Annotated in this window: 54 protein-coding genes (1 of these 54 only partly in view); 36 read left to right on the top strand and 18 right to left on the bottom strand. The window is 36.9% G+C overall.

Going from position 1 to position 57,671, the window contains the following annotated elements; translation table 11 throughout:
* The 3 genes from AAA923_RS08140 to AAA923_RS08130 form a co-directional block, all read right to left on the bottom strand.
* Nucleotides 1-283, bottom strand: the 5' end (the start) of a protein-coding gene (locus tag AAA923_RS08140) for an MDR family MFS transporter (protein WP_435890172.1). It extends 1,109 nt beyond the left edge of the window; the window shows 283 of its 1,392 coding nt (coding positions 1-283); it begins with the start codon at nucleotides 281-283; the stop codon falls past the left edge of the window.
* Nucleotides 280-705: a MarR family winged helix-turn-helix transcriptional regulator gene (locus tag AAA923_RS08135; RefSeq protein ID WP_338216208.1), complete on the bottom strand. Its 426-nt coding sequence runs from the start codon at nucleotides 703-705 to the stop codon at nucleotides 280-282. The genes AAA923_RS08140 and AAA923_RS08135 overlap by 4 nt, the downstream gene beginning before the upstream one ends.
* A 397-nt stretch (nucleotides 706-1,102) precedes the next feature.
* Nucleotides 1,103-2,560 (bottom strand): AMP-binding protein, encoded by a 1,458-nt coding sequence (locus AAA923_RS08130; RefSeq protein WP_338216206.1) that lies wholly within the window; start codon nucleotides 2,558-2,560, stop codon nucleotides 1,103-1,105.
* Between the two features lie 111 nt (nucleotides 2,561-2,671).
* Here AAA923_RS08130 and AAA923_RS08125 point away from each other — a divergent pair, with 111 nt between their 5' ends.
* On the top strand, nucleotides 2,672-3,040 hold the full coding sequence (locus tag AAA923_RS08125; RefSeq protein WP_041501242.1) for a PaaI family thioesterase: 369 nt from the start codon (nucleotides 2,672-2,674) through the stop codon (nucleotides 3,038-3,040).
* Here the strand turns inward: AAA923_RS08125 and AAA923_RS08120 are convergent.
* On the bottom strand, nucleotides 3,037-3,558 hold the full coding sequence (locus tag AAA923_RS08120) for a DUF308 domain-containing protein (protein WP_338216204.1): 522 nt from the start codon (nucleotides 3,556-3,558) through the stop codon (nucleotides 3,037-3,039). The two genes, AAA923_RS08125 and AAA923_RS08120, sit on opposite strands and share 4 nt — an antisense overlap.
* Before the next feature lie 650 nt (nucleotides 3,559-4,208).
* Here AAA923_RS08120 and AAA923_RS08115 point away from each other — a divergent pair.
* Complete coding sequence (locus AAA923_RS08115; RefSeq protein WP_338216202.1) at nucleotides 4,209-5,933, top strand: pyruvate oxidase; 1,725 nt, start codon at nucleotides 4,209-4,211, stop codon at nucleotides 5,931-5,933.
* Nucleotides 5,934-6,158: 225 nt separating this feature from the next.
* Here AAA923_RS08115 and AAA923_RS08110 read toward each other — a convergent pair whose 3' ends face one another.
* Nucleotides 6,159-6,362, bottom strand: coding sequence for an antitoxin (locus tag AAA923_RS08110; RefSeq protein ID WP_338216200.1), 204 nt, complete (start codon nucleotides 6,360-6,362; stop codon nucleotides 6,159-6,161).
* 228 nt (nucleotides 6,363-6,590) lie between these two features.
* Here AAA923_RS08110 and AAA923_RS08105 point away from each other — a divergent pair, with 228 nt between their 5' ends.
* From AAA923_RS08105 to AAA923_RS08095, 3 genes are all read left to right on the top strand, one after another.
* Entirely contained in the window at nucleotides 6,591-7,955 is a 1,365-nt protein-coding gene (locus AAA923_RS08105; protein ID WP_338216198.1) for an aspartate aminotransferase family protein, read from the top strand.
* A 19-nt stretch (nucleotides 7,956-7,974) separates the two neighbouring features.
* Nucleotides 7,975-9,432, top strand: a complete 1,458-nt coding sequence (locus tag AAA923_RS08100) for an APC family permease (protein WP_338216196.1) — start codon at nucleotides 7,975-7,977, stop codon at nucleotides 9,430-9,432.
* A gap of 310 nt (nucleotides 9,433-9,742) precedes the next feature.
* Complete coding sequence (locus AAA923_RS08095) at nucleotides 9,743-10,093, top strand: DUF2200 domain-containing protein (protein ID WP_338216193.1); 351 nt, start codon at nucleotides 9,743-9,745, stop codon at nucleotides 10,091-10,093.
* Between the two features lie 402 nt (nucleotides 10,094-10,495).
* Here AAA923_RS08095 and AAA923_RS08090 read toward each other — a convergent pair whose 3' ends face one another.
* Complete coding sequence (locus AAA923_RS08090; RefSeq protein ID WP_338216191.1) at nucleotides 10,496-11,392, bottom strand: Abi family protein; 897 nt, start codon at nucleotides 11,390-11,392, stop codon at nucleotides 10,496-10,498.
* 697 nt (nucleotides 11,393-12,089) lie between these two features.
* Between AAA923_RS08090 and AAA923_RS08085 the strand changes: the two genes are divergently transcribed.
* A complete protein-coding gene (locus tag AAA923_RS08085) occupies nucleotides 12,090-12,338 on the top strand; it encodes a P8 family protein (protein WP_082330688.1) in 249 nt (82 codons plus the stop codon).
* Nucleotides 12,339-12,472: 134 nt separating this feature from the next.
* Here the strand turns inward: AAA923_RS08085 and AAA923_RS08080 are convergent, their stop codons facing one another.
* From AAA923_RS08080 to AAA923_RS08065, 4 genes are all read right to left on the bottom strand, one after another.
* Nucleotides 12,473-12,646, bottom strand: a complete 174-nt coding sequence (locus AAA923_RS08080) for a hypothetical protein (RefSeq protein ID WP_157492462.1) — start codon at nucleotides 12,644-12,646, stop codon at nucleotides 12,473-12,475.
* Entirely contained in the window at nucleotides 12,643-13,014 is a 372-nt protein-coding gene (locus AAA923_RS08075) for a hypothetical protein (RefSeq protein ID WP_041501249.1), read from the bottom strand. The genes AAA923_RS08080 and AAA923_RS08075 overlap by 4 nt, the downstream gene beginning before the upstream one ends.
* Before the next feature lie 316 nt (nucleotides 13,015-13,330).
* Entirely contained in the window at nucleotides 13,331-13,942 is a 612-nt protein-coding gene (locus AAA923_RS08070) for a Panacea domain-containing protein (protein ID WP_338216189.1), read from the bottom strand.
* 223 nt (nucleotides 13,943-14,165) lie between these two features.
* The gene (locus AAA923_RS08065) at nucleotides 14,166-15,032 is read right to left on the bottom strand and encodes an SLAP domain-containing protein (protein WP_338216187.1); all 867 of its coding nucleotides are present in this window, start codon (nucleotides 15,030-15,032) and stop codon (nucleotides 14,166-14,168) included.
* 533 nt (nucleotides 15,033-15,565) lie between these two features.
* Here AAA923_RS08065 and AAA923_RS08060 point away from each other — a divergent pair.
* Complete coding sequence (locus AAA923_RS08060) at nucleotides 15,566-15,820, top strand: AbrB family transcriptional regulator (protein ID WP_338216186.1); 255 nt, start codon at nucleotides 15,566-15,568, stop codon at nucleotides 15,818-15,820.
* Between the two features lie 434 nt (nucleotides 15,821-16,254).
* Here AAA923_RS08060 and AAA923_RS08055 read toward each other — a convergent pair whose 3' ends face one another.
* Nucleotides 16,255-16,713: a hypothetical protein gene (locus AAA923_RS08055; RefSeq protein ID WP_041498914.1), complete on the bottom strand. Its 459-nt coding sequence runs from the start codon at nucleotides 16,711-16,713 to the stop codon at nucleotides 16,255-16,257.
* A gap of 430 nt (nucleotides 16,714-17,143) precedes the next feature.
* Here AAA923_RS08055 and AAA923_RS08050 point away from each other — a divergent pair, with 430 nt between their 5' ends.
* The 3 genes from AAA923_RS08050 (at nucleotide 17,144) to AAA923_RS08040 (ending at nucleotide 20,513) form a co-directional block, all read left to right on the top strand.
* Nucleotides 17,144-18,349 (top strand): AAA family ATPase, encoded by a 1,206-nt coding sequence (locus tag AAA923_RS08050; protein WP_041498913.1) that lies wholly within the window; start codon nucleotides 17,144-17,146, stop codon nucleotides 18,347-18,349.
* Nucleotides 18,350-18,588: 239 nt separating this feature from the next.
* Nucleotides 18,589-19,728 carry a hypothetical protein gene (locus AAA923_RS08045; protein WP_041498911.1) on the top strand — a complete coding sequence of 380 codons (1,140 nt, stop codon included), beginning with the start codon at nucleotides 18,589-18,591 and terminating at the stop codon, nucleotides 19,726-19,728.
* Nucleotides 19,728-20,513: a hypothetical protein gene (locus AAA923_RS08040; protein ID WP_338216316.1), complete on the top strand. Its 786-nt coding sequence runs from the start codon at nucleotides 19,728-19,730 to the stop codon at nucleotides 20,511-20,513. The genes AAA923_RS08045 and AAA923_RS08040 overlap by 1 nt, the downstream gene beginning before the upstream one ends.
* Before the next feature lie 59 nt (nucleotides 20,514-20,572).
* Here the strand turns inward: AAA923_RS08040 and AAA923_RS08035 are convergent, their stop codons facing one another.
* Nucleotides 20,573-21,442, bottom strand: a complete 870-nt coding sequence (locus AAA923_RS08035; RefSeq protein WP_338216185.1) for a periplasmic substrate-binding domain-containing protein — start codon at nucleotides 21,440-21,442, stop codon at nucleotides 20,573-20,575.
* A gap of 668 nt (nucleotides 21,443-22,110) precedes the next feature.
* On the opposite strand from AAA923_RS08035, the gene AAA923_RS08030 reads away from it, so the two are divergent.
* From AAA923_RS08030 to AAA923_RS08000, 7 genes are all read left to right on the top strand, one after another.
* Entirely contained in the window at nucleotides 22,111-22,317 is a 207-nt protein-coding gene (locus tag AAA923_RS08030; RefSeq protein WP_338216183.1) for a hypothetical protein, read from the top strand.
* Nucleotides 22,318-22,330: 13 nt separating this feature from the next.
* Nucleotides 22,331-22,543: a DUF2922 domain-containing protein gene (locus AAA923_RS08025; protein ID WP_338216181.1), complete on the top strand. Its 213-nt coding sequence runs from the start codon at nucleotides 22,331-22,333 to the stop codon at nucleotides 22,541-22,543.
* Between the two features lie 368 nt (nucleotides 22,544-22,911).
* Complete coding sequence (locus AAA923_RS08020) at nucleotides 22,912-24,441, top strand: hypothetical protein (RefSeq protein ID WP_338216179.1); 1,530 nt, start codon at nucleotides 22,912-22,914, stop codon at nucleotides 24,439-24,441.
* Between the two features lie 523 nt (nucleotides 24,442-24,964).
* Nucleotides 24,965-25,468, top strand: coding sequence for a hypothetical protein (locus tag AAA923_RS08015; protein ID WP_338216177.1), 504 nt, complete (start codon nucleotides 24,965-24,967; stop codon nucleotides 25,466-25,468).
* A 305-nt stretch (nucleotides 25,469-25,773) separates the two neighbouring features.
* Entirely contained in the window at nucleotides 25,774-26,955 is a 1,182-nt protein-coding gene (locus AAA923_RS08010) for a hypothetical protein (protein ID WP_338216175.1), read from the top strand.
* Nucleotides 26,956-27,112: 157 nt separating this feature from the next.
* Nucleotides 27,113-28,084, top strand: coding sequence for an ABC transporter substrate-binding protein (locus tag AAA923_RS08005; RefSeq protein WP_338216173.1), 972 nt, complete (start codon nucleotides 27,113-27,115; stop codon nucleotides 28,082-28,084).
* Nucleotides 28,085-28,190: 106 nt separating this feature from the next.
* Entirely contained in the window at nucleotides 28,191-28,598 is a 408-nt protein-coding gene (locus AAA923_RS08000) for a hypothetical protein (RefSeq protein WP_041498894.1), read from the top strand.
* Between the two features lie 230 nt (nucleotides 28,599-28,828).
* Here the strand turns inward: AAA923_RS08000 and AAA923_RS07995 are convergent, their stop codons facing one another.
* The 3 genes from AAA923_RS07995 to AAA923_RS07985 form a co-directional block, all read right to left on the bottom strand.
* On the bottom strand, nucleotides 28,829-29,176 hold the full coding sequence (locus tag AAA923_RS07995) for a type II toxin-antitoxin system PemK/MazF family toxin (protein WP_338216170.1): 348 nt from the start codon (nucleotides 29,174-29,176) through the stop codon (nucleotides 28,829-28,831).
* Nucleotides 29,169-29,414, bottom strand: coding sequence for a type II toxin-antitoxin system PemI/MazE family antitoxin (mazE, locus tag AAA923_RS07990; RefSeq protein ID WP_338216168.1), 246 nt, complete (start codon nucleotides 29,412-29,414; stop codon nucleotides 29,169-29,171). The genes AAA923_RS07995 and mazE overlap by 8 nt, the downstream gene beginning before the upstream one ends.
* A 206-nt stretch (nucleotides 29,415-29,620) precedes the next feature.
* The gene (locus AAA923_RS07985; protein WP_338216166.1) at nucleotides 29,621-31,564 is read right to left on the bottom strand and encodes a putative glycosyltransferase family protein; all 1,944 of its coding nucleotides are present in this window, start codon (nucleotides 31,562-31,564) and stop codon (nucleotides 29,621-29,623) included.
* An 810-nt stretch (nucleotides 31,565-32,374) separates the two neighbouring features.
* On the opposite strand from AAA923_RS07985, the gene AAA923_RS07980 reads away from it, so the two are divergent.
* Together AAA923_RS07980 and AAA923_RS07975 are read left to right on the top strand one after the other, a co-directional pair.
* Nucleotides 32,375-34,648, top strand: a complete 2,274-nt coding sequence (locus tag AAA923_RS07980; protein ID WP_338216165.1) for an L-type lectin family protein — start codon at nucleotides 32,375-32,377, stop codon at nucleotides 34,646-34,648.
* A gap of 232 nt (nucleotides 34,649-34,880) precedes the next feature.
* Nucleotides 34,881-37,106, top strand: a complete 2,226-nt coding sequence (locus AAA923_RS07975) for an L-type lectin family protein (protein WP_338216163.1) — start codon at nucleotides 34,881-34,883, stop codon at nucleotides 37,104-37,106.
* Nucleotides 37,107-37,315: 209 nt separating this feature from the next.
* Here AAA923_RS07975 and AAA923_RS07970 read toward each other — a convergent pair whose 3' ends face one another.
* The 3 genes from AAA923_RS07970 to AAA923_RS07960 form a co-directional block, all read right to left on the bottom strand.
* Nucleotides 37,316-37,576: an AbrB/MazE/SpoVT family DNA-binding domain-containing protein gene (locus AAA923_RS07970; RefSeq protein WP_338216161.1), complete on the bottom strand. Its 261-nt coding sequence runs from the start codon at nucleotides 37,574-37,576 to the stop codon at nucleotides 37,316-37,318.
* Between the two features lie 234 nt (nucleotides 37,577-37,810).
* Nucleotides 37,811-38,263 (bottom strand): SHOCT domain-containing protein, encoded by a 453-nt coding sequence (locus tag AAA923_RS07965; RefSeq protein ID WP_338216159.1) that lies wholly within the window; start codon nucleotides 38,261-38,263, stop codon nucleotides 37,811-37,813.
* Between the two features lie 130 nt (nucleotides 38,264-38,393).
* Nucleotides 38,394-38,753 (bottom strand): DUF2628 domain-containing protein, encoded by a 360-nt coding sequence (locus AAA923_RS07960; protein WP_338216158.1) that lies wholly within the window; start codon nucleotides 38,751-38,753, stop codon nucleotides 38,394-38,396.
* 156 nt (nucleotides 38,754-38,909) lie between these two features.
* On the opposite strand from AAA923_RS07960, the gene AAA923_RS07955 reads away from it, so the two are divergent.
* The 17 genes from AAA923_RS07955 to AAA923_RS07875 all read left to right on the top strand — a co-directional run bounded on the left by AAA923_RS07955 (nucleotide 38,910) and on the right by AAA923_RS07875 (nucleotide 57,605).
* On the top strand, nucleotides 38,910-40,241 hold the full coding sequence (locus tag AAA923_RS07955) for a DUF3329 domain-containing protein (protein ID WP_041501403.1): 1,332 nt from the start codon (nucleotides 38,910-38,912) through the stop codon (nucleotides 40,239-40,241).
* A 141-nt stretch (nucleotides 40,242-40,382) separates the two neighbouring features.
* Entirely contained in the window at nucleotides 40,383-41,402 is a 1,020-nt protein-coding gene (locus AAA923_RS07950) for an acyltransferase (protein WP_041501402.1), read from the top strand.
* A 127-nt stretch (nucleotides 41,403-41,529) separates the two neighbouring features.
* Nucleotides 41,530-42,165 (top strand): SdpI family protein, encoded by a 636-nt coding sequence (locus AAA923_RS07945; protein WP_041501401.1) that lies wholly within the window; start codon nucleotides 41,530-41,532, stop codon nucleotides 42,163-42,165.
* Nucleotides 42,166-42,477: 312 nt separating this feature from the next.
* On the top strand, nucleotides 42,478-43,920 hold the full coding sequence (locus AAA923_RS07940) for a hypothetical protein (protein ID WP_041501400.1): 1,443 nt from the start codon (nucleotides 42,478-42,480) through the stop codon (nucleotides 43,918-43,920).
* 843 nt (nucleotides 43,921-44,763) lie between these two features.
* Nucleotides 44,764-45,003, top strand: a complete 240-nt coding sequence (locus tag AAA923_RS07935) for a hypothetical protein (RefSeq protein WP_041501399.1) — start codon at nucleotides 44,764-44,766, stop codon at nucleotides 45,001-45,003.
* 665 nt (nucleotides 45,004-45,668) lie between these two features.
* Nucleotides 45,669-47,399, top strand: a complete 1,731-nt coding sequence (locus tag AAA923_RS07930; RefSeq protein WP_041501398.1) for a glycoside hydrolase family 73 protein — start codon at nucleotides 45,669-45,671, stop codon at nucleotides 47,397-47,399.
* Nucleotides 47,400-47,894: 495 nt separating this feature from the next.
* A complete protein-coding gene (locus AAA923_RS07925) occupies nucleotides 47,895-48,596 on the top strand; it encodes a type IV toxin-antitoxin system AbiEi family antitoxin domain-containing protein (RefSeq protein WP_048699340.1) in 702 nt (233 codons plus the stop codon).
* Nucleotides 48,593-49,438, top strand: coding sequence for a nucleotidyl transferase AbiEii/AbiGii toxin family protein (locus AAA923_RS07920; RefSeq protein ID WP_041501397.1), 846 nt, complete (start codon nucleotides 48,593-48,595; stop codon nucleotides 49,436-49,438). The genes AAA923_RS07925 and AAA923_RS07920 overlap by 4 nt, the downstream gene beginning before the upstream one ends.
* Nucleotides 49,439-49,585: 147 nt before the next feature.
* The gene (locus AAA923_RS07915; protein ID WP_041501396.1) at nucleotides 49,586-50,353 is read left to right on the top strand and encodes a hypothetical protein; all 768 of its coding nucleotides are present in this window, start codon (nucleotides 49,586-49,588) and stop codon (nucleotides 50,351-50,353) included.
* 104 nt (nucleotides 50,354-50,457) lie between these two features.
* The gene (locus AAA923_RS07910; RefSeq protein ID WP_041501395.1) at nucleotides 50,458-51,009 is read left to right on the top strand and encodes a hypothetical protein; all 552 of its coding nucleotides are present in this window, start codon (nucleotides 50,458-50,460) and stop codon (nucleotides 51,007-51,009) included.
* A gap of 35 nt (nucleotides 51,010-51,044) precedes the next feature.
* Nucleotides 51,045-51,413 carry a hypothetical protein gene (locus AAA923_RS07905; protein ID WP_041501394.1) on the top strand — a complete coding sequence of 123 codons (369 nt, stop codon included), beginning with the start codon at nucleotides 51,045-51,047 and terminating at the stop codon, nucleotides 51,411-51,413.
* Nucleotides 51,414-51,418: 5 nt separating this feature from the next.
* Complete coding sequence (locus AAA923_RS07900; RefSeq protein WP_041501393.1) at nucleotides 51,419-51,853, top strand: protein-export chaperone SecB; 435 nt, start codon at nucleotides 51,419-51,421, stop codon at nucleotides 51,851-51,853.
* 178 nt (nucleotides 51,854-52,031) lie between these two features.
* Nucleotides 52,032-52,526, top strand: a complete 495-nt coding sequence (locus AAA923_RS07895; protein WP_041501392.1) for a sigma-70 RNA polymerase sigma factor region 4 domain-containing protein — start codon at nucleotides 52,032-52,034, stop codon at nucleotides 52,524-52,526.
* A gap of 105 nt (nucleotides 52,527-52,631) precedes the next feature.
* On the top strand, nucleotides 52,632-53,597 hold the full coding sequence (locus tag AAA923_RS07890) for a peptidoglycan recognition protein family protein (protein ID WP_338216143.1): 966 nt from the start codon (nucleotides 52,632-52,634) through the stop codon (nucleotides 53,595-53,597).
* 697 nt (nucleotides 53,598-54,294) lie between these two features.
* Nucleotides 54,295-55,722, top strand: a complete 1,428-nt coding sequence (locus tag AAA923_RS07885; RefSeq protein WP_041501389.1) for a hypothetical protein — start codon at nucleotides 54,295-54,297, stop codon at nucleotides 55,720-55,722.
* Nucleotides 55,723-55,738: 16 nt separating this feature from the next.
* The gene (locus AAA923_RS07880; protein ID WP_338216140.1) at nucleotides 55,739-56,536 is read left to right on the top strand and encodes a YdcF family protein; all 798 of its coding nucleotides are present in this window, start codon (nucleotides 55,739-55,741) and stop codon (nucleotides 56,534-56,536) included.
* 13 nt (nucleotides 56,537-56,549) lie between these two features.
* Complete coding sequence (locus AAA923_RS07875; protein ID WP_041501388.1) at nucleotides 56,550-57,605, top strand: AI-2E family transporter; 1,056 nt, start codon at nucleotides 56,550-56,552, stop codon at nucleotides 57,603-57,605.
* Nucleotides 57,606-57,671 lie beyond the last annotated feature (66 nt).

The following is a 57,671-nucleotide window of genomic DNA, read 5'->3' as shown; positions in this document are numbered from 1 at the left end:
TTAAAACACCGAAAATGAAGAAGAGGTTGGCAAAGATAAATAGTGTTTTAGTTTTGAAATTTTTCTTTAAATATGATGATAACGGCACAACGATAGCGACGATAAGCAGATAAATAGTTGTCATCCATTGTACAGTCGAAGTGGTGACGTTGAATTCTTTCATCAATGTAGGGAAGGAAATATTCATGGAAGTTTCGACGATAACGCCACAAAATGACATTAAACCAGTCGCGATAACGGCCAGTAGAACGTTTAAAGGAATTTTTTCGGATTTATTCATTATTCTTCGCCTCCATTAACGTAAAATTTAAGAATTTTTTCAAATGTAGCAATTTCGGCGCTCGAAAAGTTATCTTCTAAAGTCTTTTGTTGATGATTCATAAACTGATTGATCTCTGTTTCTAAATTACGAGATTTATCGGTTAAATAAACTGATTTTTGACGTGCATCAGTAGTTGAAGATTGGCGATATAGCAAATCTCTCTTTTCCATCCGTTGCAAAAGGACGGTGGCAGTTGATCGTTGAATGAGAAATTCGCGCTCGATGTCACGTTGAAACATTTCTTTATCACCTTGACGACTCAAATAGTCGATAACAGACATTTGCATCCAAGTTGTATCGTATTTGTGAGCAAAGAGGTCCAGTTCATGGGTGATTTGATTGGTGGCAATTTTTAAAAGCCGATTGGTATAGTGTTCTGACATAGTTTTTACCTCAATTTAAATTAAACGTTAGCTGACTAACAATTAATTATCTTACAACTGATTTGTTTTATATGCAACCTTTCCGGGCATCGCTGAAATAGTAGTCTGCTGTGGGGACCGGTCCGAGCCAAAATGCGGTCTCGAACCTCGATTTTGAGTCGAAGACCACGTCTCAAAACTCGTCCCGTGGTGTAAGAGCTAAAGCTCTAACGCCACCTCCACTGCGGACTACTATTTCAGCGATGCCCTCCGTCTAAATTATGGCTATAGCTTAGTTGTGAAAATGATTTTAGAATATAATATTTGAGTTTAAGCCTTTGAAAGCAGGTACTTAAGGCCAAAAATATAAAAGTACAATAAAATAAAAAGCACTGACCATTTTCTGATCAGTGTTTACTTAAATTGTTTTATATTCCAAATTCAAAAGTCTGTTTCTTAATATCTTTCCGTTCGTTGACTTGGGAAACTTATCAATTTGACGATATTCACTAGGAACTTGATAATCGACTAAATTGTGTTGACCAAATTCTTGCAAGTCGGCACTGGTTAAAAAGGCATTTTCTTGCATTGTTAAATACGCTACGGGAACTTCTTTGCCAGCTTTGTTCGGAATGCCTACGATACAGATGTCGATGATGCCGTTGACGCTACGGAAGATGTTTTCGACTTCTTCGGGATAGATAACTTTGTCGCCGTAGTAGATTAAATCAGCTTGGCGGCCCTTTATATAGAGAAAATTGTCATCGTCTAAGTAACCGACATCGCCGGTTTTGAAAAAGCCATCTTTAGTGAATCGTGACTGATAGAGAGCTCGCTTATTGAGGTAGCCAACTGCAACTGTAGGTGATTTTAATTCGATGTTACCGATATTATCTTGATTGATATTGGTGATGCGAATTTGAGTTGTGAAAAATGGTTGACCACATGATCCAGCTTTGATTTCGGCGTCGTCGAAGTTCAATGCTGAGATGTTCGAGGTCGTTTCAGTCATGCCGTATGACTGTAAAACAGGGATTTCTAGCATGTTACAGCGCAACAAAGTCCAGTTATCAATCTGGCCAGTGCCTAGGAAAATACAACGAAAGTTATCGTTATAACGCTGTCCTTTTGGCAAATTGTTTAATAGTTCTCGCAATAAAGAGGGGGTCAATGAAATGATTGTTGCTCGTTCATTGATCAAAACTTTGTTGATGTGGTCGATATCGAAGCCATCAATTAGATAAACGCCGATGCCATATATCAATGCCCGCATGATGATAATGAATCCGGGTACGTTGAATAGGGGCAATGTTAGTACCCAAGAGTCTTTTTTGTTGATACCAAGGTTCAAAGCGGTACCCATGGCAGAATAGAAGTAGTTGCCATACGTTAACATCACGCCGGTATCGTTACTGTCAGCGCTTGGCGTATAGAAAATTGAAGAAACTTGCGTATCGGTGAACTCCGATATTGGTTGATAATTAGGATCCTTTTTCAGGCTCAAAATATCGGACATGAAAGTTTTGTTCCATGTAATTTGATTGATTTCTTTCGTATTGGCTGAATCGCTGATCAGAATCATTTTGGGATTGCAGTCGTGCAACTGGTAGGTCAAAGTAGCTTGGGGCAGCTCAGTGTCGAGGAAGATAGTTCGTGTTCCCAACTGTTGAAGTGCTAAAATGGCAACGTAGCCATTAAAACAATTATCGGTAAATAATGCTACGGGGTCGTTTTGGCGAATTCCGCTAGAGTATAGTTTACCGGCGAAGAGTTGAACGGTTGAATTGAGTTCGCTAAAGGTAAAATCTGCGTGTTCCAGTATCAACGCAATTTTTTTTGGATCGAGTTTTGCACGTTTGACTAACCAGTTTTCCAAAATATGACCTCTTTTCAATCAAAAATTTGATACGATTAATACATTATGATTTATTGTAAAACACATATATAAGAATTTTTTACTAATTATCGAAAAAAATTGAGGTACAAAATGAGTTTATTAAAGGATTTAGGAATTGAAGTACTTGAACAAGGGAGACATAAAGTTGTCTTGCAGATGGATTTGACGGAAGAACATTTAAATATGGAAGAGAAGAAAGCCGGCAGTATCAATGCAATGCTTTCTGAAACAGCTGCCAGTATTGGCGCCAATTTAAATGTTGACCAGAAAAGTTCAGCTGCCATCATGGGCGTTAATGTGCACAATTTGAATAGCTTTAAACTGGGAACTCTCATTGTTGAAGCTATCTCAGTTCGTAGTGGTGAAAATGTGCAGACGTGGCAGGCAACAACTCACTTTGAGCAGAGCGCTATTCCCAATGGTTTGAGTACCGTAATGCTAAAAAAAATCCAGATCTAATTGCGATAGATTCTGGAGTTTATGATTTCAAAGAAAGCTAAAATAATTAAGCTTAAACCGAATAATTGATATATGAAAATAATAGTTTTAGAAGGGTTCAGGATAAACACGATACCGGCCAGCATCAACAATGCTGAGTAGAAATAGTCGAGGTATGGCGTTACCGGGGCCTTTTTTGTCATCTCATGCGAATCACGATATTGGTTGATACCGTTGACTAGCAGGATGATTCCTAAAACTGGTGGAACAAGTGGAACGAGAAATCTAACGAATAATAAGACCGCTAGTGCCAAAAATAATGCGCCAATCCCCAGTCCGACAGCAATGTTATTTTCCCCCGTGGTTCGTCGAATACTTAAACCGTCAAAAATGGATAGCACGCCATAGATGGCAATGTAACTGGAAACAATGTAGATGATGATATCGAAACTCTTGATTGGCGCAACGACAATTAAAATGCCAGCCACTAACAAGAAGATGAAACGTAACCAACGATAAAGTTGGAACTGTCTAACCATTTTGAAATCCCCTCTGATATATATGTGTTAATCCGCCTCCAGTTGACAGTGATTTTTCACCTGCTGTGAGGACCGGTGCGAGCCAAGGTCTCGCGCCTCGCTTTTGAGCCGAAACCCGCGTCTCAAAAGTCGTCCGTGGAGTAAGGACTAAAGTCCTAACTCCACCTTCACTGCTGGTGAAAATCACTGTCAACCTTCGGCTAAGTTTTTTATGTTATAGATAATCCGATGGTTCTAAATAACTAAAATATCGGTATACATAATATTTAGTTACCAAGCAACCGACTTAATTGGAAAAATAAGCGGAAGGGATGAGAACATTTACCAGCTGTGGGTGTGGCGTTATGGCTTTAGCCATTACACCACCGGGCGAGTTTGGAGACTTGCTGATTTTGCAAGGCTTCAAACCGAGGCCTGAGACCGCACTGTGGCTCAGGCCGTTCCGCATAGCAGGCAAATGTTCTCATCCCTGGAGCCCTACAATATATGATACCAGAAATGATTAAAAAGAGAATCAGTGTTAGCACTTATTTCACAATCTCAAATGTTTAGCCATTAACACTGGGTCAAATCAGCTCTAAGCAAATTTCTTTTATTGTGAAATCTTTGTGGTACGTTATAGGTATATATGACGTTTGGAGGCTACAATTATGGCTGTTCGTGCATCTGATGAAATGATTGACGTTTTAACAAAGTGGGGCGTAGATAATATTTACGGTTTGCCCGGGGATTCGGTCGATACTACGATTGACGCTTTATACCGAGTTCAAGATAAAATTACTTTTACCCATGTATTACATGAAGAAGTTGCTGCTTTATCTGCGGCTGCTCATGCTAAATTAACTGGAAAATTGGGTGTTTGTCTATCAATCGGAGGTCCCGGCGCAATCCATTTGTTGAACGGACTTTACGATGCCAAGATGGATCACGTTCCTGTGCTAGCTATCGTGGGACAAGTTCAATCGAAATTACTCAATACAGATTTCTTCCAAGAAGTCGATACGCACGTACTATTTGATGATGTTGCCGTTTATAACAAAATTATTATGGATCCCCAATCATTGCCAAGAATTATGGACGAAGCAATCAGAACTGCCATTTCGAAAAAAGGTGTGGCTGTTTTGACGATTCCGGATGACATTCCTGATCATATGATTAAGGATAATTTCAAACCCAATGTCGACAACTTTCATATGGAAAATTACAAAGTTGATGATTTCCAAATTAAAAAAGCCTTGGAAATGATTGAAAGTCATGCTAATCCAATCGTTTTAGCCGGAGTTGGTATTAAAGATGCCAAAAAGGAAATGAAGAAATTTATTGAAAAATATAAATTGCCTATTATTTTGACGATGCCTGCCAAAGGTTTAGTTGACGATGATCATCCTTATAATCTGGGACAATTGGGTAAACTAGGGACTAAGCCTGCTTTTGAAATGATGCAAAAAGCTGATTTAGTAATCATGGTCGGCACGGATTATCCATACACAGCCTACTTAAATAAGAAAGTCGCTGCGATTCAAATTGACGTTAATGCTGATCGATTGGGCAAACGTCGTCATGTAGATATTGCAATTCAGGCCGATGCTAAAGAAGCTTTGACACGCTTGAATGAGCTAGGGACTGAAGTTACACAACGTCCTTATTTGGATGAAGCAGTTGGCAAAATTGGTCAGTGGCACAAGTGGATGCAAGACGTTTATTCCAAGAAGCACCAAGGAGTTTTGCCATCATTAATGTTCCACAATATCAGTAAGAGTGCTCCTAGCGATACAATTTGGTCAATCGATGTTGGGACCTCAACAGCCTTTGGTGCCAGATTCTTAACAGCTAAATCCAGCCAAATGTATACAATTTCGGCATGGCTGGGAACTATGGGCTGTGCATTGCCAGGAGCCATAGCTGCTAAGAAAGATTTCCCAGATCGTCCTGTTTATGCAATTGCCGGAGACGGTGCCACTGCAATGGTCATGCAAGATTTTGCAACAGCAGTCAGATATAATTTGCCAATGCTCTACGTTGTTTTGAATAACAAATTGTTGGCATTTATTGAATACGAACAACAGTCAGCCGGCCAACAAAATTACGGTATCAGTTTGCCAGAAATTGACTTTGCCAAATTTGCGGAAGCCTGTGGAGGAATCGGCGAACGTATCACAACCGACCAAGAATTTTCTGAAGCAATCGCCAAGTATCGTAACCCTGAAAAACCCGTGCTATTGGATGTAGCAGTAACAGATGAAGCTCCATTGCCAGGAAAAATCATGATGGATGAAGCACAAGGCTATGCCAAGTTTGGTTTTGACCACATACTTGATAAAGGCTCAATGCCCAAATTACCACCAATGAAAGAAATATTACGTTCATTCTTATAATCAATTGGATAATTAGAGTAAATAAAGAGTCGCAATCCAATATGGAATTGCGACTCTTTTTGGTTGTTGTATTTATATGTTTAGAGCAATTTTATATTCAGTTTAAATTAGTCGGAAGGGATGAGAAAATATTCACCACCGGGCAAGTTTGGAGCCTTACTGAACTGTGGCTCGGATCGGTCCGCATAGCAGGTGAATATTTTCTCATCCCTGGAGACAGACAGCCTACAAAGGACTGAATTCCTTTATAACATACTCGCTAGGAAGCGTTTTATCACTATCCAAATATCTTTGATATCGAGTCTTCTGGACAATCTGATTATAAGCATCCTGAAGTTGCTCCATAGTATATTTTTCCGTCAATAAATCAACAGGTGTATTGTAAAAATTCGACATGTATTCTAACAATTTTTTATCGTCATTGATCATTGTTAAATACCTCCGCCAACATGGTAGTTCCTGAATTAATTATTAGCAACTCCTCATAAATTAAAAAATCTTTAATTTTTCTTTAACCTACGCAAGCTGATGTAATGCCATAGAACACGCTTTCACCTTGATTATGTAGGATTTAACTACAATAAAAATCTTGCAACTAAATTAAAAAACCATTAAAATATCAATATTTCAACAATAAAAAATTTAGGAGGTGTCATTATGACAACGCAAAATGTAGATCATGATCACGAGGTGGACCACCGCTTGATTCAAAACGAAAATAAGTACTACGCTCAAGCTTCTCGTATCAACTATTATGATTTAGTCATAGAATCAGCCCACGATGCAACTTTAGTCGATGCTGATGGAAACGAGTATATTGACTTGTTGGCAAGCGCATCTGCTATCAACGTTGGTCATACTAATGAAAAAGTCGTTAAAGCAATTCAAGAGCAGGCCGAAAAACTGATTCATTACACACCTGCCTATTTTCATCATCGTCCTGGACAAGAATTAGCTGAACGTTTGGCAAAATTAGTTCCTGGCAGTGAAAAGAAAGTTGTTTTCTCAAATTCTGGCTCTGAAGCAAACGATGCGATTGTTAAATTTGCTCGAGCATACACAGGCCGCCAATATATCGTGTCCTACATGGATGCGTATCATGGCTCAACCTTTGGCTCTATGGCTTTGTCAGGTGTCAGCTTGAACATGACTCGCAAGATGGGTCCATTGATGCCCGGAGTCGTTCACGTGCCTTATCCAGATTTGTATCGCCGTTATCCCAATGAAACTGAGCACGATGTAGCGTTACGTTACTTCGATGCATTCAAGGAGCCGTTCGAAAGTTTTCTACCTCCTGATGAAGTTGCCTGCGTTTTGATTGAACCTATTCAAGGAGATGGGGGCATTCGTAAAGCTCCTGAAGAATATATGAAATTAGTTTATGACTACTGTCACGAACACGGAATCCTCTTTGCGGTCGACGAAGTAAATCAAGGCATGGGCCGTACTGGTAAAATGTGGAGTTACCAACAGTTTGATGGCATCGAACCCGACTTGATGTCAGTTGGAAAGTCCCTTGCTTCTGGAATGCCTTTATCTGCTACAATTGGTAGAAAAGAAATTATGGAAAGCCTTGATTCACCTGCACACGTCTTCACAACGGCCGGTAATCCAGTCTGTTGCGCCGCTTCCTTAGCTACTTTAGATGTTTTGGAAGAAGAAGATTTACTTGAAAAGTCAACAGAAGGTGGCTTTCATGCTGAAAAGAGATTTAAAGAAATGCAGAAACATTACCCAGAAATTGGGGATGTGAGAATGTATGGACTCGATGGTGGCATCGAATTAGTTAAAGATCGTGACTCCAAAGAACCAAATCCCGACTTTGCTAACAAAGTGATTTATTATGCATTTCAACACGGTGTTGTTATGATTACATTAAAGGGTAATATTCTTAGATTTCAACCGCCACTAGTCATCAGCCGTGAAGAATTGGATAAAGCATTGGACGTTTTGGACGACGCTTTTGCTGCAGCAGAAAATAATCAAGTAATTATTCCGAATAACGAAAAAATAGGTTGGTAAATAAGGGAGAGATTTTTTTATGAGTGATTTTTTTAAACGTTTGACCTTAAAAGAAGATCCGAGTATATACGAGGATAAAGATTCACATTTAGTTCGAGTTTTAACAGTTAAGGATTTCTTGGCATTAGGAGTTGGGACAATTGTTTCAACGTCAATCTTTACGTTGCCCGGAGTGGTTGCCGCTGAGCATACTGGTCCGTCCGTGGTGTTCTCATTCATCGTTGCCGCAATTGTGGCCGGTTTAGTAGCTTTTGCCTATGCGGAAATGGCTGCTGCAATGCCATTCGCTGGTTCAGCGTATTCCTGGATCAACGTAATGTTCGGTGAATTCTTCGGTTGGGTCGCAGGTTGGGCCTTACTGGCAGAGTATTTCATCGCGTTAGCTTTCGTTGGGTCCGGGCTGTCCGCCAATTTCAGAGGACTGTTGGAGCCATTGGGAGTCCATTTTCCGAATGCCATTGCTAATACTTTTGGTAACAACGGTGGAGTTGTCGATTTGGTGGCCGTAGTCGTAATTGCGGCTGTAGCGTGGCTGATTTCTCATGGTGCTGGTGGTGCTGCTAAAGTTGAAAATATTCTAGTTGTGCTAAAAGTTTTGGCCGTTTTAACGTTTATTGTCGTTGGTTTGACTGCCATTCACGTGGAAAATTATTTCCCATTTATTCCTAAGTATCGTGTTAATCCTGATGGAACTGCCTTTGGTGGTTGGCAAGGAATTTACGCCGGTGTATCAATGATTTTCCTATCATATATCGGATTTGATTCTATCGCTGCTAATTCTGCTGAAGCTAAAGATCCCGGGAAGACAATGCCTCGTGGTATTTTAGGGTCATTATTGATTGCCGTTGTCTTGTTCGTTGCTGTTGCCTTAGTACTTGTCGGAATGTTCAAATATTCTTCATACGCTAATAACGCTGAGCCTGTTGGTTGGGCTTTGAGACATGCTGGACATCCAATTATTGCTAGTGTCATTCAGGCAATTGCCGTTATCGGTATGTTTACCGCGTTGATCGGGATGATGTTGGCTGGTTCAAGACTGGTTTACTCATTCGGACGTGACGGAATGTTGCCAAGTTGGTTAGGTAAGTTGAACAAAAATAACCTTCCTAATCATGCGTTACTAGTACTTTCCATTGTTGGTATCTTGATTGGAGCTTTTTGTCCATTCGCATTCTTGGCTCAATTGATTTCAGCCGGAACATTGATTGCATTCATGTTCGTTTCCTTGGGAATTTATCCATTGAGAAAACGTGAGGGTAAAGATATCAATATGCCTGATTTCAAAGTTCCATTATATCCAGTTCTACCTGCACTTGGTTTTATCGGTTCACTGATTATTTTCTGGGGACTTGATATTCAAGCTAAGACATATGCTGGTATCTGGTTTGCCATTGGTTTGGTTGTTTACTTTGCTTATGGTATGCATCATTCTACATTGGGCAAGAAAGCCGATGCTGAAAAAAATAGTAAAAAATAAAGCAGACTCTCTTCGGAGGGCTGCTTTTTTAGTTCTATGCCGCCTTCGGGTGTGAGTGATTCCGCCGCTGTGAGACCGGTGCGAGCCGAAGTGCGGTCTCGCGCCTCGATTTTGAGCTTTGCATAGTGCGCAAATCTCAAAATACGTCTGTGCTGTAAGAACGACTTCGTCGTCCTAACACCACTGTCACTGCTGGCTCCATCACTCACACCCGAAGGCTAAGTTGTTTGTTATAACTGAATTGTTTTTATTGACTTGAGTTGGTTATGTATAGATACTTTAAATTAAAAATAGGTGCTGGAGGAATATTATGGCTAATACGAAAATTTTTCAGATGGCTTTTAGTAGAATTTATCCGCTTTATATTCAAAAAGTTGAACGGAAGAATCAGCCTAAGGAGAATCTGGATAGGGTTATTTACTGGCTGACAGGTTACGATGAAAATAGTTTACAAGCACAAATTTCCGCTGATGTGACTATGAAAGAATTCTTTGACCAAGCACCACTTTTGAATGAAAATGCACACCTAATTACGGGAACTATTTGTGGCGTTAGAGTGGAAGATATTTCTGATCCTTTGATGCAGAAAATCCGTTATTTGGATAAATTAGTTGATGAGGTTGCTAAGGGTAAATCGATGGATAAGATATTGCGTAAGTAATTTTTAGGACAAAAAAAGAGCTGAGAGTGCACTCTCGGCTCGGCTATGGGTAATTCTGACTAGCTTTCGGCAGTACCTAGGCCAGCTGACGATCGAATCGTCATTTCATGTCTTAAATGATACTAGGTTGTTTCTAGATGGTCAACTAACTTATTTGCTCCAGTGTATATAGGTTTTAAAGTTAAGCATAATCAGAGTTAAAAAATCTTGTGAAAGTATGTTCTTTGGATAAATTGACAGATGAAGTTATTAAAGACAGGTCGACGGATAAGGTATGGAGTAAATGATTCTGGGTACAAAAAAAGAGCCGAGAGTGCACTCTGGGCTCCATGGATCTGACTAGCTTTCGGCTGTACCTAGGCCAGCTGACGATCGAATCGTCATTTCATGGTTCAAATAATACTATGTGTTCTCTAGATAGTCAATTAGTTTGCTTAGTATTTTGAAAAATGTATTTAGTTTGTAGTTATTGGAATACCAGTCTTCATGTCTATGGAATCTTTTAATTAGTCTTTTTCCCTGTCTATGGCGGTGCTCACCCATTTTTTTACTTTGCAGGTTTTTATGAATAAAAAATAAAGATACGAGATCATTTATTTTTAAATCTTGCAAATAATTTGTTGGGATGTTCATTTTACGTGCTGCTGATTTTACTGGTGCTGAGGGATGTTTTAAAAGTTCTTTATCGGAAAAGATATTTACAAGTAACGGGTTACTGTGGGCACAGGCATTTCGAATATTTTTAGTAAACCTCAAATAGTTGTGTATTTGACGGACAGATTTAGTATTTTTCCTTTCCAAGTAGAAATTTACAAATAGTGATAATGTACCAAATGTTGTTACTTCTAAGAATACCCAGATGGAAACATTTGATCGATGTTTTAAATACATATCGTGTAAATACTTATTGGTAGACAAGTATTCAAAGGTCTTACTATAATGTGACGGATATTTATTTTTAAAATCATTAACAATGGAGTAACCATCTTCTTGAGGATCGTTACTAATTAGGTTTAATAGTAAAACCTTTGTGCTATGTTCTATATCAATTGACATATCAAAGAGGTAGTCTCGCAGTTGCATGTCAATGGAAGCTAGATCCGTAAGATACGCAAAGTCCAAGTTTTTATATTTTCCTTTTACATCTTTAGAAAAGTTATTGCGGTATGATGTTACTTTGAAATAGTAATTTACTTTATTTAGCATAATCTTTGCATCAACTTCGGATATTATATTGAAGGTGATTCCCTTATTTTTCATATACTCTATAAGCTCTTGAGAGGTTAGCATTTTCTTCATTTGAAAAATCCTTTACCGTTTTAATTGGTCATTAATTAAAATTACGCAATAAGTTTCCGGTCAATTAGAAAATACTATATTTAATAACAATTTGAATTTTGAATGATACAAACTAACCACAAAATTTCAATTGTAATTTTCTTAGTATGTTTAATCAGTCGAAACAACAGGGAATTATATCAACAGAAAGTGAATTAGTCGGAAGGGATGGAAATATTCACCGGCTGTGGGTGTGGCGTTACGGCTTTAGCCGTTACACCACCGGGCGAGTTTGGAGACTTACCGTACTTTGGTAAGGCTTCAAACCGAGATTCGAGACCGCACTGTGGCTCGAATCGGTCCGCATAGCAGGTGAATATTTTCCATCCCTGGAGACGGCAACCAAAAAAGCCAACCATATCTGGACGTGTATGGTTGGCCTTCGGCGTTCTTCTATGTTGTAAGGAGATTCACACTCTGACTAGTGTGAGAACTTAGTATATCATGAGTATGTCAAGAAATGTACTCAAAATCCAATTGAATTTGTTGTACAAAATGTATAAAAAGTATTATTTATTTATAAAACCCAATGATATTAAGTCTTATCAGTGAAAAGATGATGCCAATTAATAAAATAGTAAAAAATTATAGACTTTTTATGTGTCACTTTTTCAGAATAGAACTATAATGGTCTTGTAACAAAGGAGGTTGTTGAATTATGGCAGAAGTAGATCCATCAAAGATGGCTGATGCAGCCATTGCAAAAGAACCAGAAGTATTGAACCTAAAGATGAGTGAGGCTTTCGACTGGAGCGATGATGATACAGTTGTTCGTGACGCAATCTGGGATTATTTCATGGAGAACAACAATCACGATACAGTTAAGACTGAAGAAGCTGAAAAACCATTCCTCGATATGAAGGATGCAGATGTACGCGACTTCATCGAAAAGAACCTTAAAAAATAAATCTTTAATTTTCCTTTAGACTTCAAGATGTGATGTCTGAAGGATTTTTTATGCAATTTTTTAAATAAATTCAATATATAACATGATATAAAATGAAAAGAAGACAGAGCTTCCAAAACTGGAAATTCTGTCTTTTATTTTGACTTAGAATTGTTGTAAACCATCGTAACCACGTCATCCACAGCGTTAAATATGAAGTCAGTTACACGCTTCTTGAATTCTTTACTGGCGATGAAATTGGTTGATTGATGAACGATAAAGTCTACGACAACTTTTGGAGCCTTGATTTCAGCAATTTTCTTCATCATCTCATCCTCCTACGCAATGTTTTGAACATTTTTCTAAGAAAGCGGTTGGATGTTTGCCGAGCCAAGTGATCATAAGCTAGGTAGTGTAATTGCCGTTTCGAAAGTTTGGGATTTTGCGCCAACTGTAATTCGAGAAAGGCATACAGTTCCTTAGGCTTTAAATCGGTATTTCTGGTAAATTCAGCCATCCGTTTGTCGACAGCCTGTTCAATTTCCTCATGAATAATACCGTAGGATAGACCGCCGGGTAAAATTTTGTTGTGTTCGTGCAATTCGTGTTCAACGTGCAACTTCAAATTAAGTTTAGTTTCATCATTAAAATCATCGATTTTTTGAGTAACGTCAGATAATTTTTTGTCCTCAGTCAAATTTATCACCCCTCGCAACTATTACTATAATTATAGTCTGAACAAAATTGGATGACAAAAAAAGTCTCCCAGATTAGGAGGCTTTTGAGTTAATAGACACGTTCTTGTTGTGCTGGTTAAATATGCCGTCTCCAGAGCTGGAAAATATTCTCAAGCTGTGCGGAACGGCCCGAGCCAAAAGGCGGTCTCGGCCCTCGGTTTGAAGCCTTGACATAGTTCGTCAAGTCTCCAAACTCGTCCGGTGGTATAAGTACGGGAAGTTCTTCCCATACTTATACCACTACCACGGCACACAAATATTTCCCAGCTCTTCCGACTAATTAACTGTTATTATTTGGTCCGTTGTTATAGAGTTCAGAATACTTTTAACATGCTCATATTCTCCGACCTTTATCAGTTTACTAATTACAGGAGAAATGGAATTGTTATGTGATTTAAACACAGGCTCTATTTTCGAACGATAATTAAATTTATACTTCTCCCAAAGGCCAGCATCAACGGGACCATATTTAAAAGCAACAAAATTATTTTTGAATAATGGTCGTTTGTAATCAGCTAAAAAGTCGGAATATACAAAGTAGACTAATTTCATAAGTGGTAGGGCAGTTAATGAAAAACGCTCGGTTATATATTCGGCAATATCTGTGGAAGTTATTTCGTCTTTGTATTCAGCAATGAAGTTTTCAATATTGTTCAGAATGAGGATATCTTTAAAGAAAGGATCGGAGTCAATAACTGACTGCCATGATGCCCCTTCAGTATCAATAAGATGAGTCGAATAGGAAGTTATATTATTGTTTTTTAACGTATCACTAATGTTCGTAATCTTAGTTAATAAACTTCTATCTGTACTTAGAAATGTTTCTTTATAGGCAATTCTAGAACCTTTTTTATAACTATCGGCAATTACTATAAAATGTTTGTACATACGACTTCACCTCTTTATCGGTATTTTAACATCTATTAATTAGCCTAAATACTAAAAAAGCCTCCCACAAATCGGGAGACTTTCTTCTATATTAGGGAGGGAGATTGTATTAGTTTGTTTATATATGTTTCTCATATCTTTTAGTAACTCAATATTCTTGTTTACCAATTACTATAATAAATGGTAAATGTGAAGAAATTGTGAAAAATAGAAATATCCCTAATTATTGTGTAACAGATGTCGCAAATTCTGGTTCGCTTGTGACATTTTGATTAGTTTGATTTAATTGCATGTTTGAACTCTGAGTCCATTCATTAGTTGAAACTTGGTAGAAAGTATAGCCATATTTATTTTGAACTTGTTGACCAACTTTCCATTGTGTACCTTCTTGCAATTGACGACCAGAGAATGAATCCATTGAAGTGTCATAGACATCTGCCGGACCATTCACAACTGTACCAACGACTGGTTGTTGAGCTTGTTGAGCTTGTTCAGTTTGTTGCGTTGTAGCTTGTGTTTCAGTTTGTGGTGTCGCAATATTCAGATTACTTGCAGCCACATATTCATCCGTCGCTATTTGAACGTAACTTGCGTCATTGATCGTAACTGTTTGACCAACATTCCATGAAGAACCAGCTGGTAACATTACGCCACTGACTGCTTGGCCTTGGCTGTTGACGACTGCCGTTGCCCATTTAGTTGTTCCAGTTTGACCCGTATTAGCAACAGCAGTTTCATATGAACTAGTTTGTACCTGTGATTGTGCTTGCGTTTGAGCAGCTTGATTTTGACTACTAATATTCAAATTTTTGGCAGAAATCCATTCGTTCGTAGCCACTTGATAGTATGTTACGCCGTTGATTTGTTTAGTGCTGCCAAGTTTCCAAGCACTGTTGTTCGGAAGAAAAGTGCTTGTGATAGTTTGACCCTGATCATCGACCATGACCCCGCTACCAGTGACAGTACCGACTAAACCGCCGATTTCCGCTGTATCTGCCGCACTTACGCTTTGAGGTGACAAATTAGACAGGACGGTTGGAGCGATTAACAAAGCTAATGCCGAGCCGATTAAAACTTTATTCTTTTTCATCAATTAAACCTCCTCGTTTTAATTTGCGGTTCATAGTAAACCTATAATGCAATCGATAAATCTTCAATAGCTTTAAGAAACAGTTAACGGAAATGTTATCAAATCTTTAAAAATAGATTTTGATTTTTTGAGGAGGTGCCGCCTTCGGGTGTGAGTGATTCCGCCGCTGTGAGACCGGTGCGAGCCAAGGTACGGTCTCGCACCTCGATTTTGAGCTTTGCATAGTGCGCAAATCTCAAAATACGTCTGTGGAGTAAGAACGGCAAAAACGGCCGTCCTAACTCCACTGTCACTGCAGGCTCCATCACTCACACCCGAAGGCTAAGTTAATTGGATGGGCTGTGGATTACATTGATTCAGTATTACGGTTAAACGAATCGGAAAATAATAACAATAAATTGAGAGCATTTACTAGGATAGTTTTATCCATCACGTTTTTTCAAACTAATAAAACTAGGAAAAATGAGATATATTTATGTATTACATATGTACAGCATGATAATATACAAACGTAGAATGGAGGGTGACAGTTAATGATTAATTCTGAGTCACTAAATCAAAAAGTTAAGATGTTCAAAAATGGAAATTCATATGCTTTTAGGATGTCGAAAAAGGATTGCGAGTTTATGAAGATTGACGAAGGTACTAAATTTGAAAAAATTGTATCGCCTGATGGGAAAGAGATAACATTCAAAAAAGTAGAGAGTGCTACTCCGAATATTCTTGAAATAGCCAACAATATTTATGATGAACATGAAAATCTTATGAAGCGACTAGAGAATTTATGATATTTCTGGACTAACCTTCTTAAAAGCTAACGGAATTAAATTATTCTAAAGTATTACAAAGGGAAGCCGCTTAATGTGACCTCCCTTTTTTGAAGTTGCTAGTTGTCTTTTGATTTATATTACCGAAGGTAGTTAACTCGTAGTACTGAATAGTTCCAATATTAAGGAGCAAAGTATTATTTTTATGTTTTGCTTTTTTAGTCTTTAAATCACAAAACTAAAACCAATAAAAAAACTCCAACCCAATGAGTTGGAGGAGCTGAGCGAGAAGTATTCACCAGCAGTGACAGTGTTGTTATGGCTTCAGCCATTACAACACGGGACGAATTTTGAGACGTGGTTTCCGGCTCAAAATCGAGGCTCGAGACCGTACTTTGGCTCGAGCCGGTCCCACAGCAGGCGAAATACTTCTCGCTCAGCTCCGGAGACGGACCCTAGTTAAAAAAGCTGGAAAAGTCTGAAGAATACCCCTTAATTTTAAACTTATGGTAAGTCTTCAAATCACGGTCAGCTAATTTTACGATAATGGAATTGGTGATTGTATGTTGCTTGGAACGTATCGTGGGTTTAACTTTATAGATCAGACCATATTCAGAAGGTTTCTTCATTTTGTAGACATTAATAGAAACGTTTTGATAGTTTTGCCAGTCAAAAGGTCCATCTTTTTTGTCGATTGCTAAACGAGCCATTTTGATAAATTGCTTTTTCTGATATTTGTTCAATTTGTGCGTCTGCTTGCTCTCCAAGGTTATCTGGCTGCCCGAAGAATAGCAGTAGGGTGCAGAATGATAATTGCGATATAGTTGAGGAATTCCAAAAGCCCCCATTAATATTAAAATGCAGGCGATCCAGATGGCTCGGGTCGTGTGCTTTTTTACTTTTTCCTCAGTCATAAATTTCTCCTATGCGTATTAAATATAACGTATACCATTATACTAATTTTTTTGAAACATTAAAAATCTGCTTTTATTTCAATGTATTGAATTGCAACATTTAAAAATCGATTGCAACATTACAATGTTGCAATCGAAAAAATAATGTTACAATCTTTGGAATTTCGGAATATGTCCCTGGAATAATCTCCAAAGGCCCCAGATTACTGATGGAACTCAGTAACCTGGGGCTTTTCTAATGTTAATTTTTTATAGATAAAAAATGGGCTAATTACGTAATTACTATATATACAGGCATATGGTTGGATGTTTTAAAACCGAAAGATAGTCTTCAAACATATTTTATGGTTAAAAGGCGTTTTATCTGGTACCATACTACTTGAATACATCAAAATGATGTATCGAATACGTTTTAAGACGAGGTAAAGAAATGGAAAATAAGTTGCGCTTCCTATCACTTGATATTGAAGGGTATCCATTATTTGAGAATAAACTGAATTTTTCTTTGCTAACCGATAGTAGAGTTTCAAAAGGCCACACTGAATCTCTAACTAACCTCTTTGGAAATAACTATACGAATAATGTGACAACCATAGTAGGTAAGAATGCCACTGGTAAAACAGCAATTTTGAAATTAACCATTGGTATACTGTCATTGCTACTTAACAATAGGTCGATTGAAGAGACTAAATTAAATGAAATATTATTTGATGATTCAGCAGTGACATTTAACATTTATTTGTATGGGACTGATAAATTTTTATACAAAGATGTGATTACGATTGCTAAAAATGAAAATTCAGAATCCAATAATCTTGAGATAAGAACAGAAAAAATTTATCGAAAGAGAGCTTTAGTTAATGAGAGTAAGAAAAAATCACTAGATTTTTCTAAGGCAAAATTGATTATGGATCGTAATAATCTCAGTCCAGAGGTTGCGGCAGTATTGGCTCCAGATGATTCAATATTTAGAACAATAATAAAAATTAATGATTACAATATTCCTAGCGTGGTTGATAATACAATTTTTACAAATACGAATTTGTTCGTTTCTAATCTAGGATATGTTCCAAGTGAGATTTTGCGATATTTGGATCCAAGTATTGAATACCTTAAGATTGAGCGAGTAGATGAAAATAACAATAGACAGACTTTTTATAGATTAAAATTCAAAAATAAAGATGAAGAAATCACTGATAGAAATTTTGCCACGATTGAGTATTATTTATCTTCTGGTACGGCCAAAGGTATTTCACTTTATACGCAGATATTGAATACTTTAAAAAATGGTGGAATTATTTTCGTTGATGAAATTGAGAATCATTTCAATCATGCCATAGCTAGAACTTTTATAAATTATTTTAAAGACCCATCAATAAATATAAATCATGCAAAATTAGTTTTCACAACGCATTATTCTGAATTCTTGGATGATTTGGACAGAAATGATCAAATATATATAACAAGAAGACTAGATAAAATTTCATTGACTAGATATTCCAGCACCAATATGAGAAACGATGTTTTACGGTCAGATATTTTCATGTCCGACAGTATACCTGGAACGGCACCAGAATATGATGCCTATCTTGCTTTAAAGAAAGCAACCTCTAAATTCGTCACAGATATGAGTTAATCAAGAATATAAATAAGAAGAATATCAAGCCCTTGAAAGTGAAGCGGTCTGATATTCTTCTTTATTTATAGAACAAATTTAATGGTGTGAATTGATTTGATTAATACCTGTACGCCCACTGAACATTGTCTTTACAATCAGTTGTAACATTATTTTTTTCTATTGTAACATTGCAATGAAACAATACGATATAAAATGTTACAATAGAAAAAAACAAATATGACAAAAGGGTAATTAATATGATAAATAACATTTCTGATCAATTGGATTATTTCAGAAGAGAGAGTGGAATATCGGTAGAAATAAAGAAGCAACTTGAGATACCAATGTCTAATTTAGACAAAAGGGTATCGGTAGTTTATCGTGCCTCCATTCTTAGTAGAGAGATCAATCTTGTAGATTATCAGGCCAGAAATGTTAAAAGAGCAGTGTCCATAATTCAAAGAATAAGGGAGAATAATGAATTTGATTCTGTCATAATGGTTACTCAATTGGGCAAGGACGATAGAAAATTCTTAATCGAGAAAGGTATTCCTTTTATTACTCTAGAAGGAGAAATATTTCTGCCATTTCTTGGAACAAAGCTTTTCCCAAATAAAATCAAAATGTTTAATGACAATAAAACTCTATCGCCAGTTGGTCAGAGACTATATATGTTCATTTTGATGATGATGCTTATGGCAGAAAAAAACCGAGCAGTATTTGTAGAAATAGGCGCTAAAAATATTTTAGTTAATGACCTGGGACAGTTGGTTATTAAAGGTGGACAAGAATTTTATAGTCGTGTTGGTAAAAATATTGGTATCAAAAATAGAATCAGTTTTTCCAGAGCAACCAATGATTTGATTTCTCATGGACTACTCAAGGCATCAGGTGAGACGGTTGACCGAATATATACGTATCCACTGGAAAGCCGGGCATACTTTGAAGCTGGTCTTGAATATCTAGTTTCACCTGTGCATGAAAAAGAATTGAAGTTTGATTCTGCTGTTAACAGGGGTATCGTTGAAACTTTAGATTACTCAAAACTACTGAAGAGCGGCTTCACAGGATTGAGTCAGGTAACTATGATTTCCGATAATCAGAGAAAAACGTTCGTTACGGATAAAAACATGTTTAATACATTGTCAAATACTGTAATTAGAGAAGCTAGTGAATCAATGGGCGAGCCATTTAATACTGATTTGAAATTTTTAATTCAGGTCCAAAAGTATGATTTGAATTTTTTTAACGTACTTTATAGACAGACGGATAAAGAATACCCTGGGGATGTAGTTGATCCTTTGGACTTGTATTTAATGATGTCAAAAGAAAATTATGACGAACGTGTAGATTCTGAATTGGAAGACATGCTAGACAATATCTGGAGGGACAATTGATGCCATTTGAAAACTTCTTTCACTTTTTTAAATCATATAGTGACTGCTATACGATTATTGGTGGAAACGCAGCATCTATCTTACTGAATAAAGAGGGACAGGATTTTAGAGCAACACACGATTATGATATGGTGGTTATCTTCGAAAATGCCACCGCAGGATTTTCGGAACGTTTTATGCAGTTTGTTGAGAAATATGGTTACTCTATGGATGGTTTTGGAAAGAATAAAGATAAAAGTTACTATAGGTTTGTCACCAAGAATGAATCTGTTCCAAGTCAAATAGAACTTTTTTGCAGAAAGCCTTTCTTATATGACCTAATTGAACCAGATGTTCATAAAACTCCATTGCACTTTGAGAATGGTCCCAGTTTGTCAGCAATTGTTTTAGATGATGATTATTATCAAATTCTCAAAAAAGGGGTTGAACGAATACAGGTTGGTTCTGAGGGTGCACCTGTTTTAAGCCCAGCATACTTAATTTTATTTAAGGCTAAGGCACACTTGGATATAAGAAAACGCATTTTGGATGGTCAGCAGGTGCAAAGAAGTGATAAGACAAAGCATTTTAACGATGTTTGTCGCTTAACAGAACTGTTACCGGATAATAATTACGATTTGAGTTTAGTTCCAGAGAGAGTTCAATCGGATTTGAAGAAATTTATCAAACTAGTTGAGGATACTGATAAAAGAGAATTCAAATTAAAATTTCGGCATATGAATGCAGCTGAAAGACCCAATCAAATAGATGTCATTACAGACTTAAACAATTTATTACCAAACTAAAAAGCATCCAGTCAATTTCGACTGGATGCTTTTCTACTATATATTTAACAAATCAAAACCTAGTTACGAATCTGAGCGTCAGAAGGTTGAATAGTATCACGACCATCAGCACGAGCATTCTTGATAGCACGGATAATATCGTTGTCACTCCAAGCACCAACTGTCTTAACACCTTGGTCAGTCAATTGTTGACGGGCGTTAGCAATATCAGCGTCAGTAATTTCCTTACCTTGGCCTTTTCTCGATTCAATATCGAAATCACCCTTAGCGGCAGGATTATTGCTTTGGTCATCGTCTGTTGCGTCTTTGTTGTCAGCTGAATCATCACCGTTGTTATCAGTGTTAGTTTCGTCTGTAGCAGTCACAGTAGCGGCAGGTAATGTGTCTAACAATTCCTTAGCTTGAGCATAAAGGTCAGAGTAATACTTACCTTTAACATTTTTAGATTTAGTTACTTGTTCTAACAATGAACGAGCTTGGTCATTATCACCAGACTTGATCATTGTCTTAGCGTTTTTAATATCTAGTTTAAAGTTATTGCGCGTTACTTCAATTTTATCAACTTGCTTGAGCATTGTTTTTGCCTTAGCAGTCATCTTCTTATTGCCATTGTCTTGATCTTTAGCAATTGTTAAAGCTTTTTTAGCGGCGGAAAATTGACGTTTGTTCATCAACTTCTTAGCTTTTACCAAATTAGTAGCTTGTTTTTCAGAAGCTGTGGCTTTGTCAGTCTTCTTAGCTTTGACAGCAGACTCGAAGTGGTCAGCGGCACGTGAATAGTTCTGGTCACTGACGGCATCGTTACCCTTAGTCATTTCTGTCTTGTAAGCGGCACTGTTATCAGTGCTTTTGCTTGATGATGAAGAATTACTGCAGCCGGCTAGAATTAGTGCCAAACCTGTTGTTGCGAGTAATAAAGCTTTTTTCATTTTTGAATTCCTCCATTGAATACTGGTTGGATTATAACATGACAAGGGGTGTGTTGAAAAATGTCGCCTCCGATTGTCAGATGATGGAGTTCCGCTATGGGACCGACTTGAGCCAGAGTGCGGTCTCAAGTCTCGATTTTGAGCCGAAGTCCACGTCTCAAAAGTCGTCCCTGTGGAGTAAGAACGAGAAGAGCGCTCGTCCTAACTCCACTACCACAGCGGACTCCATCACTGACAATCGGAGGCTGGGATATTTCGTTGGTTTTAAAATAACTCTGGATTATGGGTCATTCATTTGGGGATGATCGGATTACTTCTATAGTAGATTGACGTAGTTTTTTATGAAGTATTGTTCGAATATTTAAAGATACAGTTCTATGAGCTAATTCTGGAATTAATTCTAATATCCATTAGTTATAGGAAGAATCTAGTTCAGAATATCAATTTTTCAGACTAAATTATCCATATAACTAGATCGAATCAGAACATCAAATATCTAAAAATAAACTAGCCAACCGGTCCACAGCAGGTTAGACTCCCTCGCACCCGTTGGCGGCATATTTAATTTCAAAAAGTATTTCCGTTTTAGTCAATCTCAATCGTTACTATCTATGTAAGTTACTTAACGGCCGTTAGTTCTTACAAATAATAATAAAGAGGTCAGACAAATGAGCTGGAAGAAAACTGCTATCACAATCACCATGGGAAATGACAAGTATCCAAAGGGAATCAAAGTGATCCGCTTCAACAACATTGTGGAAGAACCCACTAAGGAACAGATTCAACAATTCGCTGAAGGTTTGGTTTTGTTATCAGACGGGGATTCTTATCTTGGTTCAGAAATCGTTAAATACACACAACAAAGTGCAAAATAGAGGAGAATAACTGATGAAAAAATTACAATTGCGTTTTAAGACTGCTGAAGGTCACAAGAAGAACTTGGTATTGAATTATGTTAAGGCTGATCTAACGCCTGAGGAAGTTAAAGCGGGGATGGACAAGATTAGTGCCAGTAAACTTTTTGAACAAAATACTGTCCAACTTTTTCAAGAAGTACTTGGTGCCAGCTATATTGAACGCATTGAAACCAAAGCTCTTTAGAATTATGCAGTATCTAGATAAAATTATTAAAATATTTAAGGGATAAATCTTGAGCCTACGACTTATTTCGACTAGAATAAGAGTAGGCTCTTTTGGATGAGCAATAAGTTGTAAGGAATGCGTTGGAATAACGGCTGTAATAGATTTGTAATTTTAAGGTTGACTTTGGTCAAAAAAGAGCAAATATATTGTAGTTATCTGTATGATTATTACAGAACTGTGATTTTTAATACAGAAGTGTTACAAAAATGTAGACTTTGCAATTTAGAGTTGATTCATAAGCCAGAGTTTCATATAATGGTTGTCAGTGGGATAGCCCCACGACAATTTAAAATAATAAATTCTTGTAGTCCAGGGGAGGATTAACATTGAAAAAATCTATTAAATACGCAGGAATCGCTGCTGCAACACTTCTAACTGTTGCACCTATCGCTGCTCCTGTTGTTTCAACTGTAACAACTGCACAAGCTGCTGATGCTCAAGACACTGACCAAAGTGCTATTAACACAGCTCTTTCAGATTTCAAGAACCAATTCGGTGATCAAAAAGATACTGATGTAGACTTGTCAAATGCCTCAAATATAACATTGGCATTGGGTGAATCAAACGAAAAAGACTTATCAGCATTCTTAACTAATGCCGATAAAGGTATTGTTAAGACACCAAATGCTGACCAAACTAAAGCATTCAAGGCCCTTGAAGACCAAGATGCTAAAGTTTATACAATCATTACTGATGCTAAGTCAACAGTTTATGATGGTACCATCGGTAAATCAGCTTCAGATTTGAATGATGCAATGGCTCTTGATAGTTACAAGCCTGTTACAGTTCAAGTAATGCTTAAGTATAAGGATCTTGCAACTGGTACATATACTAAGTATGCAGAAGCTGCAAAATTCCAAATCACAAAGTCTAACAGTGACGAAATTAAATCATTGGATGCTAAGTTTACTACACCACTAACAGTTGCTAAAAACTCAAAGACGGCTGCTACACAACTTGTTAATGGTGCAAATGTATCATTGACAGATCAAAATAATGATTCTATTGCAACACAAGCTATTAACTTGGGTAAGAAATATTACTATACATATAAAGCCGCTATGGATTCAGCAACAACTGCTGGTACAACAGATACAGATGTTGCAAAAAATGGTGATATTAATTCTGACAACGAATTCAAGACAGCTGGAACATACTATCAAGTAGTTACATACACTGCTCAAGATGGTTCTGCCCTTGATAGTTTGATTACTAAATATGCTACTGATCCTTCATCATATACAATTTATGTAAATGGTAAGAAAGCATCAGCTGGATATGACTTTGTTACTGGTACAGATACAACAAGTGTTTCTGGTAAGACATTGAACACTATTTCATTTGTACGTGCAATCAACGTTTCTGATTCAGAAGCTGAATGGACAACTACAGATACTACTGGTGTTGTTACAACAAAGGCTGACCACGCTTACTACACATTGAAAGATGATGATGGTAACGTTGTTACAAACCGTGCTCTTGCAAAGAACACTGCTTGGAAGACTAATGCTGTACGTGTTGACCAAAATGGTAACAAACAATACCGTGTTGGTGGTAGCGAATGGATCGACGCTAACGATGTAACATTCTCAGACAAAGCTACTGATAACAATAATGGCGAAGGTGCATACACTGACGTTAAAGCTTTGAATGGTAAAGTTGTTACTGCTGGCCCTTCAGGCTTCGTTTACCCATTGTTTGATGACAATGGCAAACAAGTAACAAACCGTGCTGTTGCTGGTGATACAGCTTGGTACACAGACAAGTCAGCTGTTAACGCAGAAGGCACAACTGTATATCACGTTGCTACTGGTGAATGGTTACAAGGTAACAATGTTACTTACTCAGCATACTAGAAATTAGTTGCTTAATAAGTTCCAAAAAAGAGACTCACTGTGGTGAGGCTCTTTTTTTTGTGGTTCTTTGTCAAATCGGTTCTTTGTCAAATCGTGCTGATGAATGATTTTGAGCAGATGGGTACACCTTAATTGAGTTGCTTTATTGCATAAAACAGTCCCATTCCTTAAATGTAGTTAGGATTTATAGCTCAATAGATATTGTGTTTAAGCTTTCCAATAGTACTATTGGAGTAAGAAAATAGACAACTATTGCTTACATATTTTAAGGTCTTACGCGATATACTGGTTGATGTATCCGTAGCAGTATTATTCTTCTTATAATTACGGATGTTTCACTAAGGAGCTCACGATTATGGCTTTTAATTGATGATTCTATTAACTGGTATGTTTCGCATGTTTGCTTTATATTAGTGACTAATTAGTGCCAAAATCATTCATATTTTTTATTGTTATATTTATCCTTGTTGAGTAATAAATTATTAAGTGCTACGGTGTGTGTGAAATATAGGAGGACAAAGATATGAAAAAGAAAGTTTTAATATCATTTTTAGCATCAATTGTTGCTATATTTGCTGTGATATTCCTAGGGGGTACTGAGCAAACTGCAAATGCCGCCTTGAATAATACAATAATGATTAATAAATCAAGTGGTGCAACAGTGTATGCTTCTCCAAGTTCATCTGATCCTGCTGGTAGAACCTTATCTAATGGTTCATCATGGGCTTATAATTCTATTCAAATTGGTGATGGTGGTAATACATATGTAATGGTTGCCTCTAATCAATGGGTTAATACGAATGATACGTATAAGCTCGGGGATGAAAGTGGAAATATATATGTTAATAAATTGACGTATGTTTATAGTTCACCTACTAGTGGATTAACTACTCAAATATTACCTACAAATAGTACATGGGCTTACAATGGTGTTGCGAGACAGTGGAATACCTCCGGTTTGCCTGCATGGGTAAGAGTGTCAACAAATGGTTGGGTAAAAGCAACTGATGTTGGTGCATGGAAGTAACTTTTGTTAAAGTTAAATAAATGGTAAAAGCTATAGTTGGAGGTGAAGATACCTATAAATTATAGCTTTTTATTGTTAACGATGAGAACCTGTAGTTCCATATCAGGTGATCACGAATCATTCATTTCCTTATAATCAAATGAATGATAATAAGGACAAGAAAAATCTTAAACAAGAAGATTATTGGTAAGAACCTTTATTAATATTGATTATTAGGAAAAATTAAAATATAATCAAATCGTTGGTTTCGCAACTGTCGAGGTTGTCATTTCTTACAAATACATGCTAGAAAGGTAGTATGATTTTTGAAAATATTTTTCTCGCCGTGGATATTTAGAATATCCTTTGTGATAAGTATTGCATTAACATTGAATGCCCAGTCCATTCCATTTAAATTACTAACCCCTGTTATAATTATTTTGGCACTTAGAGAATTAATAAGTTTTACTAAAATAACGTATAAAGAAACAAAGAATATTCTTAACCAAATAAGAATGGGTAAGTATTACGATTTTCAGACTGCAAGTGAGAAAATAATTTGGCGAAAAAGGCTAACTCAATATATTACGGCTGTTTTTTCTGGAGAAAATAACGACAAAGATAATGGAAAAAAAGATATAGTAATATTGAGAAGGCATGTGAGTGGGCCAGTCTCTAGTTATTCATTTTATACATACTTTTTGGCATTAGAAATCACATGGTATTTAATGCCTTTTCTCAATAGCTATATCATTACGACGATGTTATTTATCCAAATGTTCATCATAATCGGTTTTTTTACGTTTCTAGTATATTTATATTTTCCGGCTTTAACTATGTTAGTACTACCATTGATTGGTATACTATCAGGAGATTTGGTTCGAGAGTTAAATCCCAAATTAATGTCATTGAACGATTATGAAAAATCTTTCTATATGGTTCTATGCGCAATGATAATTTCGATCACATTTGCATGGATAATTAGCGAAATTAGTCCCATGCGTTTATTACAGAGTGTGTCAGGTATTTCGGGTGCTTTGCAAATATTATTTGTTAGTCTTATTGGGACATTTATTATAAAGTATGGCTTTCCAGTTCTCTTCTATCATACCTTTCCAGAAATGGCTCCAGACTACGTATCACAAGAATTAGCAGAAGCTGGTAAAAAGCTTTATTTTGCAGGTAGTAATGATCTTAAGGATTTGTTTATATTCTTGTTCAAAGAGTATTTGTTGAAAAAAAATTCTGATACATTTCAACAAATTGAAAGTTATTTTTCTGATTATTTATTGATAGCAAGTGCCGATTTTACTATTAGTACTACGGTGATGAAGCATAAGCAGAAAAAGGCGATGGACTTAATAAAACAAACTCCAATTGGTAGGATGTCTTACCATCAACTAAAAGAACTAATGGTTACCGGAGGGGACAGTGTAGAGATGCTCATTTGGAATAATCTTAATGCAAGAAAAGTGATTTTGGAGAATCAAAAGGACTCTAAACAATAACTTTTTCTGAACATAGTTACTGTATAGTGAAGTAAAGCAATCTACGTTTAAAGAGTCGCTTGTATTTTATTTAAGAATTACTAAGAATCTGGCATAAACTACTTCAATGTCTTATGATTAAGTAGTGTTGTTAATATAAAGACAAGGGAGTTTTTTTATGTCACGTAAATTAAGAAAGATTGGTATTATTATTGCCACCGTTCTTTTGATTTTTGGAACATTGCCATTTATGGGCCTTGGTACTGCGAAAGCAGCCGATACATCTGCTGATGAGAAGATTACCATTGGTGTATTGAAGAATACAGCCTCTCTACCAGCTTTAATGGCTGACGCTGCTGGTGATTTCACTCATCAAAATATTTCAGTTGAAACGAAGACTTTTGACTCTAATGAGCAATTAGATGCTGCCATCAAGGATGGAACTGTTAATGCTGCGGTTACTAACTTAGTTAGTTATGCCGGACTTGTTAGCAAGAAGGCTAATGCTGACTGGAAGGTTGCTGGTGCTTTGCCTGGTTACAGTGGTTTAGTTGCCAACAAGAAGTATAAGTCAATCAAGCGTCTCAAGGGTAAGACGATTGCTATCGACAAGAAGGATGCTTCTAAACAATACTTATTGGACGTTTTAAAGAAGAATAAGATGAAGTATTCAAGTATCAAGGTTAAAGAAGTTGCTTCAATGCAAGACCGTGTGGATGCTTTGAAAGCCGGCTCAGTTGCTGCTGCTGTTTTGGAAGATCCATTGATGAGTACTGCTAAAGCTAATGGCGGTAAGATTTTGAATCGTCAAAAAATGACTGCTAATAACGGTAGCATTTTGATTATGAATAAGGCTTTTGCTAAGAAGAATACTTCTTCAATGCAAATCCTAGTTGATACTATGAACCAAGAGATTAAGATGCTTGATAAGTCTGGTGGTTACGGTATGGCCGGTACTGCTCTTAACAAGATGAACTTTGATCAAAAGGGTGCTAAGGTTTTAACTGACTTGGATGTTAGTTTCAAGAAGATTCATAAAGTTAAGAAGTCTGATTTCAATAGTGCATTCAAGTATGCCAAGAATCACAAGCTATACAAAGGTAAAATCAGCTACAAAGCACATACAATTAAAATAAAAAATATTAAATAATTTTTTTTGAGATATCGCAAATTGGCGGTATCTCTTTTGCTTTCAATACGGTATATTTAAATAGCACCACAAAGGGTGCAAATAACCCCGAAAGAGGTCTAGCTAGATGGAAGCTGTCGAACAAATGTCCGATGTACGTCCATTAAACACAGTCGATGCAGCCTACATGAAAGTTGCAATGGAATTCTTGGAAGAGTTGCGATTCGTCCAGGTAATTAACACTTTGGGGTTGGCCACAATTGATTTAGATAATTTGGAGCTGCAACACTTCAATCGATGGTTGTCGTTGCTATGTAATCCAGATAATCAATTTCTATTGTCCCCATTCAAAGACGTTTCGTTTTCTGTAGCTCTAACCAAGTTTCCTTCGAAGTGTTTTCAACATCCTCTTTCCGCAGGGGAACTAGCCCTGTATTTGCAACAACGAGATGATACTGACTCCGTTTTGGAGTTCGCGATGATCTTGAAGGCTTTACCAGCTCTAGTTGTTTTGCACGAAATCATTAATCAATAATGTGTATCTTTTAGGCTCTATATAAATCTTGGTGCAGAGAATTATATATTTTATTAATACTCGTTAGTTGATTTTTGAAATTAGTGATCCGTACTACCACGGCTTTTATTGTCCCGTTGAATTCTTATGTTCAACGGAAGCTGTGGGCTCAAAAATAAAATCATTAAGTAATTCGATAACTAAAAAAAGAGTCAATCCTTGCGGATTGGCTTTTTGCTTTATCTAAATTATTAATTAATTAAATCATGTATTATCGTGATTACTTCGCAAAATGTTTCATCATCCAGTTCATCAATTTTTCGGGCATTCCTTGTGAAAAAGTCCTGTGTGTATAATTGAAGAGGATTAATAAATCCATCAACGTCAGGAATATTACTTAGTGGTATCAATAATCCTGTGTGCTTTAGATTGTTTTTCGTAGCATGTGTTATTGGACAGACCATGGTTAAACCTGTCATATTACTATATCCGAAATTGCTTATGACAAGGGCAGGTCGACGCTTTCTTATTTCATTTCCGGCTGAAGGATCAAAATCTAGCCATATTATATCTTGTCTTTCCGGAATATAATTAGTCAATTTCTTCTTCCCCTTTTTGAGTATCTGACCATTCTTCTGTTTGTCTTAAATCATGAGTTTTTGCAAAATTAGGATCCTTAAAAATATTTGGCTTTTTTGGTCTGTAAATAATATCTCCATGTCTACCTTGAAATACAGTATAGGTATCATCGGAGGTGTTAATGTACTTGGGGATTGTAAAAACTTTTGAATTACCAACTTTTCTTACTTTGACATCATTTTTTTCCATTTCACGCATAATTTGTTACCTCCTGTTAATGTATATCCGAAGTATATACGGAAAAGTGCTTGTATACAAGCAATAAGAACCTCCCGTTTAATTTATGGGTATCATGTTGGTAATATGATTTCTCACATATATTAGATTACGGTTTTAAGTAATTTAATTTTGAAATGTTAGACATCAAAAAGGCCATCCATATGGATAGGCCTTTTTGATTTGAACTATTCTTTTGTTTGCTTGTCTTCAGAACTATCGTCTTTAGAATTATTAGCTGGTTCTTCGGAATCAGCGGATTCTTTAGATTTTTCTGATTTTTCAGATTCTTTAGTTTCTTTGGAGTCGGTAGTTTCTTTGGATTCTTTGAAATCTTCAGATTCTGTGACATTCTTTGGTTCTACTTTTTCTTCTGATTCTTCAGCTTTAGCTGCCTTTTTTTCAGCCAACTTATTCTTCATTTCAATAGCCCATGGCTTGAACTTACTCCATTTGAAATTGAACATACTGAAGATTGAGCCAATCACAAATGCAACTAATGCCCAGAATGAGAAGTGGCGAGCGGTCTTTTGGACGTGTGTTTCGTAGTAATCGATCACTACTTTACCGTTGCCGCTGACTGTCACTTCACCGAGTCCGTTATTTTTCTTATTCATAGTCAATTTTGAAACGTTGCCGGTGGAATCCTTGGATTGGAAACCATAGTAGGCGATGACTGGAACGGAGATGACTGTCTTCTTAGCATTTTTAAAGTTAAAGTTCATCTTGGTATCAGCACGTTTGAAGTTGGTTATCTCGGCTTTTTTACCAGCTTTGATAGTTGGCATCTGCGGTTCAGCTTCCAACGGTACGACATCTGCACCATCGGGTAGGTATTCTTGACCGCCACCGATACTGAATGGCGATGCTTTGTCATACTCTGAATATGGCACCATGGCCGTTGACATGCCATTGACCATCCGATAACTGGCTGAAATTGCTAGTAATGTGACGAAAGCTACTAGAGCTGCTTTGACCAGATTACCTTTGAGCAAGTGCAGTGGATCGGCGGCGATGAAAATTGCTAGAAGGACAGTGGCAATCATATCGAAACGCCATGGATATTGAATCATCTTGAAAGGTGTCTTGTTGAGCATTACCCATGGGAAGATTTTACTTCCACAGATGAACATAACAGCACCGATACCGGCAAAATGTTTGACAGCTTTATTCTCGATTTTACCCATTGAAACTAGGGCGGCAATACCCGCCAATAAGAGGACGACCCCGATATTTGGCTTGTTGATAACGTTGTTGATACTCCAGTGGAAGTAATCGACTAAATTGTCGGCTCCAGCTGGAAGGATACTTTTACTTTCGGTCAAACGTAAGGTGGTGTGCTTCAATTGCTCGAGCATGGGCAAGAAATAACCGACGCTCATGAGCCCCGAGGCACCCGCCGCCCAAAGTAGTGAAAGTAGACGTTTGGGGTGAACTTTGAGTTCGGGCAATTGGCACAACATGATTAGTACGATTGTGATTGCTACCAAAATTGGTGAGATAGCGTGGGAATAGATGATTCCTGTCATACCAAAAGCTAGGAATAACCAATTGCGCTTTCTTTCACCATAAAAAATTTCATAAATACCTAAAATTGCGATAGGTAGGAAGACGAACGCTCCCACTTCACCGAGATCGTGGCGGAAGAGCATATCGTGGAGTCGGTAGTTAGCCAACGTGTAGACGAAACTGAAAACTAAACTGTTCCAATATTTCTTGGAAACTTTGAAGAAACAAAGAAATGATACAGAGAATGTTAGAAAGTTTAGTAATAGGTAGAAACGTACGATTGTCTGCGCTGGTGTAAAGCCCATCAAACGCATGAAGGCTGCGGGATATATCAGAAAATCAGAGTAGAAGATATTCGAGATATATCCGAGGCCTTCCATAAAGGACATGTTGACGAGTGGAAAATAGTTGTGATGCAGGATGGATTGATAGAGACCTTCAATACGCATCATGTGGAATCGGTTGTCACTTGGGCCTAAGAAAGTCCAAATGGAGTGGTGATAAAATTCGGTTTGATAGAGTGCAATGTAGCTGACTCCAGCAAACAAGGCGGCGGTCATGGCTGCAATAATGATGATTAGCAGGAACCGCAGATATTTATTCTTTATAGAAATGGATTTCATTAGTTGATACCTTTCCCCTAATATATAACGCAGTTACTTGTGTTGTTAGTTAAATATGCCGTTGGAAGAGCTGGGAAATATTCTCAAGCTGTGCGGACCGGTCCGAGCCGAAGTGCGGTCTCGAACCTCGTTTTGAAGCCTTGACCTAGTTCGTCAAGTCTCCAAAACGCCCGGTGGTATAAGTACGGGAAATTCTTCCCGTACTTATATCACTACCACGGCACACAAATATTTCCCAGCTCTTCCGACTAGTGTTTCTTAAATGAGTTAATTATATTAATAATTCAAGGATTTAATGTGTGGTCTTGGTATTTCTGAATTCATTTAAAAAGGCATATTAACTAACATGGCAAATAACTTATTCCTATTATACTAATACTTAATGGGACAATCATAGGATATTATCCGATATTTAAAAGAAATGTTTAAACTGGACGTCTCCAGTGCTGAGAATATTCACCTGCTATGCGGACCGGTCCGAGCCAAAGTGCGGTCTCGAACCTCGGTTTGAAGCTTTGCCAAAGTATGGCAAATCTCCAAACACGCCCGGCGGTGTAATGGCTAAAGCCATAACGCCACACCCACAGCGGGTGAATATTCTCAGCCCCTCCGACTAATTTTTCGCTTTGCTATTATTAATAAATTCATTAATAACTTTGGCTATATAAATAAAAAATACTAAATAAATTATAATAATCCATTCATTTTATTGAATTATTTTTTACATGAATCGATTAATTTTATATTTCTTTATTTGTTACAATTCAATAGACATATCGTATATAAATCACATTTGAGAAGGGTGATTTTATGGGGGAATATAAAAAAATAAATATAAAAGTATTCATATTTTTTGTGTTTATTGCTGTAATTACTACCACAATTGCAGCGTGCAATTACACAAAAGTTAGGGCTGATACCACGTCAGGTGATCCGGCTGATTTAGCTAATGCACTAGCCACGGCTCCACGAGGATTGGATATTTCTGATCCGACTTTTAGGTTGGGTGAGTTTTATATGAATAATTATCCAGGACTTAACGTCAATGCTGCTAAGGTTATTGACCGTAATCAAAGTGCTGGTGATAAAACCGGTATACTACGAGTTACCAATGATTTTAATCAGTTGGGTGCTATCTGGAGTAATATCGATGAAGCAAACTATATTGATGTTTCACGTGACCAAACGATGTCAATGTGGCTGTATTTTGGTAGGCCTGTGAATTCCGCTCAGCCTAAAGAAGTTGGTGATGGAATGGCTTTCGTTCTCCAAAATGATGATCGAAAATTAGGCGCCATTTCCATGTTTAACGAAGACCCTGCATATGGTGAAACGCTTGGAGTTTGGGGTGCTGATTTTGACAACGAGAATGCGAATAATATGACGAGTGATCTTATTAAGACAAGTATTCAGAAAAGCTATGCAATTGAGTTTGATACTTTTGCTAATAATCTAGTCAGCTTTGGGGCTATTAATGGTAAAGGTGTCTCATTTGACGCCGGGAAAACTTCTCAGCATATCGGAATGAATTACCCTGATTTAGAATCAACATATTTGCGCCAAATAGTCGATATAATAGTCGATCAAAAACATTATTTTTCGATGAATCATAAGAATGAAGAGGCCACCATAACTACTGGAGGGTCATTTGATAATATGAATTTGACTGATGCACAATGGCATCATATGACGGTTAAATTTACTCATGATACCCATACTTTATCGTTCGATTATGACGACAAGAATCTTGATGGAACATACAAGGCACCTGTTAAAGCCGCTTCGACTGTCCTTGATATGAACCATTTTCAGCTGGGTGACAGTAATAAATTGCGCTGGGGCTTCACGGGTTCAACTGGTCAATTTATGGAGAATAATCTGATTGTTTTCGAATCAATTCCTTCATTTGTTTCTGGTGATACCAGTGCCTCAATTAAGAATGTGACGAAAAATTATACGATTTCTGCTGGTGATCATGTCGATGTGGGGGATGATTTGGACTTCACTTATAACCTTAATTATGAAAGTGGGGCCAAGGAGTGGTCGGATATTTTGGCAAGTATGAATTTGCCGTCTGAAGTCACTTTCCACTCTGGTTCGGTTATTTACAACGATGATGCTGGCAATGTGGAAGAAATTCCGCTGTCGGAATACACCAACAATAATGTTCAACATCAGTTATTACAAAACCTGTCGGATACAAATAAAAAAGCCACAATTGTTCTACATACAACGGTTAATTCGGTGGATAGACAGACTGAAGTTGGTGAGTCATGGGCCAAGTTTGCCAGTGATAATTTTATTATTAATGATAAGGCACCCAATTTCGTGATTGATGTCGATTCATTGAATATCAGCACGAATCCCTCGGGAACAGTGAATTACGGCAGTCTGGATCAGGTTCCAGAGACTATACCAGTGACAGGTGAAATTTGGTACTCGAAGGTTTCAACGATTAATCCTAATACTATCAAGGTTAAAAGCAGTTTTAACGGTGGGTCAGAAGTGACTACCTCAGCTACGGGTTCGATTGGTGCCACGGCTCCATTTTCATTGTCGATTGACAGGTCGAAGGTACACGTCGGACAAAATACTTTGACACTTTATGGTCAGGATAATACTGGAAAACGTACGAAAGAAGTTACGATAATTTTCAATGTTGGTGGCGGTCTATCATTTGGCAATGTATCGCCGGGGGTATTTTTCAAAGATGTGAATATGGGCTACAAGGGTGAAATTGTTACGAGAAAACCTGGTTGGCAAATAGAAGTTATCGATGGCCGGTCGACTCAAAAAGGTTGGACTTTACAGGCCAAGGCATCATCTTTGGTTGATGAGAAGACTAGTGGTCAGCTGATTGGTGAGGTTGTTCACCGTGATGATAATGGCGTGATAGCTCCACTGTTAGATTGGACTAATATTTATTCGCATAAGAAATCTACCGATAGTGTCGAAACGTTCGATGTTGCTAATGCGTGGACACAGAATAACGGCGTGCTGCTGCAACTTAATGGTAAGAATATGGCTGGAGTGTACTCTGGTGAAGTAGAATGGAATTTGGTTGATAGTATTCAGAATGAGTAAAAAAATTAGTCTTCAGGGATGATGATTCTATCCTTGGAGACTATTTTATTTTTCGTATGATTTGAACAGCTTGAAATTCATTTATTTGATACGATGTATTTGCCAAAATGTATATATCACAATTGAGAAGGGTGATTATTTGGGGAAATATATAAAAATGAATAGAAGGCTGTGCATATTTTTTGTGCTTGTTGCTGCAATTACTACCACAATTGCAGTGAGTAATTATACTGTGGTTAGGGCTGATACCAAAGCAGATACCGTTGAACAAATAGATGATCCGGTTGATTTAGCTCACGCACTTAAAACTGCCCCTAGAGGATTGGATATTTCTGATCCTACATTTCAGTTGGGTGAATTTAAAGGTAATGCAGCAAACGTCTTTAGACGAGGTAAAGATGATAACGACAGTACAGGAATACTTCAAGTTACTAATAAAACCAAACAATTAGGTGCTATTTGGAGCAATATCGATGATAAAAATTATATTGATATATCACAAGACCAGACTATGTCAATGTGGTTGTATTTTGGTAAACCAATTGATAAAAGTAGGCCTAGAAATGTTGGGGATGGAATGGCATTTGTTCTTCAAAACGATATTAGAGGGAAAAATGCAATTTCTACATTCGATGGAAAACCTGCGCCAGGTGAGACTCTTGGTGTTTGGGGTGCAGATTTTGATAATAGTAATAGAGAAACTAAAGAGGAAGACATTGCAAAAACGAGTATTCAAAATAGCTACGCTATAGAGTTTGATACTTTCGCTGATATTCTCAATAAATATGGAGATGTTATGAGCGGTGAAGGGGTTGCCTTTGATTTAGGTATACCTATTGATCCATATGATAATAAACGGTTTCAGCATATTGGTATGAATTATCCAAATTACTCAAGTACTTACAAACGTCATTTGGTTAATGAAATGGATGAATCATTGCATTATTTTACAAAGAATTATATAGGTGAAAATGTCGAAATTAATAATGGTTCTAAATTGAACGAAATGTATTTAACCGATGCTCAATGGCATCATATGACTGTTAAATTTGAACACAATACACATACTTTATCATTTGATTATGATGATAAAGATCTTGACGGAACATATAAGACACCTAAAAAATCAGCGTCTAAAGCGCTTTGTATGAAAAATTTTAATCTAGGAGATAGAAAAAAACTTCGTTGGGGATTCACTGGATCAACAGGAAAATTCATGGAGAACAACCTAATTGTTTTCGAGTCGATTCCTTCATTTGTTTCCGCCGATACTAGTGCTTCAATTAAGAATGTTACTAAGAATTATACAATTGCTGATGGTGACCATGTTGATATTGGTGATGATTTAGATTTCACTTATAACTTGAATTATGAAAGTGGGTCTAAGGAATGGTCTAAAATTTTGGCAAGTATGAATTTGCCGTCGAATGTAACGTTCCATTCTGGATCAGTTATTTACAATGATGATGCTGGAAATGTAGAAAAAATACTGTTGTCGGAATATGCCAATAACAATGTTCGACATACGCTTTTACAAAATTTATCGGATTCTAATAAGAAAGCCACGATTGTCCTACATACTACGGTTAATTCAGTGGATACACAGACTCCGGTTGGTGAAGCAGTAGCAAAATTTTCCAGTGATAACTTTATTATCAACGACAAAACTCCCAATTTTATTATTGATGTGAATGAGTTAAATATCAGTGCTAAATCTTCAGAACTGGTTAATTATGATAGTCTTGATAAAGTTCCAGATGCCATATCGATAAATGGTGAAGTTTGGTATTCAAAAATTCCAACGACTAATCCTAGTACCGTCAAAATTAAAAGCAGTTTAGATGGAAGTACATTGGAAGACACAACAGCTACAGTTTCAAATACTTCAAAAGCTCCATTTGTATTTTCCATTGATAAGTCTAAATTACATATCGGGAAGAATACTTTAACCATTTACGGCCAAGATAGTAATAATAATAAACGAACTAAGGAAGTCACGATAATTTTTAATATTGGTGGCATAGTATCGTTTGGTACTGTGTCGGATACGGTGGCTTTCAAAGATGTGACTCTGGGATATAAGGGAGAAATTGTTCCGCGTAAACCTGGATGGCAAGTAGAAGTTATTGATGGGCGGTCAAATCAAAAGGGCTGGACCTTGCAGGCAATGGCAACACCCTTGGTTAACTCTAAAACAAATAATCAGCTAGTTGGAGATATAGTATACCGAGACGATAATGGAAAAATATCTTCTTTATTAGCTTTGACGGATATATATTCACATGCTAAGTCTACGAATGAGATTGAAACTTTTGATGTTGCCAATGCATGGACGAAAAACAATGGTATGTTGTTGCGACTCAATGGTAAAAATAAGGCTGGTTTGTATTCTGGTAAGATAGATTGGCATTTGGTAGATAGTATTAAGAATGAGAATACTAAAAAGAATTTTTCGTAATTAATTCTGTATTATCCCATGCAAGAAATCTTATGATCTATCAGGGGTTCTTTTTTTATATGAACTTAGAAGATATTCAAAAAAGAAGTTGTTTTCCTTTTGAGCAAATTAAAGTGCTCCATAACTGTTAGATTTCTTGTCTAACAATTATGAAGCACTTTAGAACACTAACAAATTGGTTGGTGTTTTTTTTATAGTTAAAAGTGTGATTAGTAGTTTTCTTTTCCAAGTGGCTGACCAAAATCATATTCCAAATTATTTTTATTTTGGTCCAATAATCTATGAAATTTCATCATTAATCGGGAAGTGTAGTTTACCTTTTTTACTATTAATTCTTGATCAACAACATACAGTTCTAATTCTTGATTTTTATAATCTTGGATTCCTAGTTCCGTTAGAACGTTTTTCGGAATCATAACCCCTTGTGAGTTTTCCCACTTTTTCAAATAAGTTCTTCTGTTTTCTACCATAATATTCTCCTGCTTTTTTAATTGAATATCGGAAAATGTGGCGCAGTCTCTTATCTGTAATTAGTTCTTGGATACGGCATAATCTTATAACGAATGATTATTGCATGTCGAGCGATTATTCAAAATAGTCAACTTATTAATTCGTAATTTTTATAAATATAAAATTAAAAAGTGTGTAAAATCAAAAGAGCGCCATCAGACATGATTTAATTCATGTTTGATGGCGCTCTTTTTCTATAGTCCGAGAATTTGTTTTTTCTTAATATCGTATTCTTCTTGTGTAATGGCACCTTGATCGAGCAAGTCTTTCAATTTGTCGAGTTGATCAAGTTGTGAATCACTTGTATAGCCGTTACTTGTGTTTGAAAATTTACGGCCCGGATTGATGTAATTCTTTGCCAAGAGGGCATTGTATGAATAATCGTCAGCTGGTTCAAAGCCGGCGTTCAATAGGTCATTGGCATAAAGTTTATTATAGAAGAAGGCAAAAATTAGATTGAAGAAAAATGAACCGCCACCCCATGTAAAGACACCGAAGGCTAGGTCAACTAGTAGAATGATGACGAGCCATTTCCAGTCTCCTCTGAAAAGTGCAGGCCAAAAGCCCCAGAAAAACTCAGTCCATGAAAATCCAACTTTAACATCTTTGCGTTCTCTAGTATTACGATTAATTAGCGTTGCATGCATGATAAATCCTCCCCGATAATGGTACATTTGCATTAAGTATAGCAAATAATCGTCTGAATTGAAGGATTCATCGCATTCTACGCTTAGGTTTTCTGAAAATAAATATTATTTATTGGAAGTCTAATCGATATTAATGAGTTCTGCCATAGTGATTCTCATTAATAGTAGAGAATCTGCGACCGGATGCGATGTAATTCTTGGCAAGTAATGCGTTATATGAGGAGTCGTCGGCTGGCTCAAAGCCGTTATTCAACAGGTCATTTGTGTAAAGCTTGTTATAAAAGAATGCAAAAATCATATTAAATAATCCTGAACCAATACCGTTGTTCCAAACACCTAAGACGAGATCAACTAGTAAGATGACTACTAGCCATTTCCAATCACCTCTGAAAAGTGCGGGCCAAAAGCCCCAGAAAAATTCAGTCCATGAGAATCCAACTTTAACTTCTTTACGTTCGTTAGTGCGACGGTTTAGTAAAATTGCGTGCATAATATTCTCCCAGTGATTATTTTTCCTAAGTATAGCAATTATTATTTAATTTAGTAGGAACGGGATAACTTTTTTACAAATTGTTTGGCGGATGAATTATAATTTTATAATGTACAGTAATAGAGCGTTTATAAGGGGTGTTGAGTCATTAACGAAGTGCTTTCAAAATTAAAAAAATATCGGTGGTCACTAATTATTCTGACAATTGTCTTTTTTATTATGCTATTGCTCAACTGGAAGACGTTGTATGTGGCTGACGATTATGTCTATCGTTTCGTCTATCAATCACCATCGCCCACGGCATTTGCTCACCAGCAACGGATTAGTACAGGGATGATTCCGTACTCGATGTTTAATCATTATATGCTGTGGAACGGGCGTTTTGTGGCGCATTCAATCGTGCAATTTTTCATGCAATTTAATTCAAAAATTCCGTTCGATATTTGTAGCAGTTTGATTTACGTATTGTTGCTGATATTCATGGATAAAATAGCTGTGAAATTAACTGGCAAGAAACATAATGCATTTATTTTGCCACTGATTTTTGGATTCACTTGGTTCTACATTCCTTATTTTGGTCAGTCAGTCTTGTGGTTGTCAGGATCAGGTAATTATTTGTGGATGAGTGTGATTTATTTAGGATTTATTATCTTTAATTTGAAAAATCGTTCCGTAAATATCGGCAACATTTTTAGTGCAATAGTCCTAGGATTTTTAGCTGGAGCTTCGAACGAAAATTCTGGTCCAGCGGCTGTTTTGATTATTTTATTGTTCATGTTGAAACGATTTATTAAGGAACATAAGGTCAGTTTTATTTCGACAATTAGCGTAATTTTTAGTGGAGTCGGATTTATCACGATGATGATGTCGCCAGGTTCGCAAAGTCGTGGCAATGTTCATCGGACTTGGGAAATTATTCAAAAAAATATTGATGGAATATATAAACTTACTTTTGATAAATGGGTTTGGATTTATGGATTGATGGCAGTTTTATTGATTGCTGGAATCGTCATGAAACGGATTAATGGTGATACATTCTGGGCAGTGATGTTCTTCTTGATCGGGCATTTGGCAGCTGTCTATGCGATGGCTTTTTCACCAGAATATCCGGAAAGAACCTTCTTCGGTGGAGTGATTTTTCTAGGAATAGCGTTGTTTATTTTAGTTTATTCGGTATTGGGCGAGTTGAAGTGGGCGCCAATAGCTTTGTCAGCCGCGGTTGTAATTGCATTTGGAGTCAGCTTTGGGCCAGCTTATAAAGATATTAATATCAGCTATCATCAGATGCGGACACAATATCAATTAATTTATAAAGCCGAGGCAACCAAGGATAAGAGTGCCAGAGTTCCGTTAATGACCACGCAAAAGAGCCAGTATAACGCCAATTATGGTGTGATTGCCTTAGATACACCGGCAAATGCGTTGATGAATCAATGGGAAGCCAAGTTCTTTGACCTTAATCAAATTACCGGTTACCGAATAAAATAACCGGTATGGTAAGATAGTTTTTACTAGTGCATATTAAATTAGAACTTATTTACTAAATATGAATGTTTATATTATACAGAAGACAATTAGTTGGAAGGGATGAGAATATTCTCAGCCCTGTAGACGTTTTCGGGGGATATTTTGAAGAAAAAAAGAGTAATATATATCGACGTTATCCGTGTGGTAGCCATGATGCTCGTGGTTTTAGCACATTCGTTGGCGGCTAGATTGGCAGTTAGGGATGGCTCGTTAAATTGGGATATTTCAAACATGCTAGTCGTGATCACTGAAATTGCTGTGCCACTATTTTTCATGATTAGTGGGGCCACGATTTTGAACAGTCGGCGGACTAAAGACGTGGGATATTTGTTCAGTCACCGCTTGGTCAGAGTGTTGGTGCCATTTATCCTCTGGTCGATCATCAGTGCTTACGGTGCCAGAAAAATTGATGGAGTTTTCACATTTCATGACTTTTTCCACAGCGTATTATTGATGTATCATCAGCCAGTTTTAATAGCGTATTGGTTCATCTATCCGTTGGTATCACTGTATTTGTTATCGCCGTTGTTGAAAGCAATGGTTGAGGGCATGGACAATAAAATGTTTAATTATTTGTTGGCATTGTGGATGGTCATCAGCATGTTCTTACCAGCTTTAGTCGACGCATTGCCAAAGAATCTCAGCATGTACTTTGACGGATATACGGTTGGAAAAGTAGTCTTTTCAACCAGTTTGGGCTATTTCTTATTGGGATATAAGTTGACCCAAACAAAGCATGCCAAAGATAATCCACTACAATTATTCGTGATTGCTGTCGTATTGATGGCAATTAACGTCTTGATTGGATTCGTCAGTTTAAAACCAGCTTTCCATTATTTAACCGTAATTTCAGTAGTGAACATTCCAGTTATCGCTGCCTTGATTTTCTTAGTATTGAAATCATTTGAAGGTCGCTATCACAATTGGTTCATCAAGTTGACCGAAATTATCGCACCATTGACGTATGGCGTGTATCTAGTTCACGGCTTGAGCATTGGAATTGTGCAGAAGATGGCGGGAGTTAACCATTATCTGATTACATTCTTCTTTGCAACAGTGCTTTCATTAGTAGTTATTTTCATCTTGAGTAAGATACCAGTTTTGAAAAAATGGATGTTATAGAAGTTAAGCCCTTAGACCGTGCATGGTCTAGGGGCTTTTTTGACGTACAATATGGCAACAGGTTGTGCATGATTGATTATATAGCGGAGGCTATAATTGGGGAAAATAATCATAAGAGGAAAAGGCAATGAAGAAAAAACATCTGATTATTCTAGGGATTTTTGCAACGATTTGGTTACCAGCGTTAGCAGATATATTCTACTGGAATAAGTTACCTGAAAAACTTCCGACCCATTTTAATGCCCAAATGGTACCGGACAGTTGGTCGTCCAAAGCAGTAGCAGTGCTGGCTTTACCTGTTATATTAACCTTGGTACAGGGATTGATTCTGTATTCTATTGACCAACATTCGAAGAAATATGATGTACAAAATGGCATTGTTTATACGGTTTTAACAATCATGCCAATTCTTTCAATATGGCTAAATTTTGTTATGATATCGACGGCGTTAAATAATAACGTTAATCGTTCCAAACAGCCAATGCTCAGTTTATTGTTTGGCATCATACTCATTATTTTAGGAGTGGTATTGAAGTATGTTAAAACTAATCCAATAATTGGGATTCGATTACCTTGGACCATGTTGAGTACGGAAAATTGGCGATTAACAAATAACTTTGGATCAAAAGTATTTATTGTTGGAGGAATAATTGAATTTATTGTGGCACTGTTTTCGTCACTGTCATTAATGATATTCATTTTAGCAATAATTATTATAATACCGGTGATCTACTCGTATATTTTGTATCGAAAGGGAATTTGAGTGTTATCGAAATGCAAGTTGATGTGCCGAAATTTTAATGAATTATATGTGAAAATCATTAAAACTCCAGTCAAACTAGTCGGAGGTTGCTAGGTGATTTTTTACCCGCTATGGAGGTGGCGTTAGTGCTTTAGCACTTACACCACAGGGCGACTTTGGAGACTCGCGGTTTTTGCGAGGCTTCAAAGCGAGACTTGAGACCTTGGCTCAAGTCGGTCCTCATAGCAGGTAAAAAAATCATCTAGCAACCGGAGACGGCAACACAATAAATGTCTTGCGGAATCGAGGAATATAGCGCAAACTTAAACAATCATGAAAAATAAAATTACGAGTAAATTCAACCCTTGGCAGAAGTTTGTCACACCGTTGATGTTTGTGATTTCATTGATCTATTTTGGGGTATTCAGATATTTTGTAATTCCATCTGGGGATGATTATTTCTGGTGGGGACCGCGGGGGTCTTACTTACTTCATCATATGTTCTTTGGACCGCAATCAATCTATGGTGGTAGCAGCAATGGCCGATATCTAGGCAATACTTTGGAAATAATCACTATGCATTACCAACCAATCGCCATTTTAACCTATGCAATATTTTGGACGCTGCTACTGTGGGGGCTGTGGCGCTTATCCGGAAAAACGATGTTGTCGCTAGTCATGTCATTTTTATTTGTCTTCACGTTGCAAGATGGATTTTTGAACAACATCTTAGTTTGGAACGCCGGTTTCGTAAATTACGTGCCACCGATTGCATTAGCACTAGTTTACATATGGCTAGTCGAAAAAGGCCGTGAAAAAGATTTCAACCAATTCATGGCACTGGGGACTTTAGTTTTGGCATACATTGGTGGACTATTCACCGAAACGATGACAGTAGCGCAGATAGCGTTAGGAATCTTCGTGATTCTCCATTTCCGCAAGCAAACGAAACTTTACCATGTGACTTATTTATTGGGAGCAGTCGTGGCAGCCGTGACGATGTTTACCCACCGTGGTTACCGTGGCAAGAGTATTTATCGAAATACAACCTTTGATCCGCTCAAAATTTGGGAAAATTACGCAAGAATTACCCATTTCTGGTTGATAACTTTCAATGTGGCAATGTTGGTAGCAATTTTATTAGCCATTGCCGTTTTGATATTTAGAGCTGATTTCTCCATTATGAAAAAGTCGATTTTAACCGTTATAACGCTGGCATTTTTAGGATACTATATTGCAATAAACGTCTATCTGAAGCGATTCGAGCTCAATTATATGTACGGCTACAATAAGATTGACGATAATCTCTCCAATATGGAAGGAATAGTCAGTTTACTATTGGTAGCATTTATCGGTTACAGCATTTTTCTATTCTTCAAAACTGATGCTAAAATGTGGCTCTACTTCCTGATGACAGGCGTTATCATGGGACAATTGTTATTCGTATCAGCACCAATCAATTGCCGGGGCAACTTTTTAACGTATGTTTTTACATATTTAATAACCATGCGATTCGTTCTGGCAGCGATGGATAATTTGAAAGTAAAAAATTGGCTAACAGGTTTATTAGTGTTGGTATTAGTTGTAGTAGGCGGCGAATATTTAAATATAATGTCGACCAATTATGAAGCTAATTTGTCCAGAGTCGATGATCCTGAATATTATGATGGCAAAGTAGAATTAACCAAGCACGTTCCATATCGAAAATTTGTCTGGGTCAATGATTTGTTGAATCAGCAAGTTCCAAGATATTGGGAATATTATTTTGATAAGTAGAGAGTGAATTTCAGAGAGTGGAGCAAGCCCGGGAATTTCCGAGCATTTGCATGACTTCACGAATTATTCGCGTACTTTGCGGATGATTTGGGAAGTTAGGCAAAGCGGAAGAAATTGGCTTGCGGAACTCGTTTTAGAGCCACTGCATATATAAAATAATAAAGGCCTCAGCATGTGAAATGTTGGGGCTTTTACTGTATAAAAGAATATGTACATTTTAGAGGACAGATAAAATAAAAAAGCTATCAGTAATTAAACTGATAACTTTCCTTAGCAGATTTAGTTGTGGTCCCAGCGACCGATACGCCCGTATGTCGTACATTTATATCTGATTTAATTGTGGTTTCAGCAACCGATAGACTCATATGTTCTACATTTCTGTCTGGTTTTATAGATGTCTGCCACATCTCTCTTGCTTTCAAATACATTATACAGGGGGTTAAGGTAAGTTCAAAAATATAGACTGAATGTTTTCAATAGTGCTTTTGTTATCCCCAAGGTTACGACGTTTGCAATTTTTGCAAAACTCGTAACCTTGGGTAATTATTGGGTATCAAAATTGTTTTTTGATGTCCTTAAATTTGTTATTAGAGGAAAAAGTCCAAATTATTGAAATAATATCCAGTGATAAAAAAGGGAGTCGGAGGATATAGGTGAATTCAGCCGCTGGGGACGACTTTTGAGACGTGATTTTCGGCTCAAAAGCGAGGTGAGAAACCTTGGCTCGAACCGGTCCCCATAGCGGCTGAAATTCACCTATATTCTCCGGCGGAAAAACGGCAACCTTTAATTAAACATTTAAGGTATAATAAAACCAGTATTAACTTAAAAGGTGGTATTACAATGCTTGAAAATGTACAAGGTCTTGTAAAGGTCAACCAAGATAGCCGTTATGTCGTCTTTTTGTTTGACTCTTATGAAGTAAATCGTAAAATGTTGCAAGATAAATATGTTAAAGGTGAATCAGCTTGGTATACAGATGCCAAGGGAACCGGCGACGATGGCAAAGTCTTTTATCGAATCGCTCAAGATGGCGAATGGATCGAAGCCGAATACGTTACCTATATAGAAACTACAGATTAATATCTGAATCATAGGTATTAATCTTTTTTCTTTGGGGGCATCTCCAGAACTGAAAATATTAATCTGCTATGCGGACCGGTCTGAGCCAAAGTGCGGTCTCAGACCTCGATTTTGAACTTCGCAAAGTACGCGAATTTCAAAACTCGTCCTGTGGTGTAATGGCTAAAGCCATAACGCCACACTCACAGCAGGTTAATATTCTCAGTTCTTACGACTAATTGGATGTCCATAATATAAATATCTTTAGTTTATTCTTTCAATCTTCAAATATTCTTCGTAATTTAAATATAGAGTGAATAGATGGCAAGTATTACGAAGATTCCAATACCAACTGAATAATCTAAGACATCAGTTAGTTTTAAAAAACTAGCCAGAGAGATCCTGTGAATTCAGCCGCTGTGCAGGTGGAGTTTACTCCACGGGACGACTTTTGAGACTTGCTGAACTTGCAAGGCTTAAAAGCGAGGTTCGAGACCGCACTTTGGCTCGGACCGGTCCCCATAGCGGCTGAAATTCACAGGAACTCTCTGGCGGCAGAACCCCAAAAATGAAAATAAAAGAAAATTCTTTAAAAATAGCCGGATTTCTTAAGGTTTTATTGAAGGCAACCCTTTTAAATAGTAGTCTACTGTTAGTTATATTTTTATAATTGGAGGGAGACAATTATGAACAAAAAATGGGTTGCCTCTACTGCTCTAGCAAGTTTCTTAGCAGCAGTTGGTGTATCATCGAATGCTTCTCCAGTAAAAGCTGCACTTGCTACTGATGATGGAAATCAGGATGATGACCAAGATCACAAAGTTGCTGATACTAAGGATCCGAATGTTGCCAGTGTAATGGACGCACAAGGAGCTCCAATCAGTGAAAGTGCTGCGGATGCTATTGAAGAAAACGAAAATAGTGCTGAAACTAACAGTGTTTTGCCGGCTAGTGCTGTGCGTTCAATTACGCAAGCCTCTGCTACAGCGGGAGTTAGCAAGGCGCAACAAGATGCTTTTCTAAAAAATATTGGACCAATTGCTCAACAGGCAGCTTCCAAATATAATGTCTACGCCTCAGTTATGATGGCACAGGCTATTATTGAAAGTTCTTGGGGACAATCAACTTTGTCGACGCAATCGAACAATTATTTCGGTGTCAAAGGTGACTATAATGGCTCATACGTCAGCATGCCTACTCAAGAGTGGAGTGCTGATAAAGGCTATTACACAATTTATGCCAATTTTAGAAAGTATCCTAGTATTTATGATTCTTTTGCCGATAACGGCGCATTACTAAGAGGCGGAATTTCCGGTGCCCCTAATTTTTACGACGGGACTTGGAAAGAAAAAACTTCCTCATATAAAGATGCTACGGCTTGGTTGCAAGGTAGATATGCCACCAGTCCAATTTATGCATCAACTTTGAATAGGATAATCGAGACTTATAATTTGACACAATATGATAGCGAAGCCAGTACCGGAGGTACTAGTGATAATTCAGTCAGTGGTACACAAACAGCAATGGATGATACCGCTACTGTAACTAATAAAAGTTTAGCTAAAATTTATATCAATGCTAATCCCAATCAGATTGCTGCTAACCGTGCATTGGCATACAACACTTCATGGCACATTTCTTCAAAAGTTGTCGCTGCTGATGGAACCGTTTATTACCAAGTAGCTTCCAACGAATATGTTTTGGCATCTGATGTTCAATTAGCATCCGAAAAATCCAATCCACCTGTTAAAATTGCTGATACAGCAGTGATTGTTAACAATAGTGGATCGGTAGTTTATAGTGCCGCCAATAAAAAAGCCGCAACTAGTCGAGTTTTGCCATACCAATCCGCTTGGATTACAACTGCATACGTAGTTGACGATGATGGCAATACTTTCTACTTTGTGGGAAATAACGCTTATGTTTTAGCAACAGACGTTAGCTTGAAGTCGCAAATGGCTAATGATGAATATAAAGACGATGATATCGTTTCATATCCAGATATCGTGCACGTTACAGCGACACCAAGTGCCAGAGCTTATGACGACAAACACAACGTGTTAGCGGTTAGTTTAGCCAGTGGAACCGATTGGAAGATTGATAAGAAATCGACTCATTCAGACGGTTCAATTTGGTATCGCGTGGCAACTAATCAATGGGTCAATGCCAATGACGTACAAGTTAAAGGCTCAAATTATGTTACATCGGTTTCAGGTATGGTTAAAATCAATTACATTCCTGGCTATGGAGTTAACGTATATAACAGCCCAGCATCCAACAATAAGTTTACCGGAGCACGCTTAGCAGATGGTACAACTTGGCGTGTTACGTCAAAGCAAATTGTCGATGGACAAACTTGGTATAAAGTAAATGCCGGTTGGGTTAATGGAACTTATTGTATTTATAATGCAGATTAGAGAGTGGAGCAGGCCCGGGAATTTCCGAGCATTTGCATGACTTCACGAATTATCCGCCGTACTTGCGGATGATTTGGGAAGTTAGGCAAAGCGGAAGAAATTGGCCTGTGGAACTCGTTTTAGTTAGAGAGTGGAGACAGGGCGGTCAGCTCCCGAGCATTTGCATGACTTCACGAATTATCCGCCGTACTTGCGGATGATTTGGGAAGTTAGGCAAAGCGGAAGGAGTTGCCCTGTCGGAACTCGTTTTAGAGCCACTGCCTATATAACCTTAAATAACAAAAATCAAAGCGTATGTTCTCAGTAAATCACTGGGAGCATATTTTTTTAGTTATTTTACATTTAAGCATATTTCTAAAATATACTAATATATACTTAAATATTTCGAATTTTAAGTACGATATGCAAAACCGGTTTAAAATACTTCAAATATAATAAATTGAATGATAATATTCAGTATATAGAAATCTTACTTAAAAGATTGGAGTGAGTAATTTGGAGAGAAAAAATTTTAGTGAACATCCAACGATTCTAGACATTTTGAAAGAGAACGATTCTAATATAAAAAGACAACACGGTGTGATTAATTATTTAGATTTTAAAATAAAAATCTATCATGAACTAAAGAGATATTTTGAAGATGAAGCTATCATTAATGATTCTAATATTTCGGAAATTGAAAACAGTAAAGTAATCCAAGATATGATAAGTTCCGGAATTCTTGAATACATTGGTCGTGGTATTTTAGTAGATTCGTCATGGAATCCAAATGATTTTCTACTTCGTCAGTTGGTACTAAAACAAGGAATATATTCCGGATCTACAGCACTCTATCTTTGGGGATTGAGTGACGAGTACCCATATAAATCCTTTATGACATTCAAGCGTGGGTATAGATTGCCTAGTACAATGCAAGAATGGACTGAGGGAATTGTAGTTAAACAAGTAAGTGATGATGTATTAAATATGTTTGTTGAAAAAATGGATGTGTCTGGAACACAACAGAAAATCAATATATATAGCAAAGAAAGGGTGCTGGTGGATGTACTTCGTGAACCAGTGAGTACAGACGTTATTAATACTGCCTATAGACGATATCTGAAAGATTCAAAGGTGGGAGTTAATAGACTAATGCTTGTTGCTAAAAAGATGGGAGCTTTTGAAAAAGTCAGAAATAGATTGGAAATTATGATATGAGTACGAGGAGGAGCCAAGAGCAGAGCATAAAGGATAAATTGAAAGCCAAGCGCGATGAAACAGGCGTTCCATTTGATATTTTACAGAAAAAGTTTTTTATTGATTGTTTTCTAAAATTATTATCTGAATCTAAATACGCTGATAATTTTATTTGGAAAGGTGGGTTTGTTCTTTCAGCTATTACTGGAATACAGAAACGAACGACAGTTGATTTGGATACCTTAGTAAGAGGTGTTACTGTAGACACCGTAACACTTAGTAAAATAATTAAAGAAATCATTTCTAACAAAGACGAAAGCAGTCCGGATTTTAATCTGATAGATGTTCAAGAGATTCAAGAGGAAAAGGCCTATCAAGGATTAAGAGTCAGAATAATGGGTCAATTAGGACAAATGAAGGATAATTTCCACTTAGATGTTGTTACTGGTGAAACTCTAGAGCAGCGAGCAATTGAATGGGATTATCAGCCACTAATTGGTGATAAGAAAATCCCAATTTATATATATCGGCCTGAACAAATCTTAGCTGAGAAGTTGCAGACTGTATTGGAGAGGGGAATTGCCAATACTCGTATGAAAGATTTTTACGACGTATATATCATTCCAGCTACCACTCAGCTAGATATTGATGATTTATCAGATGATTTTAAATCAGTTATGCATTCAAGGGATACCGAAGAACTTTGGACAATTCGCGAGTCAGTACTTGATTTAATTGCCACTGATCAAAAAATGCATAACGAATGGATTAATTATTCTAAAAAGAATAAATTTGCTAAAAAATTGTCATTTGAACGAGTATTAAGTTCGGTAAATATTTTGTTTAAAAAAATTAAAATGTGATATAACTTAAAGCAATCCCGTATTACGAAAAAATATCTGAAAAACAAATAAAATCTTACAGAAAATGTATCTAGGATTTTCCAATCATGTTATATTTTCGGCATACTCAGAAGTGAGTAAATACTGCACTGCTAAGAGGTAAACATCTTGAAATTATATCAATTCGAATCAATTGAAATTTCGAAACAATATCTATTAACAAACGGTTATTACTCGCTTTGGCGCAATGAAGATTTTGAAATGGATAACAAAGTAGTCGCATTATTTGATGTATCCCATTTTGAAGTTCCGAATATCAAATCACTAATTTTACATTTGGATCTGGGCGTAATTATTGAGGAACGATCAACTAAGCAATTGATGAATGAATTATATAAAGCAAATGGGCTCGGCTTCACCGTAAGTAAGGTGTTGGCGAGCCTTTTTGGTATCAAAAAATACATTCCATTCGTTCATGGATATCAAACTTATATGCCTATTAGCGGTGGAAGTCGCAAGAATACCGACTGGATTTCTCCCAATTTATTAAGTAAGGCGGAGGTTTCTAATGGGGTGTTACATTTGATAGCAATCAACGGAAGTAGATTTAGTTTGGAGTTTATAAAAGGCGACTTTGGAAAAAGAGTACACGACGTAGCATTACTAAGCCGAGCTAATTTTTTATTTTTAGAAGCTTTAGTAAATTGGGGGAATTGCGAGTTACAACCACCGTCTAATTTAGGATTGCTGGAACCATTTGAAAATTGTCAGTGTCTGAACCATGAGCAAATGGAAATGAAAGTGAAAAATTTGCGTGAGATGATTGTTGCATTCAAAAAAGCTATTCTATTCAATCTGGGAATAGAACAACTTCAAAAAGTAGAATTGATTAAGTTTTACAGTCAGAACTTGTCGAGGATGAAAAAGGTTTATTAGGAATTGAACTCCGACTTCATTTTGAAATGTGACTTTGTGATATATTATATTTGCCATAAGGTTTGGTGTTTCTTAAAATGTAAATAGGGGTATGTATAAAACTGATGCGATTTTTCATTTATCATGGAACTACAGAGAAAAAGTTTAAAGAAATTATAAAAACGCATACGATATCATTTAAAAAACGCCCTGATCATTGGTTAGGAGGGGGAGTTTATTTCTTTATAAATGATTATGTTTCAGCATTTAATTGGTCTCATAGAGTTAAAAAAGATCCTGTTGGGTGTGTTCTTAAATATGATTTTGAAATAAATCCCAAATATTATCTTGATTTAGACAGTCAGACAGGTCTTGAGTCTTTTAATGAATTTGTAGGCTATATGGAGTCAAAGAAATATGCGTTTGAGTATAGTGAAGAAGAGCAGGCCTATATAAAAAAGAACCCCGATAAAAAAAACATAGTTTTAAGGTCAAAGTATTTAGAGCTGTTTTATAACGTTGAAAATATTAAAGCTTGTTCCTATACATTTTCTGGACCGTTTAATTCCGAAATAAGATCTCTGGGACAATTGGGCTTAGAGTCTAAAAGTAGACAATTGGTTGTTGTTGATCCAGAGTTAATAGACATCTCACAATTGAAAAGGGTAACCGAGTAGTTTATACTTCATCCTAGAAGGGAGTTGATAAAGTAATGAGTTATGATAAAAAAACGATTTTGGATGCTGCAAAAAAAGCAGGGATTAATTTAATCGAGAATAATTCTAACAACAATATTATTTATCCAGATGGAACTGAAGAATATATTGATGTTAGAATTAAAAATAATGTTACAACAGATTGTAATTATGTTATTAATGATTTAACTGCTCAATCGGATAATTTGTTTATTAATAATGATGAATATGAAATTATTTATGACACTAATGACAGTGGAGATTACAGTTTAGATTTAAAAGAATTTTTAAATCCAACTCATGATTTATCAAGTCTACAAATTGATTCCGATATAAAGATAAATCATTTGAATAAAAGTAATAATGATTTTGAAAGGGCTGCTTAGTTTTTATGAATACTGAACAAAATAAAAGTATATTGGAATTCACAAATCCGGTTTTGAAACGTGCAATTTTTCAACCAAATCCAAAATTTGATAAAAAGAATTCGAAGAATATAAAGATGAATTTAAAGACGAGTAATAGTGGTATAGATACTAAGCTGGAATATCACTCGTCTGATGTTGTATTAACTGTTACAAATATATCTTCGGATGATAGTTTGTCTTCAAATGAGGATCCTTTTGTATTAATAGTAAGTATGGCTGCTAGATTTAGATGGCCTGAAAGTACACCTAAGGATGTTGAGGAGTCATTTGTTAGAACTAATGCTCCATCCTTACTGTTATCATATATACGACCTTTGGTAAGTAATATTACGGGTTTGAGTGAATTTGGAATCCAAAACATTCCATTCATTGACTTTACTAATTCTATTGAAGATTAAATTTTAGTCGTTTGACCATATTTTGTGGTTGACCGGCTTTTTATTTTGTGCAATTTTGGAAATGAATTTGCCTTCAGCTTATTGTTTTTATTTTTGGCAATTAATATTACAGGAAAGGATTTGCTATATTAATTCCACCACAAGCGCTTGTGAGTTAAACCCAGGAGAACTCACAATTATGACTGATCTGGAATTAGGCTTTCAACATGCATTACAAAATCAAAGGTTGATTCATGGCGTCTTGAAACGTGTCCATATTTTCGTAACTCGCTGCGATTATGACGATTATTTTCAAGAGGCAATGATTCTCTATGCCCAAACTTATGTTAAATACTGTCAAAATGAAGACGATTTGTCTAAATTCAACCGTTATGTTTTTCAGAAGTTAACATGGAGATTGACAGATATGTTGCGACAGGAGAAGCGTTATAACGACTTCCATAGTCTTGAAGAGTTCGACTTTCAACGAGTTCCAGAGGTATTGTTGTTGGCTGATTTGGACTTTGTGAATTTAAACGAACTCTCGGAAATTGAGAAAGCTATCTTACAAGAACACTTTATCGATGGACAATCTTTAGTAATATTGGCGAAGCGTTATAACCATACATCAAGGGGCCTGAGGTACTGTCGCAATAGGCTTTTGAAAAAACTACGACATATGAGCGTTCGTTGAATTTTACCATTTGATTACAGGCGTATTACTTTTGTCAAATTAGTGAAAAAACTTGTTATAATTTATATCGTTAAGGAAATTAACGGCGGGAAGGAAATATATATTATGGTATCTAAAAAAATTATGACGACTGTGGCAACTTCTGTTGCTTTGGCTAGTATCGGATTTACAACGGTAGGACAGGTAGTTCCTACACTCGGTGCTAACACTCAAACAGCTCAAGCTGTAACGTCATCTATTAATAATTACATCAATGCTAATAACATCAAACCAGTTTCAATTACAAATCAAGAAGGAACTTTCAGTGTTTGGCAAGGCTATGAAAATGGTGTTGGTAAGCCAGAAGGTGTTGTTATTCATGAAACAGCTACACCAGGGGCAACTGCTCAAAACGAAGCTACATACTTCAATCGTGAGTGGAAAAATATTTACACATACGTTCATGCTTTTGTCGACAACAACCAAATTTTGAACATTAAGAATACGGATTACACTACTTGGGGTGCAGGTCCTACAGCTAATGCCAAATTTATCAACGTTGAATTGTGTGAAGTTGGTACGACCGATGCTTTTGCACGTTCAGTTGCTAACCAAGCATATTACACAGCTTCAAAATTAGTTCAATATAACTTGCCATTTACACCAGGTGTGACAGTTATGTCTCATGATGCTGTAAGTAAAAAATGGCATGAAACAACTCATACTGACCCAGTTGGCTACTTCGCTAAATGGGGCTACAGCATGGATCAATTCTATGATCTAGTTGGCAAGTACTACAACCAATTGAAGGGTAGTACAAACTCTGGTAGCAATAATAACAACAATAACGTAAATAATGGTAACGGCGATGCTGCTAACTCAAGTAACATCCGTGTTAACAATTCTAAAGGTAACTTCGTTCCATTAGTTGCTTTCCAAAATGACGGCAGTGTTAAAAACATTTCTGACCGTGCTCTAGCCAACAACTCACTATGGTATACAGACCAAGTTAAGGAATACAATGGTCTACAATATCGTCGTGTTGCTACAAACGAATGGGTTGATAACGGCTATGTTACAGGCAACAAATAATTTATAACGAAATAAACTGTCTTTGATAGTTAGTTATTCTAAAAGATACGCTGAAAAGCGTGTCTTTTTTTGCTATCATTATTCAATAATAGGGGGAGGCCGCCGGAGGCTGCCATGGATTGAAGCCTGCGGTGGGGACCGGCGCGAGCCAAGGTCTCGCCCCTCGCTTTGAATCCTTGCAAGTTCGGCAAGTATCCAAAGTCGCCCCGTGGTGTAACGGCTAAAGCCGTAACGCCACCTTCACCGCTGTCTTCAATCCATGGCAACCTCCAGCTAAAGTGTTGGCTTGCTGCAGCGGCATCTGTTACTGCTTTCTATTGAATTATTGAATTAGAAACGGAACATGTTCTTACTATTATTAAATTAGTTTATGAGCATCTTTTAAAACCAAGAATCAAAAACCATATAAAATTGTAATACTTTATTTTGAAATATTTGTCGCCATAAAAATAGAAGAGAGACAAAATAGTGAATAATCCCTAGCCGGAGCTTGATAGCAATATAGCCGGCTGTGCAAGTGGAGTAAGAGCTTTAGCTCTTACTCCACAGGACGACTTTTGAGACTTGCTGGTTTTGCAAGGCTCAAAATCGAGGCTCGAGACCGTCCTTTGGCTCGAACCGGTCCCATAGCAGGCTATATTGCTATCAACCGGAGGCGGAACAAGTTGTATAATTGTTGGATGAGAAAGGCATAAAGATGGGTAAAAAAATCTATGTTGTTTTGAGCATGCTGTGTCTTTTTGCCGTACTTTTGGTAGGTTGTAAGCCGAAAGAGACGTCAAAAGTTGTTGCATCGAATAAGACTTGGTATTTGTACCAAGATCAAGGCGAGAACGATACAGTTTCAATTAAATTTTTAAAGAATCAACGTGCTGAAATTAAAGATATTACGACGATTGACGGAAAAGTTGGTATCAATCGTTTCAATAATCAATTTAATAATCCAAAATATACTTTGGACCGTGATGGCAAAACGATTACTTTCAAAACGGCTAAAACTGATTTAGTCTTGAAAATTATTAAGAGCTATCATGAAAATGTTTATGGCAAACATATGAAGGGTTACTATGTCCAATCGGGCAACGATACCTACAAATTTGCCTATATTACCAAACGCGACAAGCAGTCCAATATCAGCAAGTCGCAAAAAACTAAGTCTCAGACGATTGCTTATGATCAATTGCCGGATCATATTATCGATGTGAACGCTAATACGAAGCCACTGACAGCTAACAATGCGTTGATTGGTAATTATGATTTTTCTACTATTATTGATTATCGTCGAACAGATGGAAATTTAACTATCAATCAAAATGGAACTTACCAGATGACTTTGACCGAGCATTCAGCTCAGAAATTGACTGACAAAACTGACAATAAAGTGGTTATGTTAACGGAGGTTGAGACTGGGAATGTTCAGAGTCTTTATGGAAAAATTTATTTAACGCCGAAGAATCTTTTGACGATTAATTATTATTATCATGGGCAAAATCAGGATAAACTTTTGCCTAAGAGTGTTAATTTGAAAGTTAATTCGAAGTCGACTGGTAATCAGATTGACCGGGCTAAGATTCGTATGGAAGCTGACGGGGACCAGTTGTACCTCTTCTCGAGTGACTATACTGTGCGGGTCAAAGATGGTCAAAAGAATACCAAGGCTAACTTGTTAACCAAATCGACTTCGGAACAGACGAGCTTGAGAGATGCTATTACACAGACGAAAGATTATTATGATAAGTATGTTGCCAATCCATTGACTTCAAACGCTGATTTGATGCAATTGGTTGGGGCAATCTCTGACAATCATGATAAGAAAGTCGGTAATATTGGCGTTAACTTTGGCGACTTGTATGGAACAAATATTCAGCCGAGCGATTATCAAGGAGTCAGTGTTAATGGTAGTAAACAGCCATTGATGCAATATATTTTCCTCGTTTCGCCGTCAGCCTATTCTGAAAATGGGCCTGCTGTGACGACAACTAAAGGGAAACTGTTGATTTATGGGTCTTTGGATAACAAATTATTCCTATTGAGACAGCCGGACAAAGATTCGACAACGGTAACTTGGACGATGGTGAAGGACTTTCCACTAACCGTTCCCAAATTAAAATTCAGCTTAAATTAAGTTCTGGAGGGGAACCATGAATTTTTTACTGATGGTCATTGTTACGATCATTGAAGCACTAGTGGTTTATCGAATTAGATTCGTTTATAGTCGGCAGCCTGTTTGGGCAATTAGTTTGGCGAGTGCAACAATTGTCGGATTTTACTTGATTGCCAAATTTTCAGTTAGTAAATATGTCAGTGCCTTTGCGTTTAGTTTGGCAACGCTTAACTTGATATTGTTGCTGGTAATGATGATATATATGTGGAAATTGGATCAGACTTTGAAAAAGCAACAGGCGCTGCAGGGAACAGATTTCCTGTTGGTTTTGGGCAGTAAATGCCTGACTCCGCGAGTAACACCAGTATTGGCTTCAAGGTTGGATAAAACAATTGAGATATATGATAAATTTGACGTCAAACCGCAGATAATTGTCACTGGTGGCAGAAGTTCAATCGATTTGCCCACGGAAGCTGAATTAATGGAGCAATACTTAGTTGATGCTGGGATTCCGGCTGAGATGATTATTATGGAAACAAAAGCTAAAAATACTATTCAAAATTTAGGATTTTCTTCAATAAAAATTCGTAATATATGGCATAAAGATAATCACCCACGCGTTATCATAGTTACGAGCGATTATCATCTGCCTAGAACCAAGTTTTACGCGAAAAAGTTGGGAATAAAGGTTAATTTTGCGGCGGCTAGAACGGTCAAGATGTTAAAGTGGCCGGCAATGTTTCGTGAGTTTACTGCAATTCTTTGGGATCACCGATATTCTCTCGTGACAATTTGGGGGATGGATGTCTTATTTTCGTTAAGTATGTGTATATGATGAGGAGAACTATATGAGTTTGTACGATAAGTTTGTTGAAAATAAACGTCTGCGAAGATTCGTCTTGTTGCTGTTTGTTGTCGTGGTATTTTACCTACTACGTAGCATGATGAGCATGTTTTTACTAACGTTTACATTTACCTTTTTATCGGTTCAATTAGTCCGGACCGTTCAAAAAAAATTTCCAAGGACCAAGCCCGCTTGGGTGATTGCGCCAGTCTATTTGATAATTATTGGCTTGCTGATTTTTGTCATTGCCAACTACATACCACAGTTGATTAATCAAACAGCTAAGATGTTTAGTTCGTTGCAAAAATTTTATGAGAGTAAAGAAGTTCGTTCTAATCCGTATTTAGACGTAATTTATAATTACTTGCAGCAGATCAACCTTGATAACCAAATCAAAGTTGCTATCACACAAGTAGTCAATTACATCACAAGTGTTGGGGCCGTTGGCTTTAACATCGTAATTTCCTTCTTATTGAGTTTCTTCTATACCAGTCAGGTTGAACAGATGAATGCCTTTGGTCGTCAGTTCTTAGATAGCAAATACAGCTGGTTATTCTCAGATTTGTTCTATTATGGTAAGAAATTCGTCAATACTTTCGGTGTCGTTTTGGAAGCACAATTGATGATTGCCGTTGTAAATACTGCTTTAACAACGATTACATTGCTATTTATGGGGATGCCGGGAATCATTGCGTTGTCAGCGATGGTCTTCATATTGTCATTGATTCCAGTGGCCGGAGTAATTATTTCCTTGATACCATTGAGCTTCGTGGCTTATTCAGTCGGCGGAATCCGTTACGTTATCTACATTGTAATCATGATTGTTGTGATCCATTTGATCGAAACATATTTCTTGAATCCACAGTTCATGTCCAGCATGACTCATTTGCCAATCTTCTTTACCTTCGTTGTCTTGATAGTTTCCGAAGAACTACTTGGAACTTGGGGACTAATCATTGGTATTCCAATTTTCGTTTTCTTCCTAGATATTCTGGGGGTTCATTCAATCGGTGGGCACAAGCCTAAAAAAATCCGAATAAAATTAAAGAAAACGTTATAATTATGATTAAGATATATTTGTCATATATAATGGAGTTAAATGTAGTCAACTGACGTAGATGGGAGA

The organism is Companilactobacillus muriivasis (assembly GCF_036246245.1).
Lineage (GTDB): Bacteria > Bacillota > Bacilli > Lactobacillales > Lactobacillaceae > Companilactobacillus > Companilactobacillus muriivasis.
Note: the sequence above shows the minus strand (reverse complement) of the source record. Positions and strands in the feature narration are given on the sequence as shown.

Coding starts and splice junctions, on each gene's coding strand:
- AAA923_RS08135 (WP_338216208.1), bottom strand. CDS start 705: ATGTCAGAACACTATACCAATCGGCTTTTAAAAATTGCCACCAATCAA.
- AAA923_RS08125 (WP_041501242.1), top strand. CDS start 2,672: ATGAGTTTATTAAAGGATTTAGGAATTGAAGTACTTGAACAAGGGAGA.
- AAA923_RS08120 (WP_338216204.1), bottom strand. CDS start 3,558: ATGGTTAGACAGTTCCAACTTTATCGTTGGTTACGTTTCATCTTCTTG.
- AAA923_RS08115 (WP_338216202.1), top strand. CDS start 4,209: ATGGCTGTTCGTGCATCTGATGAAATGATTGACGTTTTAACAAAGTGG.
- AAA923_RS08110 (WP_338216200.1), bottom strand. CDS start 6,362: ATGATCAATGACGATAAAAAATTGTTAGAATACATGTCGAATTTTTAC.
- AAA923_RS08105 (WP_338216198.1), top strand. CDS start 6,591: ATGACAACGCAAAATGTAGATCATGATCACGAGGTGGACCACCGCTTG.
- AAA923_RS08100 (WP_338216196.1), top strand. CDS start 7,975: ATGAGTGATTTTTTTAAACGTTTGACCTTAAAAGAAGATCCGAGTATA.
- AAA923_RS08095 (WP_338216193.1), top strand. CDS start 9,743: ATGGCTAATACGAAAATTTTTCAGATGGCTTTTAGTAGAATTTATCCG.
- AAA923_RS08090 (WP_338216191.1), bottom strand. CDS start 11,392: ATGAAGAAAATGCTAACCTCTCAAGAGCTTATAGAGTATATGAAAAAT.
- AAA923_RS08085 (WP_082330688.1), top strand. CDS start 12,090: ATGGCAGAAGTAGATCCATCAAAGATGGCTGATGCAGCCATTGCAAAA.
- AAA923_RS08080 (WP_157492462.1), bottom strand. CDS start 12,646: ATGATGAAGAAAATTGCTGAAATCAAGGCTCCAAAAGTTGTCGTAGAC.
- AAA923_RS08070 (WP_338216189.1), bottom strand. CDS start 13,942: ATGTACAAACATTTTATAGTAATTGCCGATAGTTATAAAAAAGGTTCT.
- AAA923_RS08065 (WP_338216187.1), bottom strand. CDS start 15,032: ATGAAAAAGAATAAAGTTTTAATCGGCTCGGCATTAGCTTTGTTAATC.
- AAA923_RS08060 (WP_338216186.1), top strand. CDS start 15,566: ATGATTAATTCTGAGTCACTAAATCAAAAAGTTAAGATGTTCAAAAAT.
- AAA923_RS08055 (WP_041498914.1), bottom strand. CDS start 16,713: ATGACTGAGGAAAAAGTAAAAAAGCACACGACCCGAGCCATCTGGATC.
- AAA923_RS08050 (WP_041498913.1), top strand. CDS start 17,144: ATGGAAAATAAGTTGCGCTTCCTATCACTTGATATTGAAGGGTATCCA.
- AAA923_RS08045 (WP_041498911.1), top strand. CDS start 18,589: ATGATAAATAACATTTCTGATCAATTGGATTATTTCAGAAGAGAGAGT.
- AAA923_RS08040 (WP_338216316.1), top strand. CDS start 19,728: ATGCCATTTGAAAACTTCTTTCACTTTTTTAAATCATATAGTGACTGC.
- AAA923_RS08035 (WP_338216185.1), bottom strand. CDS start 21,442: ATGAAAAAAGCTTTATTACTCGCAACAACAGGTTTGGCACTAATTCTA.
- AAA923_RS08030 (WP_338216183.1), top strand. CDS start 22,111: ATGAGCTGGAAGAAAACTGCTATCACAATCACCATGGGAAATGACAAG.
- AAA923_RS08025 (WP_338216181.1), top strand. CDS start 22,331: ATGAAAAAATTACAATTGCGTTTTAAGACTGCTGAAGGTCACAAGAAG.
- AAA923_RS08015 (WP_338216177.1), top strand. CDS start 24,965: ATGAAAAAGAAAGTTTTAATATCATTTTTAGCATCAATTGTTGCTATA.
- AAA923_RS08005 (WP_338216173.1), top strand. CDS start 27,113: ATGTCACGTAAATTAAGAAAGATTGGTATTATTATTGCCACCGTTCTT.
- AAA923_RS08000 (WP_041498894.1), top strand. CDS start 28,191: ATGGAAGCTGTCGAACAAATGTCCGATGTACGTCCATTAAACACAGTC.
- mazE (WP_338216168.1), bottom strand. CDS start 29,414: ATGCGTGAAATGGAAAAAAATGATGTCAAAGTAAGAAAAGTTGGTAAT.
- AAA923_RS07985 (WP_338216166.1), bottom strand. CDS start 31,564: ATGAAATCCATTTCTATAAAGAATAAATATCTGCGGTTCCTGCTAATC.
- AAA923_RS07980 (WP_338216165.1), top strand. CDS start 32,375: ATGGGGGAATATAAAAAAATAAATATAAAAGTATTCATATTTTTTGTG.
- AAA923_RS07970 (WP_338216161.1), bottom strand. CDS start 37,576: ATGGTAGAAAACAGAAGAACTTATTTGAAAAAGTGGGAAAACTCACAA.
- AAA923_RS07965 (WP_338216159.1), bottom strand. CDS start 38,263: ATGCATGCAACGCTAATTAATCGTAATACTAGAGAACGCAAAGATGTT.
- AAA923_RS07960 (WP_338216158.1), bottom strand. CDS start 38,753: ATGCACGCAATTTTACTAAACCGTCGCACTAACGAACGTAAAGAAGTT.
- AAA923_RS07945 (WP_041501401.1), top strand. CDS start 41,530: ATGAAGAAAAAACATCTGATTATTCTAGGGATTTTTGCAACGATTTGG.
- AAA923_RS07940 (WP_041501400.1), top strand. CDS start 42,478: ATGAAAAATAAAATTACGAGTAAATTCAACCCTTGGCAGAAGTTTGTC.
- AAA923_RS07935 (WP_041501399.1), top strand. CDS start 44,764: ATGCTTGAAAATGTACAAGGTCTTGTAAAGGTCAACCAAGATAGCCGT.
- AAA923_RS07930 (WP_041501398.1), top strand. CDS start 45,669: ATGAACAAAAAATGGGTTGCCTCTACTGCTCTAGCAAGTTTCTTAGCA.
- AAA923_RS07920 (WP_041501397.1), top strand. CDS start 48,593: ATGAGTACGAGGAGGAGCCAAGAGCAGAGCATAAAGGATAAATTGAAA.
- AAA923_RS07910 (WP_041501395.1), top strand. CDS start 50,458: ATGCGATTTTTCATTTATCATGGAACTACAGAGAAAAAGTTTAAAGAA.
- AAA923_RS07905 (WP_041501394.1), top strand. CDS start 51,045: ATGAGTTATGATAAAAAAACGATTTTGGATGCTGCAAAAAAAGCAGGG.
- AAA923_RS07900 (WP_041501393.1), top strand. CDS start 51,419: ATGAATACTGAACAAAATAAAAGTATATTGGAATTCACAAATCCGGTT.
- AAA923_RS07895 (WP_041501392.1), top strand. CDS start 52,032: ATGACTGATCTGGAATTAGGCTTTCAACATGCATTACAAAATCAAAGG.
- AAA923_RS07890 (WP_338216143.1), top strand. CDS start 52,632: ATGGTATCTAAAAAAATTATGACGACTGTGGCAACTTCTGTTGCTTTG.
- AAA923_RS07885 (WP_041501389.1), top strand. CDS start 54,295: ATGGGTAAAAAAATCTATGTTGTTTTGAGCATGCTGTGTCTTTTTGCC.
- AAA923_RS07880 (WP_338216140.1), top strand. CDS start 55,739: ATGAATTTTTTACTGATGGTCATTGTTACGATCATTGAAGCACTAGTG.
- AAA923_RS07875 (WP_041501388.1), top strand. CDS start 56,550: ATGAGTTTGTACGATAAGTTTGTTGAAAATAAACGTCTGCGAAGATTC.